Annotated in this window: 51 protein-coding genes; 28 read left to right on the top strand and 23 right to left on the bottom strand. The window is 62.4% G+C overall.

Going from position 1 to position 57,312, the window contains the following annotated elements:
- Nucleotides 1–1,205: 1,205 nt before the first annotated feature.
- The 4 genes from F6X40_RS23425 (at nucleotide 1,206) to F6X40_RS23410 (ending at nucleotide 5,213) form a co-directional block, all read left to right on the top strand.
- Entirely contained in the window at nucleotides 1,206–1,469 is a 264-nt protein-coding gene (locus F6X40_RS23425) for a hypothetical protein (RefSeq protein ID WP_187629391.1), read from the top strand.
- Between the two features lie 668 nt (nucleotides 1,470–2,137).
- Nucleotides 2,138–2,341, top strand: a complete 204-nt coding sequence (locus tag F6X40_RS23420) for a hypothetical protein (protein ID WP_187629390.1) — start codon at nucleotides 2,138–2,140, stop codon at nucleotides 2,339–2,341.
- Between the two features lie 48 nt (nucleotides 2,342–2,389).
- A complete protein-coding gene (locus F6X40_RS23415) occupies nucleotides 2,390–3,547 on the top strand; it encodes an iron-containing alcohol dehydrogenase (protein ID WP_187629389.1) in 1,158 nt (385 codons plus the stop codon).
- Nucleotides 3,548–3,701: 154 nt separating this feature from the next.
- Nucleotides 3,702–5,213 carry a CoA-acylating methylmalonate-semialdehyde dehydrogenase gene (locus tag F6X40_RS23410; RefSeq protein ID WP_187629397.1) on the top strand — a complete coding sequence of 504 codons (1,512 nt, stop codon included), beginning with the start codon at nucleotides 3,702–3,704 and terminating at the stop codon, nucleotides 5,211–5,213.
- Between the two features lie 113 nt (nucleotides 5,214–5,326).
- Here F6X40_RS23410 and F6X40_RS23405 read toward each other — a convergent pair whose 3' ends face one another.
- The 7 genes from F6X40_RS23405 to gcvA all read right to left on the bottom strand — a co-directional run bounded on the left by F6X40_RS23405 (nucleotide 5,327) and on the right by gcvA (nucleotide 14,880).
- Nucleotides 5,327–6,334 (bottom strand): MDR family oxidoreductase, encoded by a 1,008-nt coding sequence (locus tag F6X40_RS23405; protein WP_187629388.1) that lies wholly within the window; start codon nucleotides 6,332–6,334, stop codon nucleotides 5,327–5,329.
- Nucleotides 6,335–6,481: 147 nt separating this feature from the next.
- The gene (locus F6X40_RS23400; protein WP_187629387.1) at nucleotides 6,482–7,321 is read right to left on the bottom strand and encodes an ABC transporter permease; all 840 of its coding nucleotides are present in this window, start codon (nucleotides 7,319–7,321) and stop codon (nucleotides 6,482–6,484) included.
- Between the two features lie 4 nt (nucleotides 7,322–7,325).
- Nucleotides 7,326–8,588, bottom strand: a complete 1,263-nt coding sequence (locus F6X40_RS23395; RefSeq protein WP_187629386.1) for an ABC transporter permease — start codon at nucleotides 8,586–8,588, stop codon at nucleotides 7,326–7,328.
- 52 nt (nucleotides 8,589–8,640) lie between these two features.
- Complete coding sequence (locus F6X40_RS23390) at nucleotides 8,641–9,678, bottom strand: ABC transporter substrate-binding protein (protein WP_184073911.1); 1,038 nt, start codon at nucleotides 9,676–9,678, stop codon at nucleotides 8,641–8,643.
- Nucleotides 9,679–9,717: 39 nt separating this feature from the next.
- The gene (locus F6X40_RS23385; RefSeq protein ID WP_187629385.1) at nucleotides 9,718–10,809 is read right to left on the bottom strand and encodes an ABC transporter ATP-binding protein; all 1,092 of its coding nucleotides are present in this window, start codon (nucleotides 10,807–10,809) and stop codon (nucleotides 9,718–9,720) included.
- Nucleotides 10,810–11,185: 376 nt separating this feature from the next.
- Nucleotides 11,186–13,684: a CoA transferase gene (locus tag F6X40_RS23380; protein WP_187629384.1), complete on the bottom strand. Its 2,499-nt coding sequence runs from the start codon at nucleotides 13,682–13,684 to the stop codon at nucleotides 11,186–11,188.
- 287 nt (nucleotides 13,685–13,971) lie between these two features.
- Complete coding sequence (gcvA, locus tag F6X40_RS23375) at nucleotides 13,972–14,880, bottom strand: transcriptional regulator GcvA (protein ID WP_187629383.1); 909 nt, start codon at nucleotides 14,878–14,880, stop codon at nucleotides 13,972–13,974.
- Nucleotides 14,881–15,217: 337 nt separating this feature from the next.
- On the opposite strand from gcvA, the gene F6X40_RS23370 reads away from it, so the two are divergent.
- Genes F6X40_RS23370 through F6X40_RS23345 form a run of 6 tightly spaced genes read left to right on the top strand, consistent with a single transcriptional unit; the run spans nucleotide 15,218 to nucleotide 20,037 of the window.
- Nucleotides 15,218–15,949 (top strand): succinate dehydrogenase/fumarate reductase iron-sulfur subunit, encoded by a 732-nt coding sequence (locus tag F6X40_RS23370; RefSeq protein WP_187629382.1) that lies wholly within the window; start codon nucleotides 15,218–15,220, stop codon nucleotides 15,947–15,949.
- Nucleotides 15,946–16,278 (top strand): succinate dehydrogenase, encoded by a 333-nt coding sequence (locus F6X40_RS23365; RefSeq protein WP_187629381.1) that lies wholly within the window; start codon nucleotides 15,946–15,948, stop codon nucleotides 16,276–16,278. Before F6X40_RS23370 ends, F6X40_RS23365 begins: the two co-directional genes overlap by 4 nt.
- Nucleotides 16,275–16,694, top strand: a complete 420-nt coding sequence (gene sdhC, locus F6X40_RS23360; protein ID WP_187629380.1) for a succinate dehydrogenase, cytochrome b556 subunit — start codon at nucleotides 16,275–16,277, stop codon at nucleotides 16,692–16,694. Before F6X40_RS23365 ends, sdhC begins: the two co-directional genes overlap by 4 nt.
- Nucleotides 16,695–16,723: 29 nt before the next feature.
- A complete protein-coding gene (locus F6X40_RS23355) occupies nucleotides 16,724–17,593 on the top strand; it encodes a fumarate hydratase (RefSeq protein WP_187629379.1) in 870 nt (289 codons plus the stop codon).
- Between the two features lie 46 nt (nucleotides 17,594–17,639).
- A complete protein-coding gene (locus F6X40_RS23350) occupies nucleotides 17,640–18,251 on the top strand; it encodes a FumA C-terminus/TtdB family hydratase beta subunit (protein ID WP_184043520.1) in 612 nt (203 codons plus the stop codon).
- Nucleotides 18,252–18,285: 34 nt separating this feature from the next.
- The gene (locus F6X40_RS23345) at nucleotides 18,286–20,037 is read left to right on the top strand and encodes an L-aspartate oxidase (RefSeq protein ID WP_187629378.1); all 1,752 of its coding nucleotides are present in this window, start codon (nucleotides 18,286–18,288) and stop codon (nucleotides 20,035–20,037) included.
- On the opposite strand, the gene F6X40_RS23340 is transcribed toward F6X40_RS23345, so the two are convergent.
- From F6X40_RS23340 to F6X40_RS23315, 6 genes are all read right to left on the bottom strand, one after another.
- Nucleotides 19,977–20,885, bottom strand: coding sequence for a LysR substrate-binding domain-containing protein (locus F6X40_RS23340; protein ID WP_187629377.1), 909 nt, complete (start codon nucleotides 20,883–20,885; stop codon nucleotides 19,977–19,979). The two genes, F6X40_RS23345 and F6X40_RS23340, sit on opposite strands and share 61 nt — an antisense overlap.
- Nucleotides 20,886–20,919: 34 nt before the next feature.
- Nucleotides 20,920–21,672, bottom strand: coding sequence for a sulfite exporter TauE/SafE family protein (locus F6X40_RS23335; protein ID WP_018422887.1), 753 nt, complete (start codon nucleotides 21,670–21,672; stop codon nucleotides 20,920–20,922).
- A 28-nt stretch (nucleotides 21,673–21,700) separates the two neighbouring features.
- Nucleotides 21,701–22,621: an ABC transporter permease gene (locus tag F6X40_RS23330; RefSeq protein ID WP_187629376.1), complete on the bottom strand. Its 921-nt coding sequence runs from the start codon at nucleotides 22,619–22,621 to the stop codon at nucleotides 21,701–21,703.
- Nucleotides 22,614–23,423 carry an ABC transporter ATP-binding protein gene (locus tag F6X40_RS23325; RefSeq protein ID WP_262421519.1) on the bottom strand — a complete coding sequence of 270 codons (810 nt, stop codon included), beginning with the start codon at nucleotides 23,421–23,423 and terminating at the stop codon, nucleotides 22,614–22,616. The genes F6X40_RS23330 and F6X40_RS23325 overlap by 8 nt, the downstream gene beginning before the upstream one ends.
- Before the next feature lie 2 nt (nucleotides 23,424–23,425).
- Nucleotides 23,426–24,445 carry an ABC transporter substrate-binding protein gene (locus F6X40_RS23320; RefSeq protein ID WP_187629375.1) on the bottom strand — a complete coding sequence of 340 codons (1,020 nt, stop codon included), beginning with the start codon at nucleotides 24,443–24,445 and terminating at the stop codon, nucleotides 23,426–23,428.
- A 477-nt stretch (nucleotides 24,446–24,922) separates the two neighbouring features.
- Entirely contained in the window at nucleotides 24,923–25,708 is a 786-nt protein-coding gene (locus F6X40_RS23315) for a GntR family transcriptional regulator (RefSeq protein ID WP_187629374.1), read from the bottom strand.
- A gap of 254 nt (nucleotides 25,709–25,962) precedes the next feature.
- Here F6X40_RS23315 and F6X40_RS23310 point away from each other — a divergent pair, with 254 nt between their 5' ends.
- The 5 genes from F6X40_RS23310 to F6X40_RS23290 all read left to right on the top strand — a co-directional run bounded on the left by F6X40_RS23310 (nucleotide 25,963) and on the right by F6X40_RS23290 (nucleotide 31,049).
- The gene (locus F6X40_RS23310; protein ID WP_244144807.1) at nucleotides 25,963–26,232 is read left to right on the top strand and encodes a UxaA family hydrolase; all 270 of its coding nucleotides are present in this window, start codon (nucleotides 25,963–25,965) and stop codon (nucleotides 26,230–26,232) included.
- Nucleotides 26,233–26,315: 83 nt separating this feature from the next.
- Complete coding sequence (locus tag F6X40_RS23305; RefSeq protein ID WP_184073948.1) at nucleotides 26,316–27,491, top strand: UxaA family hydrolase; 1,176 nt, start codon at nucleotides 26,316–26,318, stop codon at nucleotides 27,489–27,491.
- Between the two features lie 227 nt (nucleotides 27,492–27,718).
- Nucleotides 27,719–29,053 (top strand): C4-dicarboxylate transporter DctA, encoded by a 1,335-nt coding sequence (gene dctA / locus F6X40_RS23300; RefSeq protein ID WP_187629373.1) that lies wholly within the window; start codon nucleotides 27,719–27,721, stop codon nucleotides 29,051–29,053.
- Nucleotides 29,050–30,051, top strand: coding sequence for a hydroxyacid dehydrogenase (locus F6X40_RS23295; RefSeq protein ID WP_187629372.1), 1,002 nt, complete (start codon nucleotides 29,050–29,052; stop codon nucleotides 30,049–30,051). Before dctA ends, F6X40_RS23295 begins: the two co-directional genes overlap by 4 nt.
- A complete protein-coding gene (locus tag F6X40_RS23290; RefSeq protein ID WP_187629371.1) occupies nucleotides 30,048–31,049 on the top strand; it encodes an Ldh family oxidoreductase in 1,002 nt (333 codons plus the stop codon). The genes F6X40_RS23295 and F6X40_RS23290 overlap by 4 nt, the downstream gene beginning before the upstream one ends.
- Nucleotides 31,050–31,082: 33 nt before the next feature.
- Here the strand turns inward: F6X40_RS23290 and F6X40_RS23285 are convergent, their stop codons facing one another.
- Nucleotides 31,083–32,129, bottom strand: a complete 1,047-nt coding sequence (locus F6X40_RS23285) for a substrate-binding domain-containing protein (RefSeq protein WP_187629370.1) — start codon at nucleotides 32,127–32,129, stop codon at nucleotides 31,083–31,085.
- A gap of 197 nt (nucleotides 32,130–32,326) precedes the next feature.
- Between F6X40_RS23285 and F6X40_RS23280 the strand changes: the two genes are divergently transcribed.
- The 8 genes from F6X40_RS23280 (at nucleotide 32,327) to F6X40_RS23245 (ending at nucleotide 40,563) form a co-directional block, all read left to right on the top strand.
- On the top strand, nucleotides 32,327–33,109 hold the full coding sequence (locus tag F6X40_RS23280; protein ID WP_187629369.1) for an ABC transporter permease: 783 nt from the start codon (nucleotides 32,327–32,329) through the stop codon (nucleotides 33,107–33,109).
- Nucleotides 33,106–34,014: an ABC transporter permease gene (locus F6X40_RS23275; protein ID WP_187629368.1), complete on the top strand. Its 909-nt coding sequence runs from the start codon at nucleotides 33,106–33,108 to the stop codon at nucleotides 34,012–34,014. The genes F6X40_RS23280 and F6X40_RS23275 overlap by 4 nt, the downstream gene beginning before the upstream one ends.
- 39 nt (nucleotides 34,015–34,053) lie before the next feature.
- Entirely contained in the window at nucleotides 34,054–34,860 is an 807-nt protein-coding gene (locus F6X40_RS23270; RefSeq protein WP_187629367.1) for an ABC transporter ATP-binding protein, read from the top strand.
- A 65-nt stretch (nucleotides 34,861–34,925) separates the two neighbouring features.
- Nucleotides 34,926–35,984, top strand: coding sequence for an ABC transporter substrate-binding protein (locus F6X40_RS23265; RefSeq protein ID WP_187629366.1), 1,059 nt, complete (start codon nucleotides 34,926–34,928; stop codon nucleotides 35,982–35,984).
- A gap of 100 nt (nucleotides 35,985–36,084) precedes the next feature.
- Complete coding sequence (gene hisD / locus F6X40_RS23260; protein WP_187629365.1) at nucleotides 36,085–37,398, top strand: histidinol dehydrogenase; 1,314 nt, start codon at nucleotides 36,085–36,087, stop codon at nucleotides 37,396–37,398.
- A 43-nt stretch (nucleotides 37,399–37,441) separates the two neighbouring features.
- Complete coding sequence (locus F6X40_RS23255) at nucleotides 37,442–38,209, top strand: SDR family NAD(P)-dependent oxidoreductase (protein WP_187629364.1); 768 nt, start codon at nucleotides 37,442–37,444, stop codon at nucleotides 38,207–38,209.
- 32 nt (nucleotides 38,210–38,241) lie between these two features.
- Nucleotides 38,242–39,249: a galactitol-1-phosphate 5-dehydrogenase gene (locus tag F6X40_RS23250; RefSeq protein WP_187629363.1), complete on the top strand. Its 1,008-nt coding sequence runs from the start codon at nucleotides 38,242–38,244 to the stop codon at nucleotides 39,247–39,249.
- A 243-nt stretch (nucleotides 39,250–39,492) separates the two neighbouring features.
- On the top strand, nucleotides 39,493–40,563 hold the full coding sequence (locus tag F6X40_RS23245; protein WP_187629362.1) for a DNA-binding protein: 1,071 nt from the start codon (nucleotides 39,493–39,495) through the stop codon (nucleotides 40,561–40,563).
- A gap of 124 nt (nucleotides 40,564–40,687) precedes the next feature.
- Here the strand turns inward: F6X40_RS23245 and F6X40_RS23240 are convergent, their stop codons facing one another.
- Complete coding sequence (locus F6X40_RS23240; RefSeq protein ID WP_187629361.1) at nucleotides 40,688–41,095, bottom strand: hypothetical protein; 408 nt, start codon at nucleotides 41,093–41,095, stop codon at nucleotides 40,688–40,690.
- Nucleotides 41,096–41,391: 296 nt separating this feature from the next.
- Here F6X40_RS23240 and F6X40_RS23235 point away from each other — a divergent pair, with 296 nt between their 5' ends.
- Nucleotides 41,392–42,744, top strand: a complete 1,353-nt coding sequence (locus F6X40_RS23235; RefSeq protein ID WP_187629360.1) for an MFS transporter — start codon at nucleotides 41,392–41,394, stop codon at nucleotides 42,742–42,744.
- Nucleotides 42,745–42,798: 54 nt separating this feature from the next.
- On the opposite strand, the gene F6X40_RS23230 is transcribed toward F6X40_RS23235, so the two are convergent.
- Nucleotides 42,799–45,327 carry a penicillin-binding protein 1A gene (locus F6X40_RS23230; RefSeq protein ID WP_187629359.1) on the bottom strand — a complete coding sequence of 843 codons (2,529 nt, stop codon included), beginning with the start codon at nucleotides 45,325–45,327 and terminating at the stop codon, nucleotides 42,799–42,801.
- Nucleotides 45,328–45,460: 133 nt separating this feature from the next.
- Between F6X40_RS23230 and fabV the strand changes: the two genes are divergently transcribed.
- On the top strand, nucleotides 45,461–46,657 hold the full coding sequence (gene fabV / locus F6X40_RS23225; RefSeq protein ID WP_187629358.1) for an enoyl-ACP reductase FabV: 1,197 nt from the start codon (nucleotides 45,461–45,463) through the stop codon (nucleotides 46,655–46,657).
- A 90-nt stretch (nucleotides 46,658–46,747) separates the two neighbouring features.
- Here the strand turns inward: fabV and F6X40_RS23220 are convergent, their stop codons facing one another.
- The 3 genes from F6X40_RS23220 to F6X40_RS23210 all read right to left on the bottom strand — a co-directional run bounded on the left by F6X40_RS23220 (nucleotide 46,748) and on the right by F6X40_RS23210 (nucleotide 48,856).
- Nucleotides 46,748–47,092, bottom strand: a complete 345-nt coding sequence (locus F6X40_RS23220; protein WP_090804882.1) for a hypothetical protein — start codon at nucleotides 47,090–47,092, stop codon at nucleotides 46,748–46,750.
- Between the two features lie 156 nt (nucleotides 47,093–47,248).
- A complete protein-coding gene (locus tag F6X40_RS23215; protein ID WP_187629357.1) occupies nucleotides 47,249–47,872 on the bottom strand; it encodes a glutathione S-transferase family protein in 624 nt (207 codons plus the stop codon).
- Between the two features lie 84 nt (nucleotides 47,873–47,956).
- The gene (locus F6X40_RS23210) at nucleotides 47,957–48,856 is read right to left on the bottom strand and encodes a LysR family transcriptional regulator (protein ID WP_187629356.1); all 900 of its coding nucleotides are present in this window, start codon (nucleotides 48,854–48,856) and stop codon (nucleotides 47,957–47,959) included.
- Nucleotides 48,857–48,950: 94 nt separating this feature from the next.
- Between F6X40_RS23210 and tam the strand changes: the two genes are divergently transcribed.
- The 3 genes from tam (at nucleotide 48,951) to F6X40_RS23195 (ending at nucleotide 51,482) form a co-directional block, all read left to right on the top strand.
- Nucleotides 48,951–49,748, top strand: a complete 798-nt coding sequence (tam, locus tag F6X40_RS23205; protein ID WP_187629355.1) for a trans-aconitate 2-methyltransferase — start codon at nucleotides 48,951–48,953, stop codon at nucleotides 49,746–49,748.
- A 261-nt stretch (nucleotides 49,749–50,009) separates the two neighbouring features.
- On the top strand, nucleotides 50,010–50,375 hold the full coding sequence (locus F6X40_RS23200) for a hypothetical protein (protein WP_184074050.1): 366 nt from the start codon (nucleotides 50,010–50,012) through the stop codon (nucleotides 50,373–50,375).
- Between the two features lie 171 nt (nucleotides 50,376–50,546).
- Nucleotides 50,547–51,482 (top strand): LysR substrate-binding domain-containing protein, encoded by a 936-nt coding sequence (locus tag F6X40_RS23195; protein WP_187629395.1) that lies wholly within the window; start codon nucleotides 50,547–50,549, stop codon nucleotides 51,480–51,482.
- Nucleotides 51,483–51,496: 14 nt separating this feature from the next.
- Here the strand turns inward: F6X40_RS23195 and F6X40_RS23190 are convergent, their stop codons facing one another.
- From F6X40_RS23190 to aldA, 4 genes are all read right to left on the bottom strand, one after another.
- The gene (locus F6X40_RS23190; RefSeq protein WP_187629354.1) at nucleotides 51,497–53,158 is read right to left on the bottom strand and encodes a GMC family oxidoreductase; all 1,662 of its coding nucleotides are present in this window, start codon (nucleotides 53,156–53,158) and stop codon (nucleotides 51,497–51,499) included.
- A 49-nt stretch (nucleotides 53,159–53,207) separates the two neighbouring features.
- The gene (locus F6X40_RS23185) at nucleotides 53,208–54,425 is read right to left on the bottom strand and encodes a mandelate racemase/muconate lactonizing enzyme family protein (RefSeq protein ID WP_187629353.1); all 1,218 of its coding nucleotides are present in this window, start codon (nucleotides 54,423–54,425) and stop codon (nucleotides 53,208–53,210) included.
- Nucleotides 54,426–55,757 (bottom strand): MFS transporter, encoded by a 1,332-nt coding sequence (locus F6X40_RS23180; protein ID WP_187629352.1) that lies wholly within the window; start codon nucleotides 55,755–55,757, stop codon nucleotides 54,426–54,428.
- A gap of 110 nt (nucleotides 55,758–55,867) precedes the next feature.
- Nucleotides 55,868–57,292, bottom strand: a complete 1,425-nt coding sequence (aldA, locus tag F6X40_RS23175; protein ID WP_187629351.1) for an aldehyde dehydrogenase — start codon at nucleotides 57,290–57,292, stop codon at nucleotides 55,868–55,870.
- Nucleotides 57,293–57,312 lie beyond the last annotated feature (20 nt).

Genomic DNA, 57,312 nt, shown 5'->3' with positions numbered 1-57,312 from the left:
TACTCGTGAGGGTGGTGCGCGCCGCGGAACTACCTGAGACCAACCTTTCGCCAGCGACCGTGCGTGAGAAAGTCGAGCGCCACTTGCGGAGTGGCAAACGCTGGGCGCATGAGGCGATGGTCGGCCACGAACGGTCCTTCGCAGTCGGTTGGCGAACGTCTGCTGATGAGCTATCAGTCGCCACTTGGCGAAGCGACGGCGACCGATGATTCGCCGGACGAGCCAGCTTCATTTTCAAGCGCTGTTTCGGGAGTGGGCAGCAGGCAACTCGCACCAGATCCGGAGAATTCCCGGCGCGATTCATCGATCAGTTATATCGAGTAACACCTGTAATCCAGTATGAAACCTTCTTTTCCATGACTCGGACTAGACTGGTCTGGCCTTTTCCCCCGGCAGCGCTTCGTGTTTTTCTCCGCTCGGCCCGCGCCTCCTCAACGTGGGCCAATTTTTTGAGCCAGCGTACCCAACGGTAAAACGGCTGCCCGCTGCAAGCGGTTGCGAACCGCACGTATATTGAAGGAGACGTAAATTGAAAGCACGTCCGACAGCCCGTAATGCCGGTTTGCTCATGCACATTCTTGCCGTGAGTGCTGCGGTGGGCGCAGCCATGATGTCGATCGGGCCGATGGCTTTCGCGCAAGCCAGTTCACCCGTTAGTAGCAGCGTGTTCATCCACCGGTCGTTCGATACGGGCAATAGCGCGGTTAATGAAAACTTTCAGTACATCGCGCATCCGCCAATGCGGCCGGTGGCGGCGAGCGAGCCCACCGTGGTACGCAGTTCGCACCGAGGCCATCGCGGGCAAACGGGAGCGACGGGCAGCGGCACGAACAACGCAGCAGCAGTGCCACTACCGCAGATGCCAGCGGACGCACCATCTAACGCGCCAGTTTCGCAGTAGCGCTTTTTCATCAGATCAGGCCAGGCACCGTGACTGGCGATCGATCGCGGGCTCGTGCCTTCAACCGAGAGGTGATGTGGCGTTCGCGGCTGCGACCGCCCGCTGCTGGACCAAGTGCGGTCGCTCAACGGTAGGAGTCGAAAGGCAGTCACGGGTCGATGCCGGCCTCTCGTTGCCACGCACGCCGCTCGCTCAACATACGCAATCACCGATCCAGGCACGACGCCGACAGCCACGTCGGTCCCGCCGATGCCCCACCTTTCTGGCCTAAAATATCTCAAAAGAGCATCCGCCCGGGGGCATCATGAAAGCACTTATCGTTGCTGCGACATTGACGGCTGGCTGTTCCCTCGCCGACGCGCAGACTTACCCGCAGGAAGCGCTGGCTGACCAAAGCATGGGGGCCTATAGAGCGCAATTGGAAGCGCAGAAGCAACAGATCGAACTCCAGAACGAACAACTCCAATTACTGAAACAACAGCGCGACCTGGATTTGGTGAGGCAGCAGCGCGAACTGAATTCGCTGAGACAACAGCGCCAATTCGACTTGCTGAGACAGCGGCGCTAGATCGCTGTGAGGCGCGGCACCCGCCTCAAGATCCGGCTTGGCAACGGCCATTGCAGCGCCGAACGCTCAGTCTGTGTGGCGCCACTGGAGGGCATCAGGCGTTGAAGTCCTATACGCAAGTAAAGCATTCCTGCTCGCACCAGCCGAACGTCGCGACCGAGATCGTGTTCGAAGCGGGGAAGAACTGCTTGTAATATCGATCGAGGGCAGCGGGGCGGATCAGCGCAAATGTCCCCGCCGAAGGTCGCTCTCGCGCGCGGCGACCGCTCACATGACGTGGACGAGATTAATGTAACTGCTTCTTCAGATCGCTCAGTTCGGCGGGGGATGGGCAAAAATAGCCTTCCACCTCGCCCCGACGGCCATAGCCATAAGTAAAGCGGACCCATCATCGGCTTTTTTATTGCTTTACCCGCTCCTCGTTCTAACCGACAGTAACCTCAGCGCGCCGCCACGGCAGCTTGCAGCCGAAACGCGATTGATCAGTGCTGACGGCTACCGACGACAATGATGACCTGCATTGCAGCAAATCTGCGGGTCCGGGAGACGAGACGATGAGTCATGTGGAAGCTTAATCAACTATCGGCTTACGAAGTCAGGGCCATTCACTTCGGGCAACGCACGGCCGGCCCGGCCATGGGCATATCACTTTGCCGCTATCTCTGTTAATGACGCTGGATTTATTGCGTCATCGCGATGCACGCCTGCAGGGACCTCTCGAACAGGTGATGCCTAACTGGGAATTAACGAACACCGAAAACTATACCGCTCCGGCAAGTTTCACCATTCCCAATAGCAAAGATATCGATGTCTGGTTATCCAAATTATCAGAAGGACTAGGCATCGAGATGAAGACTTCAATTAATGATTAGATCCCGGATTGCTTCTTATATTTAACCGTCATTCATACTGGATTCGATATGTCTAACCATGTGATTTTGCCGCGCATCCTCCAGGTCGGCGCCAACGCCAGCGAGACAGTTCCCACGGTTCTGGCGACTCTCGGCTGCAGTCGACCTCTGATCATCACCGACAAGATGATGGTGCAGCTGGGCTATGCCGGGCGCATTCAGGAAAATCTCGCCGCCAATGGCATGACAGCCGAAATTTTCGCTGATACGGTCCCCGAGCCCACGGTTGACTCGATTCGAGCTGGCGTGGAGAAGGCTCGCGCAGGAGACTACGACAGTATCATTGCACTGGGCGGCGGCAGTCCGATCGACAGCGCCAAGGCGATTGGCATTCTTGCCAGGCATGGTGGAGAAATGCGCGACTATAAATTTCCGCGCGTTGTTACCGAGGTTGGGTTGCCCATTATCGCGGTGCCCACCACTGCGGGAACCGGCTCGGAAGTGACCCGTTTCACGATCATCACTGACGAGCAGAACGACGAAAAAATGCTCTGTGTGGGCATCGGCTTCATGCCCGTGGCAGCCTTGGTCGACTACGACCTGACCCTCAGCCTGCCGCCGCGCGTCACCGCCGATACGGGTATTGATGCGCTGACCCACGCGATCGAGGCCTACGTCAGCCGGAAAGCCAACCTGTACAGCGACAGTCAGGCCTTGGCGGCCATGCGCTTGATTGGCCCCAATCTGCGTAAAGCCTATCGATCCGGCCAGGATACAGCCGCCCGCGAAGCCCTGATGCTCGGTTCGACGCTCGCGGGTGTGGCGTTCTCCGCTGCATCCGTGGCGCTGGTACACGGCATGAGTCGACCGATCGGCGCTTTTTTCCACGTTCCCCATGGCCTGTCCAACGCCATGCTGCTGCCCAGTGTGACCGCGTTCTCGATCCCGGCGGCGGAAGAACGCTACGCTGATTGCGCTCGTGCCATGGGCGTGGCCGACAGGCAGGACAGTACGCAGACCGCCAATGCCAGGTTGCTCGCTGAATTGCGGTCGATCAACGCTGACCTTCAGGTGCCGACGCCCGAACAATTTGGTATCGACCGCGAGCGCTTCTTCAGCTTAATGCCGACCATGGCACAGCAGGCTCTGGCCTCTGGCTCGCCTGGCAATAATCCACGCGTGCCCTCGGTCGCGGAAATGGTCGAGCTCTACCGCGGTCTCTGGTAAGCGAATTCCCCCTCAAAAAAACCGCATCTGATCTGTCGAAGTGACGGTCATTCAGATGCAACAACAACTCTTGCCATCGGAAGGCAAAACCCTATTCCAATCGCCCGTTTTTGCGGCACTTAGAACCTGTTCCAATCCCAGCAAGGAGTATGAAATGCAGCCTTTCAACGACGACGCAGACGTGGTTCACTTCATCAACGGTCGCCGCGTGCCTGGCTCAGGCACTCGAAAGCAGCCGATATTCAACCCCGCGACCGGTTCTCCTGCACGCATGGTGCACCTCGGCGACGCGTCCGACGTAAGTGCCGCAGTAGCGTCAGGGACACGGGCATTCCAGGGATGGAGCAATACGCCACCCATCCGTCGCGCGCGCGTCATGCGCCGCTTTCTCGAACTGATGAACCAGCACAAGGACGAGCTGGCAGCGATCATGACGGCCGAGCATGGAAAAGTGTTCAGCGATGCGCAAGGCGAAGTAGCACGGGGCATTGATGTGATCGAGTTTGCCTGCGGCATCCCGCAATTGCTGAAGGGCGACCATACGGAACAGGTGTCGACCGACATCGACAACTGGACGACCCGGCAACCCCTCGGCGTTGTCGCGGGAATCACGCCTTTCAACTTTCCGTGCATGGTTCCTTGCTGGATGTTTCCGATCGCGATCGCCGCAGGCAATGCGTTCATTCTGAAGCCCAGCGAGCGTGATCCGTCAGCTTCGCTCTACATGGCCCGCCTGCTGCAGGAAGCCGGGTTGCCTGACGGAGTGTTCAACGTCGTGCAGGGGGACAAGGTAGTCGTGGACGCACTACTCGAGCATCCTGACGTAAAAGCGATCAGTTTCGTCGGTTCGACGCCGATTGCCAACTACATCTACGAGACGGGGGCAAAGCACGGAAAACGGATCCAGGCGCTTGGCGGGGCGAAGAATCACATGGTTGTGATGCCCGACGCTGACATTGATCAAGCCGTCGACGCTTTGGTCGGCGCAGGCTACGGCTCCGCGGGTGAACGGTGCATGGCGATCTCGGTCGCAGTCCTCGTAGGCGACGTTGGGGACAAGCTGATTCCGCGGCTCGCTGATCGAGCACGCTCCGTAATAGTAAAGAACGGCATGGAGGCCGACGCCGAGATGGGGCCGATCGTCACACGTCAGGCGCTGGAACGCATTGAAAACTACATCGCGATTGGCGTCGAAGAAGGCGCGTCGCTGGTTGTCGATGGACGTGGCCTCAAAGTTCCGGGGCACGAGGAAGGCTTTTTTACCGGTGCCACGTTGTTCGACCACGTCACACCCGAGATGCGCATCTATCAAGAGGAAATCTTCGGACCGGTGCTGTCCTGCGTCCGTGCGAAGGACTTTACAGAGGCCGTCGACCTGGTCAACGCGCACGAATTCGGCAATGGCGTCGCCTGTTACACTCGCGACGGACACATCGCGCGCGAGTTCGGCCGGAGAATTGAGGTTGGAATGGTTGGCATCAACGTACCGATCCCGGTACCGATGGCGTGGCACGGATTTGGCGGCTGGAAGCGTAGCTTGTTCGGTGACACGCACGCGTATGGCGAGGAAGGCGTCCGGTTCTATACGCGTCAGAAGTCAATCATGCAACGCTGGCCGGAGAGTATCGAGCAAGGTGCCGAATTCGCGATGCCGACGGCGAGGTAGTCTTTCCACTGCAAAACCCGCTACAGCTCCCGTGCTGCCACATCCCGGCACGGGAGAGCACACCACCGGTCCTGAAGTCGCAGGCCTTCAAATCCGTACGGAAGCGCCCGACATCATGCGTCGCGGCGAATGTCGACAACCGTTCGACCGCTCAGCTTTCCATCCATCATTTGCACGGCTGCCTCCGGCACGTCGTGCAACGCTATTCGGTGCGTGAGTTCGGCGAGCTTTGCTCGATCCAGATCCGCAGCGAGCCGATTCCACGCTATCTGACGATGAGCGATCGGACACATGACCGAGTCGATGCCCAGCAGTTTTATACCGCGCAGAATGAAAGGCGCAACGTTCGCCGGGAACTCCATGCCTTGCGCGAGACCACACGCCGTCACGACGCCGCCATATTTCGTCTGTGCGCATGCGTTGGCAAGCGTATGCGAGCCGACAGAATCCACAACCGCCGCCCAGCGCTCTTTCTGCAACGGCTTGCCGGCTGCCGACAGCGAGTCCCGATCGACCACATCGGCGGCGCCGATACGCTTCAGAAAATGCGCCTGCTCCGGCTTGCCCGTCGATGCCACGACCGTAAATCCCCAACTGCTCAATAGCGAGATTGCCACGCTGCCCACACCGCCGCTCGCGCCGGTCACGAGCACTTCACCGTCGGCCGGCTTGACACCGGCCTGTTCCAGCGCAAGGCAGGATAGCATCGCCGTGTAACCGGCCGTCCCGATTGCCATGCTTTCGGCCGTTGATAGTCCCTGCGGTACCGCAATCAGCCAGTCGGCCTTCAGGCGGGCTTTCTCTGCGAGGCACCCCCAGTGTGTTTCGCCGAGGCCCCATCCGTTGACGAGGACAATATCGCCCGCTTTCCAGCGAGAATCTGTCGATGTCACCACCTCGCCGGCGCCATCGATACCCGCGACCATTGGCCAGGCGCGTACGACCGGACCGCGGTTCGTGACCGCTAGCGCGTCCTTGTAGTTAAGCGTCGAGTGCGCGATACGAATGAGCACTTCGCCGGCTGCGAGGGGATGCTCGTCGAGGGTTCGGTCATCGAGGCTGGTAACCCCGGCCGAAAAACCGTTGTCATTCTGCTGCAGATAAAGGGCTGAAAAAGCCATGCTTGTCCTCTCTCACGGTGAACGCAGGCGGGCAGGCAAGGCGAAATGGTACATCCGGACAACATAAACCATGCAAGGATGTACCACTACGCCCGATGCCTGACGGCTTCCACAGGAACAGGGCGACAGGTGCCGCGGCAAGCAATGTCACGTCGCTATCTGTCGCGCCGCGCTTCTGGACCTCAGCCACTCCATCGTCACCAGAAGCAGGCTCGAAAATACAATCAGAATTGTCGCAAGGGCAGCAATCGTCGGAGTAATGTTTTCCCGGAGGCCGATGAACATCTGCAACGGCAATGTACCTTGTGTCGGACCCGCGATGAACATCGTGATGACGACATCATCGAGCGACGTGGCGAATGCAAACAGGGCTCCAGAAATAACGCCCGGCGCAATGATGGGCAGGGTGACGGAGAAGAACGTCCTGACGGGCGACGCACCGAGGCTCAGGCTCGCGCGCACGTAATTCTGGTTGAACCCGGCAAGGGTGGCGTTGACAGTGACCACGACGAATGGAGCAGCGATAGCGGTATGACCGAAAATCAGACCAAGGTACGACCCGGCTAACCCCCACTTCGCAAAGAACAGATACATCCCGACGGCAGTGACGATCACCGGCACGATCATCGGCGAGATCAAAATGCCGATCAGCGCGCCCTTGCCTTTGAACGTCGCCTTGTTGAGGCCTAACGCGGCCAACGTCCCGAGGACAGTGGCCAAGATCGTGGCAAGCGGGGTTACGATGAAGCTGTTTTTTCCGGCACGAAGCCAGTCAATCGACGTAAACAGATTGTGGTACCACTTGAACGAGAACTTGTGTATCGGATAGACCAGGAATGTATTGTCCGTGAAAGAAAGCGGGATGATCACCAGTATCGGCAAGACCAGAAAAAGCAGGATCATGACATTGGTCGATCGCAAAAAGTAGTGCCACGCGATCTCGGGGGCCGATGTATAAGGTGCAAAACGCGATACGGTCGTTTTCATGGTCCTAACCTACCTTCAGTTCGTTGCCGACGATCTTTCGATAAACACCGAAGAGTATCAACGTCACGAGAAGCAGAACCGCTCCCAGTGCGCACGCCATCCCCCAGTTCAAGGCCACATTCGTGAAATAGGCGATGTAGTAGCTCACCATCTGGTCGCCGGCTCCGCCCAGCAATGCCGGAGTAATGTAGTAGCCCAAAGCCGTGATGAATACCAGCAGTCCGCCGGCGCCGACTCCTGGCAGCGTTTGCGGAAAGTAGACCTTCCAGAACGCGCCGAACGGGTGACTACCCAGCGAGATCGCTGCCTTCGTATAGCTGGCTGGCACCGATTTCATGACGCTGTACAGCGGCAGAATCATGAACGGCAGGAGGATATGAGTCATCGAGATCAGCACCCCCGTCCGGTTGAACAGCAGTGTCAATGGAGACGATATCAGGTCCAGCGACAGCAACGCCTTGTTGACGAGGCCCGATCCTTGAAGGATGACGATCCAGGCGGAGATCCGCACGAGGATCGAAGTCCAGAAGGGAAGGAGCACCAGGATCATCAGCAGATTTGCCTTACCCGCCGGCAGACTGGAGATCCAATATGCCAGGGGATAGCCGAGGAGCAGCGCGGCGAGCGTTACCAGGCCGCTAATCACGAACGTTCGCTTGAATATCTCCCGATATGCCGAGGCGCCTGGATCAACCGGAACGATGTCACCGGCAGAATTGCGACGGAAGTCCATCGTCGCGAGGAGATACTGGCTTGTGTATCGGGATGAATCTTTAGCGATTACCTGCCAGTAACTAGGATCTTCCCAACGCCTGTCGATTTCGATCAGCTTTTGTCGAACCTCGTGCGCAGGCAGCGCTGAATCATCGTCGCCGAACGGAAGTGCGCTCGAAGTCTTGTAAAACAACGAACGGAAACCCGCCTTCTGCCCGTTCAGTCGACCGGCAGCGGTACCCGAACTGTTGTTCCCGCCGTTGCGCTCGATATCCAGCATCAGCCCGCGAAAAGCGTCATCCGGAACGGCCGATTTCCGATCCCAGTTTCGCAGCGCCGCCGTCGTGGCTGGCAACGCGTCAACGACTTCCGGACTCTGAATCGACCGCGAAATCATGGATGCAACGGGCATCACGAATACCAGAAAAATGAAAATAGCAAGAGGAGCGACCAGCGCCAGCGCCGCCATTTGCTTACGTAAATTCACGTTCCTAAGCGATCGCTTGAGCTCACGCAAATGCCAATCCTGCTGCTGAGTAGTTACCGCGCTCATGTCTCTCTCCTTCGCGTACGCATGCGTTCGAGCGATAAGTACGCGATTCGCGTTATTTCGCTGCCCACGCGGTGAAACGCTGTTCCAGCCCGTCGCCGTGGTCGGTCCAGAACTCTACGTCGTTGGGGATAGCGGTTTTGCTGTGCTTCGGCGAGTTAGGCAGGTTTTCAAGAGTGGCTGCATCGAGCAACTTTAAAGCGTTCTTGTTGGTTGGCCCGTACGGAATGAGCCGCGCGAACGCAGCTTGAGCCTGAGGTTCGAGCACGTAGGCAATGTACTTCTCGGCTGCATCCTTATTTTTCGAGCCCTTCGGAATCACGAAAAAGTCCAGCTCATAGATGCTTTGGTCCCACGAGATACCCAGGTTCTTGTTCCCTGCCCGCATTGCGGCGTCGATGCGGCCGTTATACGCGGTGGACATCGAAACGTCACCGGCGACCAGGAACTGCGGCGGCTGTGCGCCAGCCTCCCACCACTGAATGTGTGGCTTGAGCTCGTCCATCTTCTTGAACGCCCGATTGACGCCAGCCTCCGTGCCCAGCACGGTGTACACGTCTTTCGCCGGAACGCCATCTGCCATCAGTGCGAACTCGAGGTTATAACGCGCCTCCTTCTTCATGCCACGCTTGCCAGGAAATTTCTTGACGTCCCAAAAATCCTTCCAGCCCTGTGGCGTGCCCTTCGTCAGCGTCGGGTTGTATGCCAGCACGGTCGACCACACGAATGTGCCGGCAGCGCAGGGAGTCACCGATCCAGGCACCAGATCACCCTTTTTCGCGATCTTCGACCAGTCGAGCTTCTCGAAGAGTCCGTCCTGACAGCCGCGTCCGATGTCTGCCGACTCGACTTCAACGACATCCCACGTGACATCTTTGGCGTCGACCATCGCTTTGACTTTGGCCATTTCGCCCGTGTACTCAATCGCAATCGTCGGAATACCGCTCGCTTTCGAGAACGGTTCAACCCAGGCAGCCTTCTGGGCATTCCCCACGGCGCCACCGTAATTGACCGTCGTAAGGCCGTCGGCCAATGCGAAAGCGGAACAACACATCATGGCAGCCACGCCGACCGTATTTCTAAAGAACCTCATTTCGTTCTCCTTGGCACAAGGTGATTTCGCTACGCGTGGTCAATTGAAAACTCTCAGATGATCTTCATGAAACGACAACGCGATTCGATTTCCCGGTTGGACATGGGCCGCCCCGTCCTGTCCGAGCGGAACCTTCACGAAACACTCTGTTTCTCCGGGGCAGCGGCAGCGTAGCCGGACGTGATCGCCGAAGTAGATCATCCCAAGCGTTTCGCTGTTGATGACATTGCGCTGCTGTTCGGATTGCCGTCCAATCGAGAGCCGCTCGGGACGGATCACCCCTGTGGCGTGGCTACCGACATTGAGCCCGGCAACATTCAGCGCACGTACGGTCGTACCGTCTGCAATGCGCAACTCGCAATAATTACCATCCCGGCTTACGACGGTGCCTTCCACCCGGTTACTGTCACCAATGAAGTTGGCTACAAACAGATTCCTCGGCGATTCGTAGAGCGAGTCGACCCGGTCGAGCTGTTGGATCACCCCCTGATCAAAGACCGCCACTCGATCAGACATCGTGAGCGCCTCACCTTGATCGTGTGTGACGTACACAAAGGTCAGGCCAAGAGATTCGTGCAATGCCTTGAGCTCTATCTGCATGTGCTCGCGCAGCTGTTTGTCCAGCGCGCCAAGCGGTTCGTCCATCAGCACAAGCTTTGGGTTGAACACCAACGCACGCGCAAGCGCCACGCGCTGTTGCTGACCGCCTGAGAGCTGACCTGGCATTCGCTTACCCAGCTTTTCCATGTGGACCATCTCGAGCGCCCGCTTGACGCGCGCGGCCCGCTCGTCTGCCGGCATCTTGCGAACCTTGAGGGGATACTCGAGGTTCTGTCCGACGGTCAGGTGTGGAAAGAGTGCATAGTTCTGAAATACCATTCCAATGTCGCGTTTATGCGGCGGAATACGATTAAGTAACTGACCATCCAGCCAGATTTCTCCATCGGTTGGGTATTCAAACCCGGCGAGCATCATGAGACAGGTGGTCTTTCCCGAGCCAGACGGACCAAGCAAAGTGAGAAACTCCCCCTTCTGGATGTCGAGATTCAGGTCTTTGACGACGAGTGTTTCTCCGTCGTATGTCTTCCGAACATTGCGGAAGCTCACAAATGTGTTGCCCTGGTCTTGCATGATCGTTACCCTCAATGTCTTTCGGTGCGCAAGGCACCTGGCAGCGCAGGCGGTAGTGCTGTGTCTGCAGCTCGGCTGCGGCGACAGGGAGGCGCACAGGGGACCTCCTTCCCCATGCCTCGCCATGGGCGTTTTCGCGCCATGTGCTGCGTAGCTCGATTGAGGTTCTCGATAACGATTTCTGCGCCTCGCCGGGTGTTTTCGGTACCCGGGAGCTTGCGGTGTCGTACGTGCATCTTCGTCTCCAATCTTATAAATATTCGAACACCCCCTCGCTACAGCTTTTTTCTTCCAGGGTGCTTGCTGCTATCGGCCACGCCCACACATCAGCGGAGCGGTCGCGATTTGTTCCGGCTTGCCCGCAACGGTGACGTGTTCAGCTGGGCAAGTACTCTTCGCACCAGCTTTCGCCGACCGCCCCTCGCGCAATCAACGTCGCAATCTGGGTATCGCTGTAGCCCATCTTGCGCAGAACCCCTCGGGTCGAGGCACCAAACTTTTCTGCTGGCGCCAGTGCGCGGATCGGAGCGACGTGAGGGCGAATCGCAAAAGGATCGAGTTGGATGACGCGTCGTCCACTCGGATGCTCGGCATACACACTGAATGAATAGCTGGCGTTATCGATACCCGGACGATTGTCTGCAGGGCGGCTGTAGCGTTGGCGCAAGTTGTCGATATTGTCCGGAATGGCTGCCGCCACATTGGCCGCTTGCAACCGCGTCTGCCAGGTTTCGGCGGAGACCGTGGCAAACGCGGAGCTGAGAAACGCTGCGGGATCTGCCGCGTCGCGGATGCCCGTCAGCCCCTCTACGGCGTTTAGCTTGTCCAGTTCCTTTTCGCTGGCGTCCACATACAACCAGTCATCCGCGGCCCGAAAGAAGCGTGACAGGTTGCCAAAGCCCTGGGCGCTACGGCCGGAAGGCTCATCGAACGGGGCCCGCCGTGGGTAGTCGTAGCAGAAGGGAATCTGCACCAGGTTGCCGAGCGATGCCAGGGAGGTCCGGGCACGGCTGATCTGGCCGGTTCTGGCTTTGCGATATAACGCGGCGCCAACGCCGAGCGCTGCAGCGAATCCGCAATTCACGTCAATGGTTCCGACGTGAGCGTGTTCCTCTGGCGTTGCCATGCCGCCGCCGAAGCGCAGCATGATGCCGGTGCTTGCCTGGATCAAGTCGTCGTAACCGAGATAATCGGTCCGCGGGCCGCGACGCGGTCCCCCAAAGCAATCCAGTTGACAGAAGATCACGCCAGGGTTGACGGCCTGGAGACTGACTTCGTCAAGACCCAAAGGTGCCAGTTGACGATCCGGTGCATTCATCACGATCACATCAACCGAACGAACCAATTGGTTAAACACCTCGCGTCCGTCAGGGTGCTTCAGGTCGACCAGGACGCTTTGCTTGCCGCGGCCCGAAGACATGCCAAAGACCACTGTGTTCCAGGGATCATAGTTGGGCGTTACGGGGTCGAGCTTGATAACCTCGGCGCCGAACCGGCCGAGGTAGGAGGTCGAATGCGGACCCGCGATGACATTGGTCAGATCGAGGACACGCACACCGTCAAGCCAGCCGCCAACATGCTGTTCAGATGGGGGCGGCAGTGCCGTGGGCGCGCACTTATCCAGGATGGCCAGGGCTTCTTTGAGACTCACCGTGCGGCGTGAGTCGGGCGAGAGCATCAAGTCGGCACTGTCTTCCAGCCAGGCGATCGCGCCGGGCTGTTTCATGTTGCCGTACTGGTGGTCGTCGACATCGACCACCAGACCCGCGGCGTTGGCGTGCTCGTCATGCAACCATTCTTGAGTCGATCGGTGGGGCGCACCGGGAAACCGGCCTTCGCCGAAAATTTTTTCCCACTCGGTCGCTGTCCTGGTCAGGAACACCTCCTTCATGCGTGCCGAAATGCGCCGTGCCCAATGGTCAGGCAACGGGTAGACACCGAGTGAGGCGTCCCCCTCCCACTGAGAGATAGGAAGGTATGGGTCGCTCACTGTCGGTAGCCCGGCAGATAGCGTTTCCTCGTACAACCCCATCGCCTGAAGGCAACGCCTGGCGTGCGAGCGGTGTGACGGGCATACCGCATAGAACTTGCGACCGTCCGCGCACTCGTATGTACGGTAAAAGGGGTCGAGGTATTCTTGCAGTTCTTCGTAGCTGAGGTTCATCGGAAGATTTTCCGACCGCCGCCGCTCAATTTCCTTTTCGCGCAAGGTCTTGTAGCGTTCGGGATAACCGTCGATCCTGATCGAGTTGTAAGACAGCCCCTCCATCACCGCCGCGGCCAGAGGCACCTCGATCTGATCACCCACTCCCGTGCGCTCCCGCGCTTGCAGAGCGAGTGCCACCGCGGAGACAGCCAGCATGGTGCCGTAGGACGAGGCTAGCGGCAGCGGCGAAAAACTCGGGTTTATCCCCATCAGTACGCGGTTCTGACCCATATCGGTGAATACCCCGGAGGCCGACGCAATAATCGGCTCGAGGGCGCGCCAGTGACGACGCAACTGGTCGTTGCTGGCGAAACCAGGGATGGACAGCGTAATGAGCTCGGGCCTTTGACGACGCAGCTCGGCGAAGTCCAGGCCCAACCGGGTCATGACGCCCGGCCGGAAGTTCTCGATCACGATATCGGCACGCGCGATGAATGCCATGGCCGCCTCGAGCCCCTGCGCGGACTTCAGGTCAAGCTGCAAGCAATACTTGTTGCGGTTCAGTACGGCATTGGCCGGGCTGTCCCAAAGCGGCCCAGCAGGGGGATCGATGTGAATGACGGTGGCGCCGAGATCCGCCAGGATCATCGCCACGGCCGGGCCGGCGATGTACTGGCCAAAGTCGATGACTTTCACGCCGCTAAAAGGCAGTTGATCATGCTTTCCCATGGCTCACCGACTCATCTCCAGGACCTGCAGATCTTCCGAAACGCAGGTCATCATTGTGGTGGGTCGCCGCCAGCACCAATCAACCGCATTTCAAATGCGAGGCGAGGGGCCTTGGCGACGAACTGGGGATCACTGTCGGATACAACGGGGAGCCGGTAAAGCAATAAAAAAAACGAGGATGGGGCTATTTTATTTATGGCTGAGGCCGGCGGAGTGAACGCGCAAGAAAATGACCAGTCGATCACTGGCAGCCCGGCGAAATGGACGTGCGATGTCAACCTGCCTGATCAGTTTCGCGCACGCCCCTCCTGAGCCTTCGCACTCAACCAGGCCACGAACGCCGCGGCATCAGGGTTGACGATGCTGTGAGGAGAATAGACCAGGTAGAAAGCTTCACTGGTCGTAAGCCGGGATTTGAAAGGCGCTATCAGTTGCCCGGTGTCCAGCATCGACTGGACCAGCGACGAGCGCGCCAAGGCCACCCCTTGACCAAGCTCGGCCATTCTCAAAGCAGAGATCAAGGTATCGAACTGCATTCCCTTCGAAGAGTCGACCTGTCCCGCGCCTGCTTTCTTCAACCAGTATCCCCAGCCCTCCTCGTAGCCCAGGACGTGGAGTAGTTCGTGGTGACGGAGATCCTTCGGAGTAGCCAGTGGCGCCTGTTCGGAGGGCAAGAATGGGGCGCAGACCGGCAGCAACGTATCCCAGGTCAGCCGCTCGGACTTGAGTCCCGTCCATTCTCCATGTCCATAGCGGATTTCCATATCGGCTTCGACGTCGGTCACGCTCGAATCGCCCCCCCATATGTTGCTGGTGATACGCAGATTGACCTCGGGGTGGCGTTCACGAAAGTCGGGTAAGCGCATTGCCAGCCAATGGGTAAAAAACACAAGGCTGACCCGAACGGTAAGGACTCTGCCGTGACCTTGCCCGAAGATCTCTTCAGTTGCGGCCGCCAGTCGCTCTACGGCCTCGTGGACAACCGGCAAATAGGCTAGCCCGGCCTCAGTGAGCTCGAGTCCTCTTGGCAAGCGCTTAAAGAGGACTGCCCCCAACTGCGACTCGAGTCCCTTCACCTGTTGGCTTACCGCCGCCTGGGTCAGGCTCAACTCTGTCGCCGCATGGGTGAAACTGAGATGCCGGGCAGAGGATTCAAATGCGCGCAACCAGTTAAGCGGAGGTAATCGTTTTCTCATTCTGCAGACCGTTTGACTAAAGCTGTCCGACTTCGTGGATTAGTTGCGTGTTGCGGCATCTCAAGATCCACTAGACCCGCGGACGCGGCGGCATTCCCTGGCGTCGACGAGTGCCTGCTCACTCCATCCAATTGGGCAATCGAACCTATGTTAGCGCGGAATTTCGAACACTCTGAAATGACAAGCCTGGTGGGGCGGTTTCAAGAGCGTTCTCACAGGCACTCGCACGCCCGCGAGCATAAAAAAACCTTGAGCTTGCAACAAGAATCTTTGGCTTTGACGGGCGGCGCGCGCCCCTTAGACTGGCTTCGCAATCATTCGAGTCTCAACGGTCACGATGCGAACCACTCCCCCGCAACTCAAGGTCGACGTCTGGCGCGGTAACAACGAAGGCAGCTTTCAGCGCTTCGACGTGCCGCGCATGGAAAGTCAGACCGTGCTCGACGTGGTGATCCACATCCAGCGCCATCTGGATGCGACGCTGTCCTATCGCTTTGCGTGCCGGGTCGGCATGTGCGGTTCATGCGCAATGACCGTCAACGGCCGCGCGCGATGGACCTGCCGCACGCACGTCACCAAAGTCATGAAGCACGCCGGTGACGTGCTCGAAATCGCGCCTCTCAATCACCTGCCCGTCATCAAGGATCTGGCGACGGACATGACCGCCTTCTTCGACAAATGGCGCGACGCGAAGGGCTATTTCAAGGGCGAACACACGCGTAACGAACCTGCCACTTGCGTCGATCCCGCCTCCGCCGAACGCAAGGCGGCCGACGCGGGGATTGAATGCATTGGCTGCGGTGTCTGTTATGCGAGCTGCGACGTCGTCGCATGGAACCCCGACTATCTTGGACCCGCCGCGCTCAATCGTGCGTGGACGCTCGTCAACGACGTACGCGACATCCAGCAGCAAACCCGCGTCGCAGCCGTCTCCAACGACGCAGGCTGTCATTCGTGCCATACGCTCGGCTCGTGTACCGAACGGTGTCCCAAGTCGCTGCAGCCGACGGCCAGCATTGCTGGCCTGAAGCGGCTTCGCGGCCATGCGCCGAAAGGAGAACCGCGATGATGAACGGCTGGCGGTTGCAGCGCCTGTCGGCGATGGTGCTGACCTTATGCGTGGCCGTCCATCTTGTCATCATGATAATCGTCGTGCATGGCGGGCTGAGCGCGGCGAACGTGATCGCGCGTCTGCACGGCAATACGGCGTGGGCGGTGTTCTATTCAGTGTTCGTGCTTGCGTCGTCCGCGCATGTGCCTGTCGGCTTGAGAAGGATCGCCGAGGAGTGGCTCGGCTGGCGCGGGCGCAGCGTCGGGGTGGCGAGCGTGATCGTCGGCATTGCGTTGGCGATTGCCGGTCTGCGCGCGGTCTTCGCGCTGGTAGGAGGGCCGCAATGAGCGACATGGCACGCGCAGCGAAACCAGCAACAGACACGAACCACGCCCGACACCGCACCCCTGGCCGGCGCGCCGACTCGCGCGCGCGCAACCATCCCGCGTGGTGGGCCTTTCTTGTGCACCGTCTGTCCGGACTCGCGCTCGCCTTCTTTCTGCCGCTGCACTTCTGGGCGCTCGGCACCGCTTTGCACGGCGCAGCATCGTTCGAGTCGTTTCTCGCCGTGACGAGGCAACCCGCCTTCGTATTCGCCGAGTGGGGCCTCGTCACGTTGCTGGCCGCGCATCTGTTCGGCGGCGTGCGCATTCTGCTCATCGAATACCGGCCATGGAGCGGTTTGCGCAAGAACCTGATCGCGGCGACAGCGGGCGGCGCATTGGTCATCGGGCTGGCGTTTGCGCTGTCGCTCACGTCGTGAACGCACGGTCCCCCGACGGAGATTCATCAATGGACATGCAGCAGATCGAAGAGGTCGCGAAGCAGTTGTACATACGCGCGCTGAAGCATTTGCCGCCCGACATCAAGGACGGTATCGCGCGCCTCGAACGCGCTGAAACCGACGACACCGCGCGCCGCGTGCTGGGCACAATGCGCACCAATATCGCGATTGCCGAAGATCGGGACAACCTGCTGTGCCAGGACACCGGGCTGCCGATCTACAACGTGACGATCGGCACGGGCCTCGCGCTCGACGGCGTCGCGTTGAAAGCAGCGATCCGGCGCGGTTGCGAACGGGCCACGCGCGAGCATCCATTGCGCTCGTCGGTCGTGCATCCGTTGACGCGGAAAAACGAACATTCGTCTTGCGGCGTGCTGATGCCCGCGATCCATATCGACTTCGACTCGACAGCCGACACGCTCGTGATCGAAATGATTCCGAAGGGCAGCGGTTCGGAAAACAACTCGTTTCTGAAAATGGCGATTCCGGCGGAAGGTGTCGACGCGATCAAACGCTTCGTGATCGACTGCGTGGTCGATGCGGGCGGCAAGACGTGTCCGCCGACGATTGTAGGCGTGGGCATCGGCGGTACATCGGATCTGTGCGTGTGGCTCGCCAAGCGTGCCGCGACGCGCGCGCTCGGTACGCATTGCGACGATCCGGCGGCGGCCGCGCTGGAGGAGGAACTGTCGGCCGCGGTGAACCGCCTGGGCGTCGGCCCGCAGGGGCTCGGCGGCGACGCGACATCGTTCGCGGTCCACCTCGAACTGGCGGCGACGCATATCACGATGAATCCGGTTGCCGTGAACATGCAGTGTCATTCGGCCCGCCGCGCGCGCGCCACGCTGACGCCGGCGGGCGTCGAGTACGGCTACTGACACGCGGGCTGTCCGCATCGGCACGCACACCGTCAAGGAACGATCGATGACTCATCACACGCTGTCCATGCCCGCTAGCGAAGCGCAGATTCGCGCGTTGCGCACGGGCGATACCGTTACGTTGACAGGCACGCTGTTCGGCATCCGCGACGCCACGCAGATCCATATGTTCGACCGTGGCCGCACGACTCGCTTCGATCTGCGCGGCCATGCGGTGATTCACACCGCGCCGAACGTGCGCAAGGTGCCACGCTCGGACGCACATCCGGCGGGCTACGAGCCCGTCTGCGTCGGCACGACGACGTCCGCACGCATGGAGCGCTTCACCGCGGCGCTGATGGCGCAGTACGGCGTGCGCATCGTGATCGGCAAGGGCGGGCTCGGGCAGGCGTCGAGCGATGCGTTCGCAAAATACGGCGGCGTGTATCTCGCGATCGTCGGCGGCACGGCGGCGCTGGAGACGACATGGATCGAACAGATCGAAGACGTCGATCTCGACGACCTGAACCCCGAATCGCTATGGCGCTTCAGGATCGGCGAATTCGGCCCGCTGCTCGTCGCGATGGATAGTCACGGCGGCAGCGTCTACACGAAGGTCCAGCAGAGCACGCGTGAGCGGCGCGAAGCGGTGCTCGCGTCGCTGGGCATCAGAAGCTGAACGAACGCAGCGTCGTTCATCACGGGAACCGACCATGAAGCACGTGGATACCGACATCCTGATTCTCGGCAGCGGCGGCGCGGGCCTGTTTGCCGCGCTGCATGCGCAGGCCGACGCGCCGCAGTTGCGCATCACGATCGCCGTGAAAGGATTGCTCGGCAAATGCGGCTGTACGCGCATGGTGCAGGGCGGCTATAACGTCGCGCTGGCACAGGGCGATTCGATCGAACGTCACTTCATGGATACGATCGAAGGCGGCAAATGGCTGTCGAACCAGGAACTCGCGTGGACGCTGGTGACACGCGCGGTCGAGCGGATAAACGAACTCGAAAACGAACTGGGCTGCTTCTTCGACCGCAACCCGGACGGCACGCTGAAGCAGAAGGCATTCGCCGGGCAAACCTTCGACCGCACGGTGCACAAGGGCGATCAGACTGGCATCGAGATCATCAACCGGCTTGCCGAACAGGTGTGGGCGCGCGGGATCGAGCGGCTCGAAGAACATCGCGCGGTGGAATTCATCGAGTCCGAAGACGGCAGCGCACTGGCCGGCGTGCTGATGATCGACATTCGCAGCGGCGAATTCGTCTTCGTGCGCGCGAAGGCCGTGCTGCTCGCGACGGGCGGCGGCCCCACGATGTACAAGTACCACACGCCGAGCGCAGACAAGAGTTGCGACGGCATGGCGATGGCGCTGCGTGCCGGCCTCACGTTGCGCGACATGGAGATGGTGCAGTTCCACCCGACGGGCTTGCTGGCGGGCACTCATACGCGCATGACGGGCACCGTGCTCGAAGAAGGGCTGCGCGGCGCGGGCGGCTATCTGCTGACGGGCGACGGCGAGCGCTTTATGCACCGCTACGATCCGCGCGGCGAGCGCGCGACGCGTGACATCGTCTCGCGCAGCATTTTCCGTGAACTGCGCGCGGGCAACACGACGCCGAACGGCGGCGTCTATCTGCGCATGGATCATCTCGGGCCCGACAGCGTGCGCCAGCGTTTCAAGGGCATGGTCGAACGCTGCGCGGATTGCGGCTTCGATCTGGCGGGCGGCCAGGTCGAAGTGGTGCCGACCGCGCACTACATGATGGGCGGCGTGCTGTTCGAGACCGACTGTTCGACGACGCTGCCGGGCCTCTTCGTCGCGGGCGAGGATGCGGGCGGCGTGCACGGCGCGAACCGGCTGGGCGGCAACGGCGTCGCGAATTCGACGGTGTTCGGCGGCATTGCGGGTGAGACGCTCGCGCGCTGGGTGCCGCACCATGGGCGCCTCGCCACCGCCGATGCCAGTCAGATCGAGCGCGCCATCGAACGTTGCACGCGGCCGCTCGGCCTGCCTGCGGGCGATCTCGAATCGATCCGCGACGACCTGTACGAGTTGATGTGGCGCGACGTCGGCATCCTGCGCGACGAGCAGGGCTTGCTGCGCGCGAGAAGCGCGTTGATCGACATCGGCGAACGGCTGGACCGCACGGGTGTCGATGGACGCGATCTGCGCTTCAACCTGTCGTGGCACGACTGGATGAACCTGCACAACCTGACGCTCGTGAGCCGCGCGATCACCGAGTCGGCGTTGCTGCGCGAGAATTCGCGCGGCGCGCATTTCCGCGAAGACTTTCCCGACGCCGGAGATCTGGACACATCCGAGTATGTATGCCTGCGGCTTCAGCAGAACGCCTTCGAAACCAGCCGCCGGCGCGTGCAGTTCACGCGCGTGAAGCCTGGTCAGTCGCTGCTCGACGAATCATTGCCACTGGCGCAAACGTCGGCCGCCGTCGTGAAGTGACGCTTCACGGCGGCCGTGAACGCTTCGCGTCCGTGTTCGCGCCGTTCCAGCAGGCCGACGCGGCGCGGCGCGATCCGCTCGGGCAACTCGGTCACGCGCAGCCCTGATTCGTGATTCCAGTTCGCATTCGCGAGACGCGGCACTACCGAAACGCCGAAACCGCGCTTCACCATTTCGCAGATCGATTCGAGCGAGTTCAGCTCCATGATGTCGTGCACGGAAGCGTCGAGGCCGCGCAGCGCGTCGTCGATCAGCATGCCTGTCCACGTCTGCCGGTCGAAACGGATGAACGGCTCACGCAGCAGCGTGTCGACGTGCGCGCGCGGATTGTCAGCCGACGAGATCAGCACCATCGGCTCGTGATACAGCACCGTCCACTTCAACGCGGCGGGAAAGCCGGTGGGCGACTGCGTGACGATGGCGGCGTCGAGTTCTCCGTTCTCCACGCGTAGCGTGAAGTCGCTCGACAGGCCCGTGAAAAGCTTCAGTTCGAGGCGCGGGTAGCGGCGTTTCAGATTCAGCATCGCATCGGCGAACGCGCCCATCAGCGACGACACCAGCGCGCCGACCCGCACGACGCCCGCCAGTTCGTCGCGGCCCGCCGTGGCCAGAATCCGCCGATAGTTGGCGACCAGCGTTTCGGCGAGCGGCACGATCGTGCGTCCCTGTTCGCTCAATGCGACCGAGCGCGCGCTCCGTTCGAACAGCACCATGTCGAGATCGCGTTCCAGTGAACGCATCTGCAGGCTCACGGCGGCCTGCGTGAGACACACTTCGTCGGCGGCTGCGGCGAACGAGCCGTGGCGCGCGACGGACAGAAACGTGACGAAATAGCGAATCGCACTCATGACGCTCACTCCGCTTGACGTTGCCGCATCGGCATTACTTTATCGCGTGAACAAGCGATGAGCCCAGCAGCGCCACGCCCGAAGCGAACAGCAGCGCAAGCAGCACCCGCCGAAACGCGGTGTCCGACAGACGCCGATAAAGCCGTGAGCCGAGCCACGCAAACAGCAGCGACGACGGCAGCATCCAGGCGAAGAGTACTAACGTCTGCTTGCCGATCAGGCCCGTCAGTGCATACGTGACGAGCGTCAGCGATTGCATCGCGATGAAAAAGCTTTGGCAGATCGCGCGCTGCGTATCTTTGTTGTGACCGCGCAGCATGCACCATATGGTCGGTGCCGGACCGACGAGCCCCGCAATGCCGCCCAGAATGCCGCCGACCACACCGACGCCGCCGTCCGCCCAGGCACCGCCTGCCGTCACCGTCGGCAGATCTTTCGCGGCGAGCATCACGCCGCAATAGACGATCATCAGCAGACCGGCGCCGATCCGAAAGCCGACGGGATCGATGAACGGCAGCAGCGTCGCGCCGATCGGCACGCCGACAATGCCTCCTGCGATGAACGGACCGATGATCTTCGGCCGTATCTGCGAGCGCACCGTATGCACGGTTAGCATCTGTCCGACCAGCGAGCCGACCACGAGCATCGGCCCGATCGCTTGCGGCGGCAGCGCCCATGCCCAGAACACCATCGCGACGAGACCGAACGCAAATCCCGCCAGCCCCGACACGAAGCCGGCGACCGCGCTGCCTCCAATCACCAGCAGCGCGATGTCGGCGCTTAGCAACGAGCCTCCCGTGCGTGCACGCCATGCTTCACGACTGCATGCCCCAGCGTTGCACGGTATGGCGTTCGAGTACGCGGAAGATCAGGTTTTCGACGGCGAGGCCAATCAGAATCACCGTGAACAGACCCGCGAACACGTTCGCGATGTCGAGCAGGTTCTTGTTTTCGTAGATGAACCAGCCGAGGCCGCCGGAACCCGAACTCACGCCGAACACGAGTTCCGCCGCGATCAGCGTGCGCCACGCGAAGGCCCAGCCGATCTTCAGGCCGGTCAGAATGTTCGGGAACGCAGCGGGCACCAGAATCGCGGCGACGTAGCGCCCGCCGCGCAACCCATAGTTGCGCCCGACCATTTTCAGCGTGTTGCTCACCGACAGAAAGCCCGAGTGCGTATTCAACGCGACCGACCATGTCACCGAATGCACGAGCACGAAGATCAGGCTGCCGTTGCCGAGCCCGAACCAGATCAGCGCGAGCGGCAGCAGCGCGATGGCGGGCAGCGGGTTGAGCATCGACGTCATCGTTTCGAGAAAGTCCGTGCCGATGCGCGACGTGATCGCGGCGACCGTCAGCAACGCGGCCAGCAGCAGACCGCAGCCGTAGCCGAGCAGCAATACGTGGATCGACGCCCATGCCTTGCCGGGCAGTTCGCCGTTTGCGATGCTCGTGCAGAACGCGTCGACGGTCGCGCTGAAAGTGGGAAACAGCAACGGATTGTTGAGCCAGCGTCCGTAGCCTTCCCAGACCAGAGCGAGCAGCGCGAGGATCAGGAACTTGCGCAGCCAGCTCTGGTTGTACAGGCGCTCGAACGGTGACAGCGGCTTTTCGACGACGCTGAAATGCTGTGCATCGCTGGGTTCGCGAATGATCTCGCCGCGCGGCGCGCGCGTGATCATGTCGTCACGGGGCGGATGGACGGATGCAGAACCGTGTGCGGTAGCGTCAGACATTCTCTGCCTCGTGGATTTCGTCTTCGAACAGCATGTGCTGGATGCGTTTTTCGAGCGTGGCAGCAGATTCACCTGCCGCCGCCGTATCGAGTTCTGCCTTGACCTGCCCCGGGTGCGGCGACAGCAACAGAATCCGGCTGCCGACCTTGATCGCTTCCGGAATCGAATGCGTGACGAATAGCACGGTGAAGCGCGTTTCCTGCCATAGCGTCAGCAGTTCGTCCTGCATCTTGCGGCGCGTGAGCGCATCGAGTGCGGCGAACGGCTCGTCCATCAGCAGGATGTCCGGTTCCATCGCCATGCCGCGCGCAATCGCCACGCGCTGCTTCATGCCGCCCGATAACGTATGCGGATGGCTGTCCGCGAATTTCGTGAGGTTGACCTTGTCGATGTAATGCATCGCGCGCTGTTCCGCTTCGCGCGCCGACAGCCGGTGCGAAGCGAGCAGCGGAAACATCACGTTCTGCTTGACCGTCTTCCACGGCAGCAACTGGTCGAATTCCTGAAAGACCATCATCCGGTCGGGGCCCGGCTTCGTCACCGTCTTGCCCTTCAGCGTGATCGAACCTTCCGTCGGCAGCAGATAGCCGCCGACGCTCTTGAGCAACGTCGACTTCCCGCAACCCGATGGCCCAAGCAAAACGAAACGGTCGCCTTCGAATACCTGAAAGTCGACGCGATACGTTGCCATCACGAGATGCCGCGGCGTCTTGTATTGCAGCGTTACGCCGGCGACATCCAGTAACGGCATGCCGCTCGGCGAGGATGTGGCGCGGGTGGCTCCAGCACGCGTGCGATGCATGATCAACTCCCTTGAAGCGATTGGGCGGTCGGAAAGAACATGTCCTTCCACGAGGCGGGTTTGGTCTTGATCAGGCCCGTGCGTGCCATGAAATCCGCGTATTTGACCGTGTTTTCGGGCGTGGTCGTGAAGGCGACATCGGGCGACGAAATCATCTTTTCGATGTCGGCGACATTGCTCTTGTCCTTGCTGATGCGCAGGTAGGCGAGTGCGGCCGCGTGCTTGTCCCTCGTGATCTGCGCTTCGGCATCGTCGAGCGCGGCCATGAAGGCTTGCACGAGTTTCGGATTCTGTTGGTAGAACTTCGTCATGCACCAGACCAGATTGAATGTCGACTTGCCGCCCAGAACGTCATACGAATTCACAACGGTGCGCACGCCAGGGTGGGCCAATTCCTGTTCCTGAAACGGCGGCGAGCCGAAATGCGCGGTCACTTCGCTATTGCCCGACAGCAGCGCCTGCTGCGCATCGGGATGAGCCAGCGAGACGGTGTATTTATCGAGCTGCCCCTGGTTGCCGGCGCCGAAGGCCTTTTCCGCGGCCATTTGCAACGTGATTGCCTGGATCGACACCTTCGCTGCGGGCAGCGCGATCTTGTCCTTGCCGGTGAAGTCTTTCAACGTTTTCACCGTCGGATTGTTGGTGTTCAACAGCAGCGGCATCGAATTGATCGCCGACAGCGCCTTGACCTCGACGGGCGTGCCGCGCGTACGCGCCCACAGCAGCACGAGCGGCGCGACGCCGCCTGACGCGATCTGCAACGAATCGGACAGCAGCGCGTCGTTCATCACGTTGCCGCCCGCGAATTCGACCCATGACACTTTCAGATTCGGCACGCCCAGTTGCGCGGCGTGCTTTTCGATCAGCTTCTGATCCTGCATCAGCATCAGCGGCAAATAGCTGACGCCGTATTGGCGCGCGATCCGGATCTCCGACAGTTCGGCGCGGGCGGGCGCACTGGCGAGAGCTGCGCCGAGAGCGAGCAGCGTTGAGAGAAATACGGCAACTTTACGAAGGCTCATTGCTGGACACTCCTTGCGACAGGAACGGCACGGCCAATCTGTTGAAATGCGACACCGGATAAACCGGATGGGTAGGGGCTGCGTGTGCTTATTCGGTCTCGCGTGGCTGCGGCCGGCGCAACGCATGCGTCACGCGGCAAGGCGCGACATGAAGGACATGAGCGGGATGACGATGAGGCGGGGTACGCATCGTGAGTGTCTCCTTGTTGCCGGCCTGCTCGCGACAAAACGGTTTGCGCGACGCGGCCGGAATCAGGTTCACAGATGGTGTGTTGTGGGCAACCGGATCGCGCGTGAAATGCCTTGCTTCGGTGACTGTGGCATTCAGCGAATTCAGCGCCGTGTGATTTAACTCATCTGTATGAGTAGCGAGTGTAGGTGATCGTGCTGTTGATTGCAAATGCGGGAAAACGTGACATGTGCGGCGCGCGGCCGGAGGCTTTTGGCGCTGCGCACCGCGCTTGGCTTCTGGCCTTGTCAGAGCGGCTCTTCGTGCGATGCCGAAGCACCGACGTATTCGTAGCGTGCGGTGTTCGCATGCGAGATCCGCACTTCGACGGGCGCCTGATGATACGAATACGCGACGCGCCGCACTTCAAGAAGCGGCGTGCCGTGCGGCACTTCCAGCAGTTTGCTTTCGAGTTCATTGGCTACCGCGACGCGCACGCGTTCCTCGGTGCCGAGCACGTTGATGTTGAACGCATCCTGATAGAAGTTGTACAGCGTGCTCGGCCGGCTGCGCAGCGCGGCTTCCGTCAGGCCCGGAAAACGCGCCTCGGGTACGGTGATGTTGTCGATCATCACCGTTTCGCCATGCAGCGCCAGACGGTTGATGAACGTGAACACGCGCGCGCCCGTTGCGACTTTCAGCAGCGTCGCGATATCGCGCGTAGCCTTGGCCTTCCTGAACTGCACGAGCGTTACGGTCGGGTAGGTCTTGTCGCCGTCCTGGCGCACGATGCGGAAGAAGCGGAAGAAATGACGATCACGCTGGTGTTGCGCGACGAAAGTACCGAGCCCCTGATGCCGCACCAGAATGTTGTCGGCCACCAGTTCGTCGATTGCCTTGCGCAGCGTGCCGATCGATACGCCGAAGCGTTCGGCCAGCCGCTTTTCCGAAGGAATCGTTTCGCCGCCCTTCCATTCGTGCGCGGCCAGCGCGGCCAGCATCGCATTCTTCACTTCCTTGTAGCGCGTGCCGCCGATTGCCGGCGTGGTGGCCGCACCGTTCGGTAGATTGATACCCGTCGTCAACGTATTCATCGATCTCATCCTGTCGTTGCATCTTCATTGCTGCTGTCTTTCAATTGATTCTACTTCATACGGTTCATCAAACACATATAGATGATATGGTTGACATATGCAAATGTGCCGCCTAAGATGGGTTCACGCAGGCGAACCAAACCGTACCAACAGACTGGAGACAACTGATGAGCCACACCGCAGCAGGTGCACCGCAACAATCCGGTGAAGGATCTTCCGCCAGCCCTTCGTCAGACCGCAAAACGATTCATATCGTGCTGCACGAAGCGAAAGACACCGTCGGTGTGGCGGTTGTCGAAGGCATCAAGGCGGGGACCCAGTTGAACGCGTGGATCATGGACGACGACGAGGTCGTGACGATCTCGGCGAAACAGAACATTCCGATCGGTCACAAGGTGGCGCTGAAAGACATGGCGGTCGGCGACACGGTGTTCAAGTACGGCGTGGACATCGGCAAGGTCGTTGCGCCGATCCGCGCGGGTGAACATGCGCATGTTCACAACATCAAGACGAAGCGCTGGTAGCCGGCGCGAGGATCGACCAGCTCGCGCATCGACATTGCGAGCGAGCTTCCCCACTCAACAGAGCCAGATCGAAGAGAGCCACCATGAGCGTGATTGACCAGAACACCACTTTCCGCGGGTTTCGCCGTTCCAATGGACGCGTCGGCGTGCGTAACCATGTGATCATCCTGCCCGTCGACGATTTGTCGAACGCCGCCGCGCTGGCCGTCGAGACGGCCATCAAAGGCACGATGGCGCTACCGCATCCATACGGCCGCCTGCAGTTCGGCGCCGACCTCGATCTGCATTTCCGCACGCTGATCGGCGCCGGCTGCAACCCGAATGTCGCGGCGGTCGTCGTGATCGGGATCGAGGAAGGCTGGACCAAGCGCGTCGTAGACGGCATTGCGAAGTCAGGCAAGCCGGTGATGGGCTTCGGCATCGAACTGCATGGCGATCACGATACGATCATGCGTGCGTCGAAAACCGCGAAAGAGATGGTGCAGTACGCCACGTCTCTCGATCGCGAAGAATGCCCGATTTCGGACCTGTGGGTATCCACGAAATGCGGCGAATCCGATACCACGTCCGGCTGCGGCGCGAACCCGACTGTCGGCAATGCGTTCGACAAGCTCTACGGGTTGGGCACGACGCTCGTCTTCGGCGAGACGTCCGAACTCACGGGCGGCGAGCAGATCGTTGCCGCGCGTTGCGCGAACGACCAGGTGCGCGAGCGCTTCCAGTTCATGTTCGACCGCTATCAGGACATGATCAACCGCTGGAAGACCGACGATCTGTCGGAGTCGCAGCCGACCAAAGGCAACATCGCGGGCGGCCTGACGACCATCGAAGAAAAAGCGCTGGGCAATATCCAGAAGATCGGCAAGAAGTGCAGCGTCGACGGCGTGCTCGACAAGGCCGAGGAACCGACGGGGCCGGGCTTGTGGTTCATGGATTCGTCGTCAGCCGCGGCCGAGATGGTGACGCTGTGCGCCGCGTCGGGCTTTGCCGTGCATCTCTTCCCGACCGGGCAGGGCAACGTGATCGGCAATCCGATCGTGCCTGTCATCAAGATTTGCGCGAACCCGCGTACGGTGCGCACGATGAGCGAGCATATCGACGTGGATGTGTCGGGACTATTGCAGCGCGAACAGAATCTCGATCAGGCTGGCGACAAACTGCTGGAATCGATGCTGCGCACCGCGAACGGGCGCTTTACGTCGGCGGAAGCGCTGGGCCACCGCGAGTTCGTGTTGACGCGCCTGTTCGAAAGCGCGTAATTTCTCCGGGCCCGTCCTCGCGACGGGCCGCGCTGCATGGCGCATGAATCCTGATCGCGCAGGCGGCTGCGATGACAGTTAGCTTCGCGTCAGCTTCGGATCCCCTGTATTCAATGGAGCTTTCGCAGCAGCGCGCGCACGCGTGACGTCTCGGGCCCAGGAAGCCCGGCACGCGCCGCACGGCGCTGTTCCATTTTCCAGCAGCAGCGAGTGGAGGAGACACCATCTTGCGCGTGCTAAAACATCTTTACGTGCAGGTTCTGATCGGACTTGCGGCAGGCATTCTCGTCGGTTATTTCTGGCCGGATCTGGGCGTCCAGATGAAGCCGTTCGGTGATACCTTTATCCGGCTCATCAAGATGCTGATCACGCTGGTGATCTTCTGTACCGTCTCCGTCGGCATCGCGCGGATGGAGAATCTCAAGCAGGTCGGGCGCGTCGGCCTCAAAACCATCGTGTACTTCGAAGCGGTGACGACGGTGGCGCTCGTCATCGGCCTTGTCGTCGCCAATCTGCTGCACCCCGGCTCCGGGCTGAACATCGATCCGAAGACGCTCGATACGCATGCAGTCAGCCATTACGTGACGGAAGTTCACGCGCAGTCGAACACCAGCTTCCTCGAAGAGATCGTGCCGAATTCGGTCGTGGGCGCGTTCGCGCGGGGCGATCTGTTGCAGGTGTTGCTGTTCTCGGTGTTGTTCGGCATCGCGCTATCGATCATGTCGCGGCGCAGCCGCTTCCTGTCGCGCGTGATCGAACAGAGCGGCGAAGCGCTGATGCGGATCGTCGAAATGATCATGCGCCTGGCTCCCCTTGGCGCGTTCGGCGCGATGGCGTTCACAGTCGGAAAATATGGCATTTCGACGTTGCAGCAACTCGGCCTGTTGATCGTGTGCTTCTATCTGACGAGCATTCTCTTCATCGCCCTGGTGCTGGGCACGATCTGCCGCTGGGCGGGCGTGGGGTTGTGGCCGCTGCTCAAGTATCTGCGTGAGGAGCTGCTGATCGTATTGGGCACGTCTACAACGGAATCGGTGTTGCCTCGTTTGATGGAAAAGCTCGAACGGCTTGGGTGTCCGAAGCCGGTAGTCGGGCTCGTGCTGCCGACGGGCTATTCGTTCAACCTCGACGGCGCCGCGATCTATCTGACGATGACCTCGCTCTTCATCGCGCAGGCCACCAATACCCATCTCACGCTACTGCAACAGATCGGGCTGCTGGCGATATTGATGGTGACGTCAAAGGGCGGCGCGGGCGTGGCGGGTGCGGCGCTGGTCGCACTGACGGCGACACTGTCGACGCACAACATCATTCCGGTTGCGGGCATTACGCTGATACTCGGTATTGATCGCGTGCTCAACGAGGTTCGCGCGATCGTGAACATGATCGGCAATGCGGTGGCGACGATTGTCGTCGCCCGCTGGGAAGGCGCATTCGATGTGCAGGCCGCGCGCAAACTGCTGGCCGCGCCGCCGGAAGTTCAACGCGGCGAGCCGCAAGCGAACGCAAGCGATGTCAACGACATGGCGCCGCCCGCGTATGTACGGGAGCGCTCGAATTGAGCACGAACCTGAATACGAATCCGCGCGCGACGCGCAAGAAGATCGTCATCAGCGAATTCATCGACGCTTGCGCAGTCGCAGCGCTCAGCGAGCGCTTCGACGTGCATGCCGATGCGTCGCTTGTCGATCAACCCGTTGCGTTGAACGCGTTGCTGGCCGATGCCGACGCGCTGATCGTGCGCAATCGCACGCAGGTAAGGGCCGCGCTGCTCAATGCCGCGCCGCGTCTGAGCGTAGTCGGGCGTCTGGGCGTCGGGCTCGACAACATCGATCTGGACGCATGCGCGCAACGCAACGTATCGGTGTTCCCGGCGACGGGTGCGAATGCACGCGCGGTGGCCGAGTACGTGCTCGCCACGGCACTGATGCTGCTGCGCGGTGCATACCGTTCGAGCATGGAGGTCGCGGCGGGCAAATGGCCGCGCGCGGCGCTTTCGAATGGCCGCGAAGCGGCGGGTAGCACGCTTGCCGTAATCGGCTTCGGCGGCATCGGGCAACTCGTTGCGCAGCTCGCGCGCGCGCTGGGCATGCAGGTGCTCGCCTACGATCCGCTGCAGCCGGCCGACGCGGCGTGCTGGGCCGCGACCGGCGCACGCCGCGTGAGCATCGACGAAGCGTTGCGTGCCGCCGATGTGATCACGCTGCATGTGCCGCTCGTCGACAGCACGCGCAATCTGCTCGGCGCATCGCAACTCGCGGCGCTGAAGCGCCACGCGATTATCGTCAACACGTCGCGCGGCGGGATCGTCGATGAAGCGGCGCTTGCCTTGGCGTTGCGCGAAGGCCGCATCGGCGGCGCGGCGCTCGACGTTTTCAACGATGAGCCGCTCGCCGCCCGTTCCCCGCTGGCCGACGCACCAAACCTCATTCTCACGCCGCACATCGCGGGGCTGACCATGCAGTCGAACGAACGTGTCAGCACGCTCGTTGCGGCGCGCGTGACGGAGGCCCTGCTTGCGCAGCGTGATTCACACGTGACCGAAGGAATTTCACGATGACGCGAGTCTCAACCGACGAACTGCTCGAACTCGCGACGCGCGCCGTCCGCAACGCGGGCGCAACGCCGGAGACCGCGACGGCCACGGCCCGCGCGTTGGTGTATGCGGACTCGTGCGGGTTGTCGTCGCACGGTGTTTCGCGTTTGCCGATGTACGTCGCGCAGTTGCGCAACGGGCGCGTCGATCCGCAGGCGAAGCCCTCCATCGTTGCGACGCGCAACGCCGCCGTGCTCGTCGATGCCGCCGATGGCATGGCGTTTCCCGCCTGCGCGCTTGCTGTCGAGACCTTGATCGGCCGTGCGCGCGAACACGGCAGCGCAGTGGCGAGCGTGACCCGCAGCCATCATTTCGGCGTCGGCGCATATCACCTGGAGGCGATCGGCGCGGCGGGCATGGTGGGCCTTGCGTTCAGCAATTCCCCGGCGGCGATGCCCGCGTGGGGCGGGCGTCATGCGCTATTCGGCACCAATCCCATTGCCGCCGTGTTTCCGCGCCGCAATGGCGACGCATTGATAGTCGACCTGTCGCTGTCGCAAGTGGCGCGCGGCAAGATCATGGTTGCGGCGCGCGATGGCAAGCCCATACCGTCCGGCTGGGCGACCGCCCGTGACGGCACGCCGACCACCGACGCCAAGGCGGCGCTCGACGGCATGATGCTGCCGTTCGGCGGCGCGAAAGGCGCGATGCTCGCGCTGATGGTCGAACTGCTGGCGGCGGCGCTGGCGGGCGCGAACTTCGGCTATGAAGCGGGATCGTTCCTGACCGAGGAGGGGGCACGTTCGCGGATCGGCCATCTGTTCTGGGCCATCGATCCGGGCGCGCTGGCCGGCAATGAGATGTACGTAGAACGGGTCGAGGCGCTTGTCGCGGCGATGTTGCAGGATGCGGATGTCCGTTTGCCAGGGCAACGGCGGCATGCGTTGGCCGACGCGGCAAGCCGCGATGGAATCGAGATTCCCGATGCGTTGCTCACACAGTTGCAGACATTGGTCGCGTGATGCGCGAATGCGCCGAAAGGAACCAGGCGCACTTCACGCGGGCGCCGGACCGCTCGTGCCACGCACGATCAGTTCGATCGGCAGACACTCGCGCTGCGGCGGCACGCCGTCCGAGAGCCAACGCAGCAGTGCGCGCGCGACGCGTTCGCCGAGTTCGTAAGTGGGCAACAGCACGGTAGTGAGACCTGGTGTGATCTGCGAGACGATGGGCAGATTGTCGCAACCGACAATCGATAACTGCTGCGGCACGGCGATACCGGCCGATTGCGCTTCGAACAGGCAACCCAGCGCGAGCACGTCATTGCCGCAGAAAATGGCGCTTGGAGCAGGGCGCAATTGCGTCAGTAGCTTGAGCCCGGCGCGACCGCCTTCGAAGCCGAATGGCTGTTCGATGACGTTCGCATCAGGCAGACGGATATCGTGCTGTGCAAGGGTTCGCCGGAAGCCTTCGATCCGCTGACGCGCGCGGTCGTTATGGCGCGTGAAGCCCGAGATCACGCCGAAGCGGCGATGACCGAGTTCGAGCAGATGTTCAGCGGCCAGTTGCCCGATCAACTGGTTGTCGAAGCCAATCGACGGCGGTGTATCTGCGTCGCCGCTGCCGGCTGCGCCGGGGCGCTCGGCGTGCGACCAGGTCAGCAGCAGCGCGACGTGGCTCGCGCGAATCAGTTCATAGGTTTGCGGCGCATGGTCGGTGCCGACCAGAACGATTGCGTCTACAGCACGTTCCAGCAGCGCGCGCACGACTTCGATTTCCGCGGACAGGTTGTACTCGTGCGCGGAGATCAGCAACTGATAGCCGGAATTCGACAGTGTGGTTTGCAAGCCTTGCACCGCACGCGCGAAGATCGCGTTGTCGAGCGTCGGCACGATGGCGCCGACCATTCGCGCACGGCCCAGCGCAAGCGCGCGCGCCGCGCCGTCGGGCACATATCCCAGCGTGGCGATCGCATCACGGATGCGCGCGCGCGTGTCCGCTTTCACCATGTCGGGGTTGGAGAGAGCGCGCGACACAGTTGCCGTCGAGACGCCGGCGAGTGTGGCGACATCGCTGATACGGGCGCGTGGCAAGGTATTCATTGCGGCAGATCAGACAGGTTTGGATAGGCTCAATTGATTGTAGTGCCCGATTGCAAGCGAACGACAGTACAACATCATTCGAATTGGTATAAATCCCGATGTGACCCGTGATCATAGCGTCTATATTAAAATGCAAGCGGTTACATTTCATTGCGCGGCGCGCTGCATTTCACGCCGCTGAACAGGCAGGAGACAATGTGTTCCCCGCATTCCGTTCACCGCGCTTCCTTTGCAGCATCGGCACGCTCGCTGCAACGCTCGCCGCGTGGTACGTGCTGACGGCTCTCACAGGCACCGTCGCAGCGTCGAGATTCCCCACTCCGTTCGATACCTGGCAGGCGCTTGCCCAAGTGGTGACGGACGGTTATGCCGACGGCCGTCTCGACCAGCACATCGTGCAGAGCGTGAAGCTCGTTCTATACGGCTTCGCGACGGCGGCGGTGACGGGCGTGCCGCTCGGCCTCTGGATGGGCTACTCGCCGCGTGCACAAGCGTTCTTCAACCCGATCTTTCTGCTGTTGCGACCCATTCCGCCGCTCGCGTGGATTCCGCTCGCGATCGTCTGGCTTGGACTCGGCGACTCCGCGAAGGTGATGGTGATCTGGTTCGCGGCGTTCGTGCCATGCGTGATCAACAGTTTCGCGGGCGTGCGCAATCTCGACGTGCCGATGCTCGAAGCCGCCGAGATGCTGGGTTTGCGGCGTTCGCGCTTCGTGCTGGAAGTGATGATTCCCGGCGCGCTGCCGATGATTTTCACAGGCTTGCGCCTCTCATTGCAGGCCTCATGGACGACGCTCGTGGCGGGCGAACTGATCGGTGCGGTCAAAGGTCTCGGTCATCTGCTGACGCAAGGCTCGCTCGACATCTATCCGGCGATGATCGTCGTTGCGATGCTGACGGTCGCGCTGTGTGGATGGTTGATGACGGTCGCGCTTGGGCAAATCGAACGGCAACTCATGCCTTGGAGAGCGAACAGATGAAACCGGGTCATCTGCGCCGTGTCGCGCATCCTGACATCGAGCCCGTCGGCGTCAATCGCGAGTCCGGCAGTGCGGCACACACGTTGCGCCAGCGCAAGATGGTCGGCGAGCCTGGGCGTGCTGTGGCTCAACGCAACGTGCCGCTCTGGACGTTGAATGCCGCGGGGCTGATCGCATTCTTCGGCATCTGGTGGCTGGCATCGGCAGCAGAACTCGTCCCCGCGATCTTTCTACCGACGCCGCTTGCAGTCGTTCACAAGTTTGCCGATCTGCTCACGCATCCGTTTGTCGGTTACACGCTCGAAGTGCATCTGTGGTCGAGCTTGCAGCGCTATCTGATGGGCTTTTTGCTGGCCGTCGCGCTGGGTGTGCCGCTCGGTCTGACGATGGGCTGGTTCCGCTGGCTCGACTACTGCGTGACGCCGCTCTTCGAAACCGTGCGTTTCATCGCGCCGATTGCATGGGTGCCGTTTGCCGCGCTGTGGTTCGGCACGGGCATCGGTGGCCCGGTGCTGATCATTTTTGCGGGTGCGTTTCCGCCGTGCGTCGTCAATGCTTATCGCGGTGCGCAGCAGGTCGACGGCAGGCTGCTCGAAGCGGCGCGCATGCTCGGCGCGTCGAACCGGATGATCGTCTGCGAAGTGCTGCTGCCAGGCGCGTTGCCGTCGGTGATCGCAGGTGTGCGCGTCGCGGCGGGACTGGGCTGGATGTCGCTGGTCGGCGCCGAACTGATCGTCGCGTCGAGCGGCATTGGCTACATGATGGTCAAGGGACAAGCGGCAATCGACACTGCGACGGTGATGAGCGCGATGATCGCAATCGGTATGGTGGGCGCGGCAATCGACCTGTTGCTTGGACGCATCGAAGCGTACGCGATGCGCAACCGGCGCGTGGCCCGGCACTAGCACCGTGGCTTCACTCTCTCAACCGTGACGGAGCGCACGATGAGCATGATTCGTTTCAATGATGTGTCCCGCATGTTCAGGCGCGACAAGGCGAGCGTCGTCGCGCTGGAACACGTCGAACTGGAAATCGCCGACAAGGAATTCGTTGCGATCGTCGGGCCGTCGGGCTGTGGCAAGACGACGTGTCTGCGGATGGTCGCGGGTCTCGAGTTTCCGACTTCGGGCAGCGTGACGGTGGCGGGCCGCAAGGTGACACGGCCAGGACCCGATCGCGCGGTCGTCTTTCAGCAGTTCGCGCTGTTCCCGTGGAAGTCAGTGCGGGACAACATCGATCTCGGCTTGCGCGCGAAGGGCATGGCCGCCGACGCAAGACGCGAAACGATCGAACGCTATCTGTCGCTGATGAATCTGCGCGGCTACGAGCAGGCGTATCCGCATCAACTATCGGGCGGCATGCAGCAGCGCGTCGCGATCGCGCGCGCGTATGCGCTCGACCCCGGCGTGCTGCTGATGGACGAGCCGTTCGGCGCGCTCGATGCCCAAACCCGGGTCGTCATGCAGGAAGAACTGGTGCGGCTCACGCGCGTGAATCCGCGCACGGTGCTGTTCATCACGCACGCGGTCGAAGAGTCGGTGTATCTCGCGGATCGCGTCGTCGTGATGACGGGCCGGCCGGGGCGCGTGAAAGAAGTGATCGATGTGAAGTCCGTGCGCGAGCAGCATGGCTGGGACGCGTGCAAGCGGATCGAAGACGTGATGGATCTCGAATCGTTCGTCCGGTTGCGCACGCATATCTGGAAGTCGTTGCGCGACGAACACGGCGCTGTCGAACGTGTCGCTGCATGAAGCTGCATAAAACTGCCACCGGTTCCAACGGCTGAGCGCAATACCCCATAAAACAGGAGACCAACATGAAACGTCTGCGTGCGATCCCTTTCATTGCGTTGCTCTGCGCGGGCAGTGCGGCGTTGCCGGGCACCGTGTGGTCCGCCGATCTCACTCTGATCAGGGTCAGCTATCAGCCCGCGCTGTATTGGGCGTTGCCGTTCTATGTCGCAACCGAAAAAGGGTGGTGGGCAGAGGTCGGATTGAAGCCCGAGTTCTCGGTGTTTCCCGCAGGCGTGCCGCAGATGGCGGCGGCGGCGTCGAAATCCTGGGACGTGGGCGGCACGGGTTCCGTGCCGGCGGTGCTCGGCTACCAGCGCTTCGGCATTCAGGTGATCGGCCTGACAAACGACGAATCGCAGGGCAACGTTCTGATGGCGAGCAAGGCGCGTTATGACGCGGTGCGCCGCAATCCGGCGTCGCTGAAAGGCCAAACCATCGTGTTGACGTCCAACTCGACGGGTGATTACGCGGTACAGGCATGCCTGAAAAAGTATGGGCTGACGAAGGCTGATGTGACGCTCAAGAACATGGGCCAGGCCGAGATCATTTCCGCTGTGTCGTCGGGCAATGCTGATTATGCGGGCGTGTGGGCGCCGTATGACTATACGCTCGAAGAGAAGGCGGGCGCGCGCGTGTTGTGCTCCGGTAAGGACGGCGGCGCATCGGTGCCCGGCGCGCTCGTCACGCGTGGCGAATTCGAGAAGCAGCATCCCGATCAGGTGGCAAAGTTTCTCGCCGTCTATCTGCATGCATGGGCGTGGATGAAGGCGCACCCTGACCAGGCCGTCGCGATGATGAAGAAGTTTTACCAGGAGGGCGGCGTCAACATCAGCGACGATTCGATGCGCAAGGAATTCGCTACGCGCCCGACCTTCGACCTGAAGCAGCAACTCGCCGCGATGGACCGCACGAAAGGCGTATCGCAGGCCGACGATTCGTTCACGAAGATCGCGCAGTTCATGCATGCATCGGGCGCGCTCGCGTCCGTCCCCGAAGCAAAAGACTATATCGACGACAGCGCGATGAAGCGTGTGTTGGGCGACCCTAAACTCGCGGCGTTCGCAATGGACGGCAGCAAATAACGCGCGGTCGCGATCGCGCAAAAAGGCCACGGTGTGGCCTTTTAAAAGCCCCTCGCTGCAAGCGCTTGCATCATTTTTAACATCGATGAAGGAGAAGGCGATGAGCGTGACTTACCTGAAGAAAGCAGCCAAGACGCCGGAAACCGAGACCGCGACGGCGCAACAGGTCGTCGGTGAAATGCTTGCGCAGATTCAGGCGCATGGCGAAGACGCCGCGCGTGCGTATGCGAAGAAACTCGATAACTGGGACGGTCCGATCATCGTCTGCGCCGATGAGATCGAACGGCGTGCGCTCGAAGTGCCCGCGCACGTGAAGGCCGATATCGATTTCGCCGCGCAACAGGTATTCGACTTCGCGCTCGCCCAGCGGCGCTCGATTGGGGATTTCTCGGTCGAACTCTATCCAGGCGTGACGGCAGGGCAAAAAGTGGTGCCCGTCAACGTGGTCGGTTGTTATGCGCCTGCTGGCAGGTACGCGCATATCGCGTCGGCATACATGGGCGTTGCGACTGCCAAGGCAGCGGGCGTGAAGACGGTGATTGCCTGTTCGAGCCCGTTTCGCGGAGGCGGCATCCATCCGTATGTGCTGTATGCGTTCAAGGCGGCAGGCGCCGATGTCGTGATGACGCTGGGAGGCGTGCAGGCGATTGCGTCGATGGCGTATGGGCTTTTTACCGGCAAGCAGGCGGACGTTGTGGTGGGGCCGGGCAACAAGTTCGTCGCGGAGGCGAAGCGCGCGCTCTTTGGCAAGGTTGGGATCGACGTCTTCGCGGGGCCGTCGGAAGTGGCGGTGATCGCCGACGCCAGTGCCGACCCGGCGATGGTCGCGAGCGATCTGGTCGGCCAGGCCGAGCATGGCCACGAGTCGCCGGCATGGTTGTTCACGACGTCGAAGGCGCTCGCCGACGAGGTCATTGAGCGGGTTCCGCAACTCATCGATGCGTTGCCGCCGACCGCACACGATGCCGCAGGCGCCGCGTGGCGCGACTACGGCGAAGTGATCCTGTGCAACACGCGAGAGGAAGTGGTGGACGTGTCTGACCGCTATGCATCGGAACACCTCGAAGTGCAGGCTGCCGATCTGGACTGGTGGCTCGAACATCTGACGTGCTACGGCTCGCTCTTTCTCGGCGAAGAAACGACGGTCGCATTCGGCGACAAGGCGAGCGGTCCGAATCACGTTCTGCCCACCAAGGGCGCAGCGCGTTATTCAGGGGGGCTCTCGGTGCACAAGTTCGTGAAGACGTTGACGTGGCAGCGCATGACGCGCGATGCGGCGAAGCGCATTGGCGAAGTGACGGCGCGTATCTCGCGGCTCGAAGGCATGGAAGCCCACGCCCGTACCGCTGACGACCGCTTGCAGAAGTACTTTCCCGACGAAGCATTCGTGCGTGGCGAACCGGTACAGGTATGAACGCCATCGGCATGTGCAATCGGTACGACGAAGGAGGACACCGTTGAATATCGCTCGACTATTCGACCTGAATGGCAGAACCGCGCTCGTGACCGGCGGCAACTCGGGCGTCGGCGAAGCGATGGCGCGCGCGTTGGGCGGGGCGGGTGCGCGCGTCGTGCTGGTGGCGCGGCGAAGTGATGCGCTCGACGAAGCGGCAATGCGGCTGCGGGATGACGGTATTGATGCGCACATGCACGCGTGCGATCTCAGCGACGCGCATGCGGCGCGCGCCTGCGCGCTCGATGCAGCGGCACAGCACGGCCAGATTGACATTCTCGTCAACGCGGCGGGCGTCAATCTGCGTCAACCATTCGATGAAGTGACGCCGCAAGCGTGGCAACAGCAGCTCGCACTGCATCTTGGCGCGCCGTTCTTCATGACGCAGGCGCTCGCACCCTCGATGAAGGCGCGCGGACATGGTCGCATCATCAACATCGCGTCGCTGCAGTCATACCGTGCATTCAACGATAGCGCGCCATACGGCGCGGCGAAGGGCGGTGTCGTGCAATTGACGCGTGCTATCGCGCAGGCGTGGTCACGCTACGGCATCACGTGCAACGCGATTGGGCCGGGCTTTTTCCCCACTGCGCTGACGGCTCCCGTTTTCAAAGACGCGCGCGTCGCGGACATGCACGCGCAGAACACGTGCATCGGACGCAATGGACAACTCGACGATCTGTATGGCGTCACGGTGTTTCTTGCGAGTGACGCGTCCGCGTACGTCACGGGCCAGACCATCATGGTCGACGGCGGATACACCGCGCGGTAGGCGGTAACGCAATTGCACGACGGAGAACGCTTGTGAAAGCACTTGTCTACACGCAGCCCAATGAGCTCCAGTTGCTGGATCGGCCCGAACCGCTGGCAGCCGACGGCGAGGTGATACTCAGGATCGATGCGGTCGGTATTTGCGGCTCCGATATGCATGCATTCCACGGCCACGATCCGCGACGCAAACCCGGCCTCATTCTCGGTCATGAGTTCGCCGGCACGATCGTGCAGACGCGCGCACCGCATCTGACGAAAGGCTTGCGCGTCACGGGCAATCCGTTGATTACCTGCGGGCACTGTGAATATTGTGTGCAGGGGCGCGACAATCTGTGCGCGAACCGGACGATGGTCGGCATGACGCGTCCGGGTGCATTCGCACAATATATGTCGTTGCCTGCGGGATGCGTTGTCGAAATTCCGCAGGAGATGCCCGCAACGCACGCCGCGGTGACCGAGCCGGCTGCTACGGCGCTGCATGCGCTGAATCTGTCGATGCGCGCGCTGCAAAGACCGTTGCCGGAAACCCGCGCGCTGGTCATTGGCGGCGGGGCGATTGGATTGCTGTCGGCGTTGTTACTGAAATCGTACGGCTGCCGGTCGGTGGAAATGGCGGAGGTCAATCCGCTGCGTCGACGTTCGGCGCAGCAGCATGCGCAGTGCGAGACATGGGATCCGTTGGACGCGCCGGCGCCTGAAAGCCGGTTTGAGTTCGTGATCGATGCCGTGGGCGCAAAGCCGACACGCGCGCTCGCGTTATCGTCGGTGAAGCCTGGCGGCGTCGTGATGCACATCGGCCTCCAGGATTGGGCAAGCGAAATCGATATGCGCAAGCTGACGCTCGCTGAAATCACGCTGCTGGGTACGTACACATATACGATGGCGGATCTTCGCGCGACGGTTTCGGCGTTGCACGAAGGCGCGTTCGGTTCGCTGGATTGGCTCGACGTGCGGCCGCTCGATGCCGGAAGCCAGGCGTTCGACGATTTGCAGAACGGCAGGACGGCGTCAGGGAAAGTCGTCCTGACGCCGGGCTTCTAAATTTAGGCCATAGAGCAGTCCAGCAGGAAAGCGAGACTGTCCGCGACAGACTCATTGTCGTCAGGCTTCGATCGGCTTCCAAGCCTCGAGGACATCGACACTAACGATTGAACAATCCGCACGCCAACCATTAACACGACATTATAGTACTAATGTCGTGTTCAGTATTGAATTGTGTAGTATATGGTGCGTTTTACGTTGTATTATCAACATATTCATATTCCCCCAAAAGCCGCTTCCACCATGACCCTCGAAGCCGACATCGAAGTCGTCCGTCAAAACGCGTCCGACACGCAGACGCTTTATCGCGAGGTCTGCGCGTTGCTGTTTTTCCGTTACGGCGAAACTCCGACCGCGAACCGCCTGTACCAGCTGGTGCGCAAAGGCAGCATGAGCGCGCCGGCCAAAGCGTTGCGCGATTTCTGGACCGACGTGCGCGACAAGACGCGTGTGGACGTCGGCCGTCCGGACTTGCCGCCCGAGGTCGCAGCGGCTGCCGGCGAATTCGCGGCCCAGCTGTGGCGTCTGTCGAGCGACGCCGCGAACGCCGCGCTCGACGTGTTCAGGCAGGACGCGGACGCGCAAATCGCCGCCGCGCAAGAACAGGCCAAGCAACACGACAGGCAGCGTCAGGACGCCGTCGACAAAGCCGAACAGGCGGCCAACGATGTCGCGACCCTGCGCGCGCGGATTGCCGGACTCGACGCGCGCATCGTCGAGCTGCAGACGGCCAACGACATGCTGACGGCGCAACTGGCGACCTCGAAGGAAGAAATCGCGGCAGGAGCCGCCGCGCTCGCCGATGCCCGCCGCGATTTCGCCGACGAACTCGCGAAGCTGCGCCGCTCGCACGAGCAGAACGAGCAGCGGCTCGCCGCGGCGGAAAAGCGCGCCTTGCTCGAAATCGACGGTGAACGAGCGGCGGCGCAACGTCTGCGCAAGGAGCTCCAGGCGAGTCACGAGCGGGCGGCGACGCTCGAAGCCGAATCGCGGGCCGAGCGCGACGCGATTCGGGACGAGTTGGCCGCATCAAAGGCAGAACTGGCTGCCTCCGCTGCGCGGCATGCCGCGACCCGCGGGCAGCTTGCGGAAAAGGATGCGTTGCTGGCTGAACGGGTGGCGGCGACCGACCTGTTGCGCGAGCGTATCGGCACGCTCTCGCGGCAGATCGAGACGGCGCGAACAGCAAAAACGTCCGCGCGCCCTGCCCGCCGCGCCCGCGAAACATCACCCGTGCAGGGCCGCGCGATGGTGGGCTTCTCGGGCGCACCGTTCCTCAAACGTTCGGCCAACGCCAAACCACGTGAAGACTGAGGACTGCCGGCGTCCCGGCGGCATGTCACCACGCGAGTCGCGATAAGTGGTTACACCTGGTGACGTTCGATAAAAAGTGATCGTCATGGGGCGGCGGCACCCGCCGCCCGCGCGCAACGCTGCGTCAGAAGCGCGGATGACACTCGAAACTGACCGACGACCCATGCTCGGTCATCGCGCTGACGCCGCTGACCGTCTCCGTATTCACGCTGCTTTGCATACCGCGACGATCGCAGTAGTCGCGCGCCTCGTTCATCGCGAGTTCGTGCGCGCGCGCCCAGGCCATGCGTCCTCCGGTCGCGCTGGCGGCGACCGTGTAGCTGCCGGGCTTGCCGCTCGCGACCACATCCGTGCTCGACGCGCACCCGACGAGACTCGCGCACGCGAGCGCCACCGCCGCCACCCCGCGCATGCGCGTGGGCAGCGGCGCCCTCTTCCTTTCCGTGCTTTCCGCTCGCGGGACGGACGCGACTTCGCGTACCCGCACCGTTTTGCGCGCCTCAGCGAGCATGTCCGAACCCTGATTCGACATCGTGGATCACCTGCATTTTTAACTGATTAGTCAGGCAGCAATTATCCGGAATCGTTCGACCAAGATCAGCCGATACAACCGAAAACACTGTTGCGCGAGTCCTAACAATGGACGCGAGCGCCACGCCGCGACGGCCTCGGCAATGAGCGGACCACATGGTTCACAAAAGACCTTCCGGAATCCCTTTTGAGCGTCTAGTCTGTAACGATGCCTGTTCGACGGACCGGCATTTCGAACCGCAGACGGACCCCACCACATAGCGGCATACACCGGTCGCCGAACCGGAGGAGACATATATGGATCTCGAGGCACGTACCCTTCATCGCGTCACGGTTCGGCTCGTGCCGTTCCTGATACTGTGCTATTTCATCGCCTATCTCGATCGCGTCAACGTCGGCTTCGCGGCCTTGCAGATGAACAAGGCGCTCGATCTGTCCGCGAGCGCGTTCGGCTTCGGCGCGGGCGTGTTCTTTATCGCGTACTTCTTTTTCGAAGTGCCGTCGAACCTGCTGCTCGAACGATTCGGCGCGCGCCGCTGGATCGCGCGGATCATGTTTACGTGGGGTATTCTCGCGGGCGCGATGGCGTTCATCCCGGACATCGCGCGCTTCACCGGGCTCTCGCCCGCGCACGTGTTTTTCGGCCTGCGCATTCTGCTTGGCGTCGCCGAGGCCGGCTTTTTCCCGGGCATCATCTTTCTGCTGACCTTGTGGTTTCCGGCGGCGTATCGCGGGCGCGTGGTCGGCTACTTCATGGCGGCGATTCCGCTGTCGACGGTGATCGGCGGCCCGATCTCCGGCGCGCTGCTGTCGCTCGACGGCCGCGGCGGACTCGGCGGCTGGCAGTGGCTGTATCTGATCGAGGCGGTGCCGGCGGTATTGCTGTCGGTCGCGGTGCTGTTGTATCTGACCGACAAGCCCGCCGACGCCACCTGGCTCAGCACCGAGGAGCGCGACTGGCTGATCGCGCGGCAGAAGCAGGAGCGCGAGCATCGCGAGGCGGTGCGCCACTTCAGCGTGAAGGAGGCGCTGATCAATCCGCGCGTGCTCGCCATCGCGCTGATCTATTTCGGGGCGAACGCGACCAACTACGGCCTGAGCTTCTTCCTGCCGCAGATCGTGAAGTCGTTCGGCCTCACTAATCTGCAGACGGGTTTCGTGACGTCGCTGCCGTACGTGGTCGGCCTCGTCAGCATGATTTTGTGGGGACGGCATTCGGATCGCCACCTCGAACGCCGCTGGCACGTCGCGATTGCGCTGTTCGTCGCGGCGGCCGGCATCGCGGCCGCGGCCGGCCTCGACAATCCGGTGCAGAAGATGATCGCGTTATCGATTGCCGGCTTCGGCATCTTCGGTTGCCTGCCGGTCATCTGGACCTTGCCGGCCGCGTTCCTGTCGGGCGCGGCGGCCGCGGGCGGCATCGCCGCGATCAACTCACTGGGCAACCTGGCGGGTTTCTTCGGGCCGTTCGCGATGGGCTGGATCAAGGACAGCACCGGCGGCTTCGGCGCCGGGCTGCTATGCCTGTCGGGCGCGGGACTCATCGGTATGGCGGCGGTGTTGCTGCTGCATCACGACACGTCGCTCGAGACGACGCATGGCAATCCGCATGCGCGACCGCCGGGTGAAGCGGGGGTCGCGAGGTCTTAGCGCTAGTCCCACGCGCCGTTCAATACGCACCCGGGCAGCCTGCCCGGGTCGCCTTCAATTCGCCCCGCTGCCGTTATTCGACCCTTCTGTGCCCTGACCGCCCGCATCGGGCGGCACGATGTCGTCCGGCGTCGGGGTTGGCGCGAGCGCTGCGGCACCGCCGCCGTGCGCTTCACCGTCGACGGTATTACCCGGCGCCGGCGCGGGAGCCGACCCCGACCCCGGCGCCGGCAGCAACGGCGGCAACGCGCGCGCTTCGCCCTGCACCGGGGACGCGCCCGCTGCCTCTGACGCCGCCGCCGGTGCCGCCACGGCAGACGTCGGCGGCTGCACCGGCGCCACCGGCGCGCGCCGCGCCGGAGCACGCGCCACGACCTGCTTGTCCGGCTGCGCCGGCGTGCGCGTGAACAGGTGCCCGATCCAGTCGCGCAAGCGTTCGGCGCGCTCGGCGAACCAGCCCGGCTGCTGCGCGGTATCGAACTTCATGTGGCTGTCGACGAGCCGCGAGCGCTGCGCGCGCTGGAAGAAATCGCCGACGATCGGCAGCGCGCTATGCGCACCCTGCCCCCAGTAATCGCTGCGCAGCGTCACGCGGCTGTCGTTGAAGCCGACCCATGCCCCCGCCACCAGTTGCGGCTGCATCAGGATGAACCAGCCATCCGCGTTGCCCTGGGTCGTGCCGGTCTTGCCCGCGACATCGCCGCGCACGCCGAAGCGCGTGCGGATACTCGCGCCGGTGCCGCGGCTGACCACGTCGCGCATCACGTCGACGAGCGTGCGCGCCGTGTCGGCGGGCAGCTCGCGACTCGGCGTGGCCGGCTTGAACTCGGCGAGCAGGTTGCCGTTGCGGTCCTCGATGCGCGTGACCATCAGCGGCTCGACGTAGCCGCCGAGGTTCGCGATCGTGCCGTACGCCGACACCATTTCCTTAAGCGTGACCGGGCTCGTGCCGAGCGCGAGCGACGGCACCGGGTCGAGCTGGCTGTCGCGCACACCCATCGCGCGCGCGAGCTTTGCGACCCTGTTCGGACCCACCGACTCCATCACCTGCGCGGTGATGCGGTTGCGCGAATAGGCGAGCGCGTCGCGCAGGCTGATCATGCGGCCGCTCGGCTCGTCCTCGTCGTTCGGCTTCCAGATTTCGCCGCCGGCGAGTTCGATCTGAACCGGATTGTCCGGCAGTTTGTCGTCCGGCTTCGCGCCGGCCTCGAAGGCCGCCGCGTAGACGAACGGCTTGAAGGTCGAGCCCGGCTGACGGCGCGCCTGCTGCACGTGATCGAACGGATCAACGCCAAAGTCGCGGCTGCCGACCCACGCCTTGATCTCGCCGGTACGTGGGTCCATTGCGAGGAAGTCGGCCTGCACGCGCGTCTTCGTGTCGCACACGCTCTGCACGAGCTTGCGATCGGCGAGCAGGCGTTTCAGCGCGTCGTCGTCGGCGAGGCCCGTGTCTTTGGCCGCGCGGAAGTCAGGCGTTTCGCGCAGGAACGTGCGCAGCAGGTCCTTGTCCGCCGAGCAGCCCGCGCGCGTGCCCCACGCGGAGTTCGCGATGTTCTGCAACTGGTTGCCCTGCAGCGTGACCGCCTGGGTCGCCATCGTCTGCAGACGCGAGTCGATCGTCGTGCGCACGACGAGTCCATCGGAATAGATGTTGTAGTCGTTGCGATCGGCCCACGCGACGAGCCATTTGCGCAGTTGCTGCGTGAAGTGCGGCGCGGGTCCGGGCGGCTCGATCTGGCGCTCGAAGTCGAGACGCAGCGGCTTGCGGGCGAGCGTGTCGTACTGGGCGGGTGTCAGCTTGCCGTACCTGACCAGCTGCGCGAGCACCGTATTGCGCCGCTGCAAGGCGCGCTCGGGGTTCAGTACCGGGTTGTAGTAGGCGTTGCCCTTCAGCATGCCGGTCAGCGTCGCCGCTTCGAGCACGTTCAGGTCGGATGCGGACTTGTCGAAATAGGTGCGCGCAGCCATCTCGATGCCGTACGCGTTGTACAGGAACGGGACCGTATTCAAGTAGGTTTCGAGGATCTCGTCCTTCGTGTAGAACGCCTCGATCTTCAGTGCGGTGATCGCTTCCTTCAGCTTGCGCGTCAACGTCGGCGCGCGGCCGATTTCGTCGGGATACAGATTGCGCGCGAGCTGCTGCGTGATCGTCGAGCCGCCCTGGCGCTCGCCGGAGAACGTGTGCAGCGCGGCCGAAGCGGTGCGCCGCCAGTCGAGCCCGAAATGCTGATAGAAGCGGTGATCCTCGGTGGCGATCAGCGCGTTGACGACGTTCGGCGAGATGTCCTTCAGCTTGACCCACTCGCGGTTCGACGGCTTGAACTCGGCGAGCAGCTTGCCGTCCGCCGACAGGATCTGCGCGGGCTGCTCGATCTTGGCCTTGCGGATGTCGCCGATGCTCGGCGTGAACGGAATCAGCAGCAGCACGTACAGTACGAATAGCACCGGCAGCGCGGCGAGCCCCCACGCGAACGTGCGGCGGGTCGGATGGCGCAGATGCCATGCGGCCTTCGCGAACAGCGGGTTCGCGAGCGTCAGCCCTTTGTCGAGGGCCGCCAGAAAGGAGGAAAAGAGGCGCTTCACTTGCTGTCGTCGGCTAGGAAAGGCGCAATCGTACCAAGATGTGGGGGGTGCGCCGGTTTTTGCCTCGTTCGCGGCATGGAGTGCGGCTCCGGCGGGCCACTATAATGTCGCCAATTTCGACAAGAGGTGCTTCATGATCATCAAACCGCGTGTGCGTGGCTTCATCTGTGTATCGACCCATCCGACCGGCTGCGAAGTCAACGTCAAGGAACAGATCGAGTATGTGAAGGCACGCGGCCCCGTCGCCGACGGCCCGAAGAAGGTGCTCGTGATCGGCGCGTCGACCGGCTATGGCCTCGCCGCCCGCATTAGCGCAGCGTTCGGCTCGGGCGCGTCGACCCTCGGCGTGTTCTTCGAGCGCGCCGGCAGCGAAACCAAGGCTGGCACGGCCGGCTGGTACAACACCGCGGCGTTCGAGAAGTTCGCCAGCGCCGAAGGCCTGTACGCGACCAGCATCAACGGCGACGCGTTCTCCGACGAAGTGAAGGCGCGCACGATCGAAGTGATCAAGCGCGACCTCGGCCAGGTCGATCTGGTCGTCTACAGCCTCGCGGCGCCGAAGCGCCAGCACCCGAAGACCGGTGAAGTGTTCAGCTCGGTGCTCAAGCCGATCGGCAAGGCGGTCAATCTGCGCGGCATCGACACCGACAAGGAAGTGATCAAGGAAACCGTGCTCGAACCGGCGACGCCGGAAGAAATCGCGCACACGGTCGCGGTGATGGGCGGCGAGGACTGGCAGATGTGGATGGACGCGTTGGGCGTTGCCGGCGTGCTCGCCGACGGCGCCAGGACCACCGCGTTCACCTACCTCGGCGAGAAGATCACCCACGACATCTACTGGAACGGCTCGATCGGCGCGGCCAAGAAAGATCTCGACCAGAAAGTGCTCGGCATCCGCTCAACGCTCGCGGCCAAGGGCGGCGATGCGCGCGTCGCGGTGCTGAAGGCAGTCGTCACGCAGGCAAGCTCGGCCATTCCGATGATGCCGCTCTATCTGTCGCTGCTCTTCAAGGTGATGAAGGAAAAAGGCACGCACGAAGGCTGTATCGAGCAGGTCTACGGCCTGTACAAGGACAGCCTCTATGGCAGCCAGCCGCATCTGGACGACGAAGGCCGTCTGCGCGCCGACTACAAGGAACTCGATCCGCAGGTGCAAGGCCGCGTGCAGGAGCTGTGGAACCAGGTGAGCAACGACAACATCTACGAACTCACCGATTTCGCGGGCTACAAGACCGATTTCCTGCGCCTGTTCGGCTTTGAAATGAAGGGCGTCGATTACGACGCGGACGTCAATCCGGACGTGCAGATTGCGAATCTCGTGCAGGTTTGATCCACCGGGGGGCGGGCCCGCTTCGCGAGTTCGCCCCTGAGGTTGCCCCTCCTCGCCTCCCTCCCCTCACTCCTTCAACACGTCAGCACGTCAGCATGGATACGCGCCCTGCAACGCGCGCAGAATCGCGAGCCCGATTGGAAAATCCTCGGAAATGCCCGGATGGTTCGCGAAGAACGCATCGAGCAACGGATAGACCGTCTGGTTGCCGATCGCGAGCGTTGGTGGCGGACAGAACAGCTGCGGCTGTTTCCTCGCGACCAGATCGCCGTTCGCCCAGCCGAACGCGTTGATCGTGCCGGTGATGTACGCCGCATAGATCGAGTTGTTGTCGGCGTGTGCCCAGCGCTTGTATTGCGCGGCCGTCATTTCGGCGCTCGCGTTCAGAGTGAAGCACGCCGCCAGCAAAGCCAGCGCGAATTTCGTTAACCGCATCGTTGAACCTTCAATGTCGCTAGATGGCCGCCATTGTAGGCGACGCGGGGTGCACCGCGCAGAAGCCGTCGAGCGCGGGAATCCGCAAGCAGAGCGTAAGCATTGAAGGCGGATTCTGTAAGCACCGACAGATTGCAGAAGCGCGCGAATCAACGATTACGGCGTGCCGTTTCGGCAATGCTTGCGATACCCGTCGCGCCCGGCCAGGCGCGCCATATAAGCGGCCAGCGCCGGCAAATCGTCGTGCTGCTGCGGCGTTTCGAGCCAGCGGTTCGCGGACAGCGCGATCGGAATATCGGCGAGCGAAAACGCGTCGCCCGCGATATACGCACCGGTGCGCGCAAGTTGCTGCTCGACGATCGCCATATGCTTCGACCAGTTCGCGCACGACGCGGCGATCTGGCGCGGGTCCAGATGCTCGGGCGAGTGCCGCACGAGCGCGAGAAACGCGTAGCTCCACGAGCGGTTCAATTCGCTCGCCTGCCAGTCGATCCATTGATCACAGCGCGCGCGCTCGACCGGATCGGCCGGATACAGCCCGTCACCCCGATAACGGTTCGCGAGGTAACGGATGATCGAGTTCGATTCCCACAACACGAAGTCGCCGTCGCGGATCACGGGGACCATCGCGTTCGGGTTCAGCGCGCGGAATTCGGCGACCTCGGTCGAGCGAAAGCCCGAGCCCCAGTCTTCCTGTTCGAACGGAAGCCCAAGTTCCGCGCAGGTCCACAACACCTTGCGCACATTGATCGAGGTAGTCTTGCCGAGTATCTGCAGCATGAGTCGTTGGGTGTCGCGTGGATTGAACGGGTTGAAGGAATGAAACTCGGAAGCCAGCCAGTTTGCCTTGCGCGCGGCGCGCCGTCATCCGGTTTTCAGCGTCGCCTGTTCGCGGATCATGTCGTACAGCGCCTGCGCGGCCGGTGACAACTGCGCGGTCTTGCGCGCGACGAGCACCAGCGTGCGCGACACGGTGGGCTGCGTGAGCTCGACGGTGCGCACGCTCGGATACGCGCCGCTCTGCAGCGCGAGCGCGGGCACCACGGCCGCGCCGACGCGTTGCGCGACGAGTCCGACGGCGGTCGAACTGCGCTGCACCTCGTAGAACGAACGCAGCGCGAGCTCGCTCGATTCCAGCGCGACGTCGAGCAGCGCGCGATTGCCGCTGACCTCGCCGGCGAAAATCAGCGGGAACGGCTGCAACTGCCGCCATGCGATGCGCCGCCGCTTAGCGAGTGGATGGTCCTCGTGGCAGATCAGCACGTAGCGGTCTTCGGTGAGCGGCACGGTGGCGAGATCGGGATGATGCTCGCGCGCGATATTGATGCCGAACTCGACCTCTCTGCGCAACACGGCCTCCTCCACCGCCGACGACGCGTGGTCGAGAATCTTGATGCGATTGTGCGGATAGCGTGCCGAATACGCCTGCAGGATGCGCGGCAGATACTGCACGCCGACGGTCGGCACGCACGCGATCGACACGTCGCCGCGTCGCGCGATGCCCGTTTCGCGGATCTCGACGAGCGCGTCCGCCAGCTCGCCGAGCAGCCGACGCGCCTGCGGCAGAAAATTGCGACCGATTTCGGTGAGCGCCATCGAACGCGTGGTGCGCTCGATCAGTGTGACGCCGAGATAGCTTTCGAGCTTGCGCAGCCGCTGCGTGATCGCGGTTTGCGTGACGTGCAGCGAATCCGCCGCGCTCTGGAAGCTGCCGCGATCGGCAATCGCGACGAAAGCCTGCACGCCGAGCGTGTCGATTTTCATTAGAAAAATGAAGTAATCGGGATCATAAATTCATTTTACTCCGGGCTGCCAGCGGCCGAGAATGGCCGCAACGAACCCCGCGAAGGAGCAAAAGATGACCGACAAAACCACGCACGAGCACAGCGATTGGCACGCGAAGCAGTACATGCTGTTCGAGAACGAGCGCACGCGGCCGGTCCGCGATCTGCTCGCGGCGGTGCCCTTGAACGGCGCGCGGCTCGCGGTCGACATCGGCTGCGGCCCGGGCAACTCGACCGAGGTGCTGGCCGAGCGGGTGCCGGGCGCGTCGGTCAGCGGCATCGACCGCTCCGCCGAGATGATCGCGGCGGCCCGTCGGCGGCTGCCGCAATTCCGTTTCGACATCAGCGACGTTTCGACGTGGGACGCGCACGGCCCCTACGACGTGATCCTCGCGAACGCGGTGCTGCAATGGGTGCCGGACCACGAGCGGCTGTTCCCCGCGCTGGTGGCAAAACTTGCCAGGGGCGGCAGCCTCGCCGTGCAGATGCCCGACAATCTCGACGAACCGGCGCACCGGCTGCTGCGCGAAATCGCCATCGACGGGCCTTGGGCGACGAAGCTGAAGGGTGTCGAGCGCACCATGCGCTACGACGCAAACTGGTACTACGCGCTGCTCAAGCCGCTGTGCGCGCGTGTCGACGTGTGGCGCACGGTCTATCACCACCCGCTCGCGGGCGCCGACGCGGTGGTCGAATGGTTCAAGGGCAGCGCGCTGCGGCCGTTTCTCGCCGCGCTCGACGACGCCGAACGCGGCGCGTTTGTGCAACGCTATCGCGACGAAATCGTCAAAGCCTACCCGGCGCTCGCCGATGGCACGGTGCTGCTGCCGTTTCCGCGGCTTTTCATCGTCGCGACGCGCGGCGAACGTTGAAGCCGCGCCGGGAACCGCTGCGAGCCGGTAAATGCCGGCGCTTCGGCTGCGGCGGGTCGTCCCGGGGCGATCAGATCGCCGGCGCACCACGCTGACGCACCGCCCGAAAACCCCACCTGTGGCGGCGCCGCACGCTAAGGGTGGTCAGGAATTGCCGCCCGGGAATTCCGCATGCTAATGTTTGTAAAAAGCGTGTGTAAAAAGCGGAGGACGGCGCCCGCCGGCCTCACCGGGAAGCCATTTACTGCAGCGAGCGTCGCCATGAGTGATGTACGCCAACATCTGAGTCCCCGTGACCGCCTGGAGCTGTTGTGCTGGCTCACATGCGGAAGCCTCGGCGCTTATTATCTGAACGAAGACTGGCCCGACGCGGCGTTTCACGTGCAGTCCGCGCACAAGTGGCTCGACCGCCGCGCGCGCGAAGCCGACTGGCTGTGCGTCGCGAAGCTGTCGGCCACCGCGGTCGAAATCGCGCGGCGCCACGCGCGCTTCGTCGATACCGACTGGGCGCGCGACGCGGTTGAGGAAATTCTCGATACCGACGAACTCGACCCGCAAGCCCGGCTCGTCCGGCAGGTTCTGGCCGACTGCCAGAACGCGCTGGCCGACAAGCGGATCGCCGATTAGTCGCCGAATCGCTTTCTTCCTGCGTTCCTTCCCAGTTTATTGCGATCCTGGGGCCGAAGTTTGGCCCCTTTTGTATTGTTTCGCGCTACTCAGACGTACCGCCCCGAGTCGGTAAAATATTCGGCTTAGCCGTTGCGCGCACCTTTCGACCGCATACCCTTGAAACGCAAAATGCCGGCGCTCAACGCGCTGAAAGCCTTCGAAGTAGCAGGCCGCACCGGCAGCTTCACGCGCGCCGCGGAGCTGCTGAACGTCACGCAAAGCGCGGTGAGCCGCCAGGTGCGGCAGCTCGAGGCGCAGCTCGGCGAGACGCTGCTGCTTCGTCACCACCATCACCTGGAGCTGTCGGCGGCCGGACGCATTTTGCTTCAGGCGCTTCAGCAGTCGTTCGACCGCATCGAGCTGACCGTGCGCGGCCTGCAGGAGAAGACCCACCGCAACCGCCTGCGCCTGAATGCGCCGCCCACTTTCACGAGCCGCTGGCTGATGCCGCGCCTCGGGCGGCTGCGTGACGCGCATCCGCATCTCGAACCGAGCCTGTCGACCCGGCTCGACGACAAGCTTGCCGAGTCGGGCGTGCTCGATTGCGCGATCCGTTTCGGCAACGGCGAATGGGGCGGCGTCGACAATCAGCTGCTGATGAACGAGCGGCATATCGCCGTCTGCTCGCCCGCGCTGCTCGCGCGCGAAACCGGCCGCGCCGGCATCGATCTGAACCGCTTCACGCTACTGCACGTGCTTGCCAGCGCCGACCAGCGCTACCTGACCTGGCAGCACTGGCTGAAGGCAGCCGGCATCGAAAACGTCGATACGCGCGGCGGGTATGAATTCGACCTCCTCGATCACGCGATTCGCGCGGCCATCGACGGCCTCGGCGTGACGATCGCCGATCGCCACATGATCGCGCACGAGCTCGCGACGGGCCAGCTCGTGCAGTTGCTGAACGTACATGTCGACGGACACCAGTCGTACTGGTTCGTCACGCGCGACAAGCAGGACCCGCTGCCGCACGTCGCGCTGTTTCGCGACTGGTTGCAACAGGAGATCTGGTTGAGCGCGCGGGTGCTCGACGCGTCGGAGCCCGCGACGCTGGGCGAAGCGCAGTGAGTGCCTGACTGGCGTCAAGCCGCGGCGGCAAGCTCGGCCGGCGTCGCTTCATGCGCGGCCTCGGCCTGCGCGTCTTCGAGAATCATGTCGGCGCCCTTCTCCGCGACCATCATCGTCGGCGCGTTGATGTTGCCCGACGTGATGTTCGGGAAGATCGACGCATCGACGACGCGCAAGCCCGCGATGCCATGCACGCGCAAACGCGCATCGACGACCGACGTGCGCGGATCGTCGCCCATCGCGCACGAGCCGCACAGGTGATAGATCGAACCCGACTGCTCGCGGAAATACCGCAGAAATGCCTCGCGTGTGTCGACCAGCGGCCCCGGTGAGATTTCCTCGACGGTAATCGCCTGCAACGCCGGCGACGCCATGATCTTGCGCACCAACTCGCAGCCCTGAATGACTTCGTCGATATCCTTCTGCGTGGTCAAAGCGTTGATACGGATTTTCGCGGCATCTTCCGCGCGATTCGAGGCGATCTCGATCGAGCCGCGGCTCGTCGGCCGGCACGGATTGAAGGCCAGTAGAAAACCCGAATACGGCTCGGGTTCGAGACTCGCCTTGCTGCTCTTAGGAATTCGATACGATAGCGGATTGAAGTAGAGCTGGAGATTTGGGAGCGCTTCGTGTTCGTTGCCCCTGAAGAAGCCGCCCGACTGGTTCACGCTCATCGCGAGCGGTCCCTTGCGCGTCAGCAGATATTGCAGGCCGAGCTTCAGCTTGCCGAGGAGCGGCCGCATCTCGTCGTTCAGCGTCTTCACATTCGAGCGGTAGTAGAAACTGACGCACAGGTGATCCTGCAGATTCTGTCCGACCGCCGGCAGTTCCTTCACGAGCGCAATGCGATGCTTCGCGAGCAGCTCATTCGCGCCGACGCCCGACAGTTGCAGCAGTTTCGGCGAATCCACCGCGCCGGCGGCGAGGATCACCTCGCGATTCGCCATGAACTGCCGCGCGATGCCGTTCTGCGTGACCCTGACGCCGATCGCGCGCTGCTGCCCGTCGAAAAGCACGCGCTGCGCGAGCACGCCGTGTTCGATGCGCAGATTGTGGCGCGACAACGCCGGGTGCAGATACTCGAAGCTGCTCGACGAACGCTGGCCGTTGCGGGTGTTGACGTCGTAGATACCAGCGCCTTCGAACTGCGCGCCGTTGAAATCGTCGCTGCGCGTGTAGCCGGCCTGCTCACAGCCTTTCAGGAACACGTGGCAGATCGGATGCACCGCGTCTTTCATCGGCGAAATGCGGATCGGACCATCCGCGCCGTGCTGTTCGGTATTGCCGAGCGGATGCGATTCGAGCTTGCGGAAATACGGCAGCACGTCGCGATAGGACCAGCCCGCGTTGCCGGCGGCAGCCCAATCGTCGAAATCCTGCTGCTGGCCGCGCACGAAGATCATCGCGTTGATCGAGCCCGAGCCGCCCTGCACCTTGCCGCGTGGGCAATAGAGCGAGCGGTTGTCGAGTTCCCTTTCGGGCTCGCTGTAGTACATCCAGTTGTAGGTTTCGTTGTAGTAGGTCTTCGTGAAGCCCACTGGAATCCGGAACCAGAACGAGTCGTCCTTGCCGCCAGCTTCGAGCAGCAGCACCGAATGCTGGCCCGATGCCGACAGGCGATTCGCGAGAATGCAGCCCGCCGAACCGGCGCCGACGATGATGTAGTCGTAGTTCATGCTGTGTGTCGCCTGACGGCGCTCAATCGGTTGAATACCTGGTCGTGCTTCAGCCCCTGGCGGGCGCGAGATCCTTGACGTCGGCCGGTTGCGCGGCCATCTGCAGATGCAGACGCTCGCCCGTGTACGGCGTGTGCTGACGGACCACGTCCATGTTCAGCTCGACGCCGAGTCCCGGTTCGCGAGAGGGAATGATGTAGCCGTCTTCCCATTGAATCGGCTTCTTCAGCACGGCCGCATGAAAGCCATCCCACGTACCGATGCTTTCCTGAATCAGGAAGTTCGGCGTGCACACCGCGAGCTGGATGCTCGCCGCCGCGCCAATGGGTCCGTTGTACAGATGCGGCGCGATCTGCGCGTAGTAGACCTCGGCGAGCGCGGCCACTTTCTTCGCTTCGAGCAAACCGCCGACGCGCGCGACGTTCAATTGCAGGATCGACGCGGCGCCCGCTTCGAGCAGCTTGAAGAATTCGTATTTAGTGGTCAGACGTTCACCCGCAGCAACCGGAATGCTGGTGTGCCGTGCGACCTGCGCCATCGCGCCTTCCTGACCCGGCGGCACGGGTTCTTCGAACCATAGCGGATCGTATTTTTCGAGCCGCTTCGCGAGCCGGATCGCGGACGACGGCACCATCTGCCCGTGCGTGCCGAACAGCAGATCGGCCTTGCTGCCGACCGCTTCACGCACGCGGCGGCAGAACGTCTCGCAGCGATCGAGCACTTCCAGCGAAAGCTGATGCCCCGAATACGCGGTGTACGGCCCTGCCGGATCGAACTTCACCGCGGTGAAGCCGCGCCTTACGTTTTGCGCCGCGCACTCGGCGGCGAGATCGGGATCGTCGTAGTCGTATTCGCCGCGGCCGTTCTTCGGATACAGATACGTGTACGAACGCAGACGCGGGTTCACGATGCCGCCGAGCAGTTCGTAGACCGGCTTGCCCGCCGCCTTGCCGATGATGTCCCAGCACGCCATTTCGAGCCCGCTGACGACGCCCATCATCGTCAGATCGGGGCGCTGCGTGAAGCCGCTCGAATACGCTTCGCGCCACAGCCGCTCGATATGGTGCGGATCGCGATCGAGCAGATAGCGGCTGAATACGTCGTCGATGATGTGGACCATCGCTTTCGGATGGAACGTCGCCGAATAGATTTCGCCGACGCCTTCGATACCGCAATCGGTTTTCAGCGTGACGAAGATCCAGTACATGCCGCCGAGATGCGGCGGCGGTACGGCGACGATATGCGTTTCAAGCGAGACGACCTTCATTTACGCAACCTCTTTTCGTTTGAGCATGTTTCTCAGCGCGAGCCCGGCGAAGCCACCGAGCGCCGCCATCGCGGCCACATAGCCGAAGTACAGCTGGTAGCCGAAGACGCCGGGGAACGTCTGCGTCAGATAACCGTTGATCAGCGGCAGGAACACGTCCGGCGAGTAGCCGAGCACCGAGATCAGGCCGATCGCGAGCCCCATCGTCGCGGTCGGGATATTGCAGCGATCGAGCAGCGACCAGTACAGGCCGCGGATCGCGTAAGTCAGGATGCCGATGAACAGCACCAGAAACACCAGCAGCACATGACTCGAAATGCGCGGCGCGGCCATCAGACCGACGAGCAACAGCGCGGCGAGAAACAATGCGATCACGAGTACCGATACCTTCGAATAGCGGTCGCCGAGAAAGCCGCCGCCGATGCCGCCGATCGGCCGCATCCACAGCTTCAGCGTCGTGATCGCGCCGGCCATCACGACCGTCAGACCGACCTCGCCCTCGTGCAGATAGGCCGAAAAGCTGTAGGTCGCCCAGAACACCTGATAGCCGCAGAACACGATCGCCGCGACGAGCCACAGCTCGGGAATCCCGGCGAGCGTCGCGAGGTCGGTCAGCACGTTGCCGCGATGCGCTGTATTGGTTGACGTGGCCTTGCTCGCGGCATCTCGCGCGGCTTGCGGGTCCTTGACGAGTGCGAGCAGGACGCCGAGCGCGATGCACAGAAACGCATACAGGTAGACCACCATCCTGAAGCCGACCGCGACCGGCTCGCCGCGCGTCTGCGTGACCCACGCGAACAGCGTGATCGCAATCGTCGCGAGCATCGCCTCGATCAAACCGCGCCCGCCGTCGAGCAGGCCGAAGAAGCGGCCCTGCTCTTCAGGGCCCGCGATCATGTTGACGCGCTTGATCACGGCGGCCCAGAACGTCAGACCGGTGGACAGCCCCCAGCCGCCGAAGATCAGCATCAACGAATGGAACGACGGCGCGGTCGAATACCAGAGCCCGAGCGCCCCGGTCGCGATCAGCGAGAAACAGATCAACAGACGCGGCGCGATGCGGTCGGCGAGCCAGCCGCTCGGCAGGTAACTGAGCAGAAAGATCGTGCCGAGCGACGAATACAGATAACCGAGCTGGCTGTCGGTGATGTGGAACACCTCGAGCATCGTCGGCTGATAAACCTGCCGCAGATAGAGGATCGGATAGATCGCGCCGGCCGCGATCACGAGCAGCGCGAGTTGCAGATAGCGCCGGCCGTGGCTGGGTTGCGCGGCGGCGCAGGCGTCGTTCAACGGAAGCGACGCGGCGGTTCGAACGGGTTGAGATGACACGTGAGCGCTCCTTGGAGACGCAGCATCGGTCCGCTGGACCGTGGGGTCTCCATCATGTTGTTATGGACTTGCTGGGTGGGATTGCGCGGCATGTGCCGCCGCGCGCGACTTCAGTACTTCATGACCACGAGACGGGTCTGCGTGAATTCGAGCATGCCGTGCTTGCCGTCGTCGCCGCCGAGGCCGGAACGCTTCCAGCCTGCATGAAAGCCCTGATAGGGATCGGCCGGCGTGCGGTTGACGTAGAGTTCGCCCGCCTCGATGCCGTTGGCGAGTTTCATCGCGGCGCGATAGTTCTCGGTGTACAGCACCGACGACAAGCCGAACTGATGGTCGTTGGCCATCTCGAGCGCTTCGTCGAGCGTGCGATATTTGACGACCGGCATGATCGGGCCGAACGTCTCTTCCTGGATGATCTCCATGTCCTGACGGCAGTTCGAGAGCAGCGTGGCCGGATAGAAAAAGCCGTCGCCGGCGGGCACCTTGCCGCCCGTTTCGAGCGTGGCGCCTGCGCCGATTGCGCGTTCGACCATCGCGTGGATCGACGCGCGCGACGCTTCGTTGACGAGCGGCCCCATCAAGGGAGCCTGCTTGCTGCGATCGCCGAACTCGACTGCACTCATGTGTTTCTTCAGGAGTGCGACGAAGCGGTCGTGCACGCTTTCCTGCACATACACACGTTCGATCGCGGTGCACAGCTGGCCGCAATGCGTGGTCTTCGACGCAACCAGTTCGCGCGCGGCCTTCTCGAGATCGGCGTCGGCCTCGATGATCGCGGGCGTCTTGCCGCCGAGTTCGAGCGACGGCTTCGCGATGTTCGCCTTGCAGTAGTCGAGCACCTTGCGGCCCGCGCCGACGCTGCCCGTCAGCGTGATCATGCCGACCTTCGGGTGGGTGCAGAACGCTTCGGCGGTGGTGTGGTTCATCGCCAGAATGTTGACGACGCCCGCGGGCAAGCCGGCCTTTTCGATGGCCCTGGCGATTTCGAATGCCGAACCCGGCGTGTTGTTGCTCGGCCGCACGACCACGGTGTTGCCCGCGATCAGCGCGGGCGCGACCTTGCGCATGAACGTATAGACCGGGTAATTGAACGGAATCAGACATGCGACCACGCCGATCGGCTCGCGATGCAGCACTAGGTTTTCGTCGGCCGAATCGCTCGGAATCACCTCCCCTTCGATGCGCCGCGCCCACTCCGCGTGGTAGCGCGTGATCTGGCCGGCGTAGATCGCCTCGTTCGTCGCGTCGGCGACGCTCTTGCCCGACTCGAGCGCGAGTGCCGCGCCGATGGCCGGCGCGCATTCGTCGAGCGCGTCGGCGAGCTTGTGCAGATACGCGGCGCGCTCGACGGCCGGCAGCTTGCGCCACGCCTTTTGCGCGAGCGCCGCGGCGTCGACGGCGGCCAGCGCTTCGGCTTCGGTCGCGCCGGTCACGTGGGCGATCACGGCGCCAGTGGCCGGATTGCGCACGGCAATCAGTTCGGCGCTGGCGGGCTCGATGAAGCGGCCGTTAGCAAAGTTGCGGTCGAGTCGCATGGTCGTCTCCTGAATGCGTG

It is taken from the genome of Paraburkholderia sp. UCT31 (assembly GCF_014397655.1).
Taxonomy (GTDB): Bacteria; Pseudomonadota; Gammaproteobacteria; order Burkholderiales; family Burkholderiaceae; genus Paraburkholderia; species Paraburkholderia tuberum.
The sequence above is the reverse complement of the archived record's forward strand: the minus strand, read 5'-3'. Positions and strand labels throughout refer to the sequence as shown.

Bases quoted from the DNA above. Each gene is read 5' to 3' on its own strand.
- F6X40_RS23265 (WP_187629366.1), top strand. From the start codon at position 34,926: ATGAAACGTCTGCGTGCGATCCCTTTCATTGCGTTGCTCTGCGCGGGC.
- F6X40_RS23425 (WP_187629391.1), top strand. From the start codon at position 1,206: ATGAAAGCACTTATCGTTGCTGCGACATTGACGGCTGGCTGTTCCCTC.
- aldA (WP_187629351.1), bottom strand. From the start codon at position 57,292: ATGCGACTCGACCGCAACTTTGCTAACGGCCGCTTCATCGAGCCCGCC.
- F6X40_RS23410 (WP_187629397.1), top strand. From the start codon at position 3,702: ATGCAGCCTTTCAACGACGACGCAGACGTGGTTCACTTCATCAACGGT.
- gcvA (WP_187629383.1), bottom strand. From the start codon at position 14,880: ATGAGAAAACGATTACCTCCGCTTAACTGGTTGCGCGCATTTGAATCC.
- F6X40_RS23370 (WP_187629382.1), top strand. From the start codon at position 15,218: ATGCGAACCACTCCCCCGCAACTCAAGGTCGACGTCTGGCGCGGTAAC.
- F6X40_RS23215 (WP_187629357.1), bottom strand. From the start codon at position 47,872: ATGCTGCAGATACTCGGCAAGACTACCTCGATCAATGTGCGCAAGGTG.
- F6X40_RS23290 (WP_187629371.1), top strand. From the start codon at position 30,048: ATGACGCGAGTCTCAACCGACGAACTGCTCGAACTCGCGACGCGCGCC.
- F6X40_RS23185 (WP_187629353.1), bottom strand. From the start codon at position 54,425: ATGAAGGTCGTCTCGCTTGAAACGCATATCGTCGCCGTACCGCCGCCG.
- F6X40_RS23345 (WP_187629378.1), top strand. From the start codon at position 18,286: ATGAAGCACGTGGATACCGACATCCTGATTCTCGGCAGCGGCGGCGCG.
- F6X40_RS23245 (WP_187629362.1), top strand. From the start codon at position 39,493: ATGACCCTCGAAGCCGACATCGAAGTCGTCCGTCAAAACGCGTCCGAC.
- hisD (WP_187629365.1), top strand. From the start codon at position 36,085: ATGAGCGTGACTTACCTGAAGAAAGCAGCCAAGACGCCGGAAACCGAG.
- F6X40_RS23380 (WP_187629384.1), bottom strand. From the start codon at position 13,684: ATGGGAAAGCATGATCAACTGCCTTTTAGCGGCGTGAAAGTCATCGAC.
- F6X40_RS23340 (WP_187629377.1), bottom strand. From the start codon at position 20,885: ATGAGTGCGATTCGCTATTTCGTCACGTTTCTGTCCGTCGCGCGCCAC.
- F6X40_RS23415 (WP_187629389.1), top strand. From the start codon at position 2,390: ATGTCTAACCATGTGATTTTGCCGCGCATCCTCCAGGTCGGCGCCAAC.
- fabV (WP_187629358.1), top strand. From the start codon at position 45,461: ATGATCATCAAACCGCGTGTGCGTGGCTTCATCTGTGTATCGACCCAT.
- F6X40_RS23405 (WP_187629388.1), bottom strand. From the start codon at position 6,334: ATGGCTTTTTCAGCCCTTTATCTGCAGCAGAATGACAACGGTTTTTCG.
- F6X40_RS23350 (WP_184043520.1), top strand. From the start codon at position 17,640: ATGACTCATCACACGCTGTCCATGCCCGCTAGCGAAGCGCAGATTCGC.
- F6X40_RS23315 (WP_187629374.1), bottom strand. From the start codon at position 25,708: ATGAATACGTTGACGACGGGTATCAATCTACCGAACGGTGCGGCCACC.
- F6X40_RS23390 (WP_184073911.1), bottom strand. From the start codon at position 9,678: ATGAGGTTCTTTAGAAATACGGTCGGCGTGGCTGCCATGATGTGTTGT.
- F6X40_RS23220 (WP_090804882.1), bottom strand. From the start codon at position 47,092: ATGCGGTTAACGAAATTCGCGCTGGCTTTGCTGGCGGCGTGCTTCACT.
- F6X40_RS23325 (WP_262421519.1), bottom strand. From the start codon at position 23,423: ATGCATCGCACGCGTGCTGGAGCCACCCGCGCCACATCCTCGCCGAGC.
- F6X40_RS23285 (WP_187629370.1), bottom strand. From the start codon at position 32,129: ATGAATACCTTGCCACGCGCCCGTATCAGCGATGTCGCCACACTCGCC.
- sdhC (WP_187629380.1), top strand. From the start codon at position 16,275: ATGAGCGACATGGCACGCGCAGCGAAACCAGCAACAGACACGAACCAC.
- F6X40_RS23235 (WP_187629360.1), top strand. From the start codon at position 41,392: ATGGATCTCGAGGCACGTACCCTTCATCGCGTCACGGTTCGGCTCGTG.
- F6X40_RS23355 (WP_187629379.1), top strand. From the start codon at position 16,724: ATGGACATGCAGCAGATCGAAGAGGTCGCGAAGCAGTTGTACATACGC.
- F6X40_RS23195 (WP_187629395.1), top strand. From the start codon at position 50,547: ATGCCGGCGCTCAACGCGCTGAAAGCCTTCGAAGTAGCAGGCCGCACC.
- F6X40_RS23365 (WP_187629381.1), top strand. From the start codon at position 15,946: ATGATGAACGGCTGGCGGTTGCAGCGCCTGTCGGCGATGGTGCTGACC.
- F6X40_RS23270 (WP_187629367.1), top strand. From the start codon at position 34,054: ATGAGCATGATTCGTTTCAATGATGTGTCCCGCATGTTCAGGCGCGAC.
- F6X40_RS23190 (WP_187629354.1), bottom strand. From the start codon at position 53,158: ATGAACTACGACTACATCATCGTCGGCGCCGGTTCGGCGGGCTGCATT.
- F6X40_RS23275 (WP_187629368.1), top strand. From the start codon at position 33,106: ATGAAACCGGGTCATCTGCGCCGTGTCGCGCATCCTGACATCGAGCCC.
- F6X40_RS23320 (WP_187629375.1), bottom strand. From the start codon at position 24,445: ATGAGCCTTCGTAAAGTTGCCGTATTTCTCTCAACGCTGCTCGCTCTC.
- F6X40_RS23240 (WP_187629361.1), bottom strand. From the start codon at position 41,095: ATGTCGAATCAGGGTTCGGACATGCTCGCTGAGGCGCGCAAAACGGTG.
- F6X40_RS23385 (WP_187629385.1), bottom strand. From the start codon at position 10,809: ATGCAAGACCAGGGCAACACATTTGTGAGCTTCCGCAATGTTCGGAAG.
- F6X40_RS23420 (WP_187629390.1), top strand. From the start codon at position 2,138: ATGACGCTGGATTTATTGCGTCATCGCGATGCACGCCTGCAGGGACCT.
- F6X40_RS23330 (WP_187629376.1), bottom strand. From the start codon at position 22,621: ATGTCTGACGCTACCGCACACGGTTCTGCATCCGTCCATCCGCCCCGT.
- F6X40_RS23200 (WP_184074050.1), top strand. From the start codon at position 50,010: ATGAGTGATGTACGCCAACATCTGAGTCCCCGTGACCGCCTGGAGCTG.
- tam (WP_187629355.1), top strand. From the start codon at position 48,951: ATGACCGACAAAACCACGCACGAGCACAGCGATTGGCACGCGAAGCAG.
- F6X40_RS23395 (WP_187629386.1), bottom strand. From the start codon at position 8,588: ATGAGCGCGGTAACTACTCAGCAGCAGGATTGGCATTTGCGTGAGCTC.
- F6X40_RS23400 (WP_187629387.1), bottom strand. From the start codon at position 7,321: ATGAAAACGACCGTATCGCGTTTTGCACCTTATACATCGGCCCCCGAG.
- F6X40_RS23210 (WP_187629356.1), bottom strand. From the start codon at position 48,856: ATGAAAATCGACACGCTCGGCGTGCAGGCTTTCGTCGCGATTGCCGAT.
- F6X40_RS23305 (WP_184073948.1), top strand. From the start codon at position 26,316: ATGAGCGTGATTGACCAGAACACCACTTTCCGCGGGTTTCGCCGTTCC.